Below are 56,236 nucleotides of genomic sequence, written 5' to 3'. Positions count from 1 at the left end.
CGAAGACGAGGATCGCGTACGCCTTGAACTGCCCGTCCGGGAGGAACACCGCGGAGAGGCCGATGAGGAGGTGGAACGTGCTCGTGAGTGTGAACCCGCCGAGCAGCATGACCCGCCGCGGCAGCTTGTTGATGAGCATGATGCCGACGGTGACGCCGAGGACGGAGAAGAGTCCGTTGAAGGTGTTCGCGATGATTGCGGCGTCGGCGGAGAAACCGGCGTCGGTGAGCAGCTGGGTGCCGTAGTACATCACCGAGTTGATGCCGGTGAGCTGCTGGGCGATGCCGAGGCCGACGCCGATGATGACGAGGCGCAGCACCCACTTCGAGGCGAGGTCGGACAGTCCGCCCGTCTTCGACTTCTCCTCCTCCTCGGCGAGGAGTTCGACCTCCTTCATCTCCGCCTCGGCGCGTTCGGTCGAGCGGACCTGTTTGAGCACCTCGAACGCCTGGTCGTCACGGTGTTTCGAGATCAGCCAGCGCGGGCTCTCGGGGAGGAAGAGCATGCCGATGAGCAGAGCGATCGCTGGCAGCACGGCGACGGCGAGCATGTACCGCCACACGCCCTCGTGCTCTCCCCAGATGTTGAAGATGATCGCGTTGATGACGAAGGCCGCGAACTGACCGACGACGATCATCACCTCGTTGCGGGTCACCAGCGAACCTCGCCGTTCGAACGGGGCGAGCTCGGCGAGGTAGACCGGCACTGTCGTCGACGCAGCGCCGACGGCGAGACCGAGGAAGAACCGGGCACCGGCGAGGAACTGCCAGTTCGGTGCGAGCGCGCACGCAAGCGTGCCGACGATGAAGAACGTCGCGAGCAGGAGGATGTTCGACCGCCTGCCGAAGGCATCGGAGAGCCGCCCGCCGATGACGGCGCCGAAAGCGGCCCCGATTGTGAGGAAGCTGACGACGATCCCCTCGGTGCGCGGGGTGAGTCCGAAGTCCTGGGTGAGCGGCTCGAGGGCACCGTTGACGACGCCGGTGTCGTAGCCGAAGAGCAGACCGCCGAAGGTGGCGACGACGGCGATGATCCCCAACCGGGAGGTGTGCGGACCTTTGGTGTCAGGGGGCAGGTCCACGAGTGACTTCTGTTGACCGCTCATGGCGTTCACTCTCCTTTGAATGACTCTGTGAATGGTGCTGAATGACTCGGTGAATGGTGCGGTTCGGATGTGCGCGGGCGCACGACGGGTAGGGCGATGTCCGCCAGCCTCAGGCGATGGGTGAGCCTGTGCTCGGGTGGGCAGGCGGCCGATATGTCAGGCGACCCTGTCGGTTGTGGTCAGTCGGCGTCACCTCGATGTCCGGCGACGAGGTCGTCGATCGCCTGCTTCTGGTACCGGCTGACGGAGTCGTTGTTCTCGTTCTCCCCGAAGACATTGGAGACGATGAGCGCATCCTCCCGGTCGAGGAACCCTGTCGTCCCCAGGGTCGCGAAGAGGGCCTCGAAGTCGACGTCCCCGTCGCCCACCTTGAGGTGCTGGTGCACCCTCGCCGAGGTGGTCGGCGGGTTCGCGATGTACCGCAGCCCGTGTGAGGCCCGGTGGTCGTAGGCGTCGGAGATGTAGACCGCGCGGAGGCGGTCGCCGAGTTCGGGGACGAGCGTGTCAAGGCAGTCGCCGTAGTGGAAGGTGTGCGGGGCGACGTAGACGAAGCCGATGGCGTCCGAATCGAGCCCGCGCAGCACCCGCCACGCCTCGTGGCCGTCCTCGACGAAGTCGTCGGGGTGGGGGTCGAAGTTGAGCCTGAGGCCCTCGCGTTCGACGCGGGGCAGCAGCTCGTCCATCGACCGGTAGAACGATTCCTCGGAGTCCTCGAACGACTCGGGTCGGCCGCTGAACTCGGTGTTGATCGTGCCCACGCCGAGGTCGACGGCGATGTCGATGACGCGGTCGAAGTTCTTCACCGCAGCCTGCCGTTTCGCCTCATCGGGCCACGCGATCCGCTGCACGGGCAGGAGCGCCGGTACGGTGATCCCGGCGGCGTCGACGCTGTGGGCGAAGCGCTTGATGAGGTCGCGGTCCATCTTCGGGTACCGGAAGTGCGTCGCGAAGTCCGGATGCGGGGTGAGCTGCATGTGCTCGAACCCGAGGTCGGCGGTGGCTGCGGCGAAGTCGAGCAGCCTGTGCGTGTGGTGGAGCGGGGTCGGGTCGTAGGCGATCTTCATCGTCTGCTCCTCACGCGTAGAACGCCGGGGTCGGCGGAACATCGATCGTGCGCTGACCGCCGCCGCCCAGCGAGGCGACTCCCTCCTGGCAGGCGACGGCGACCCGGTATCCGTCCCACGCTGACGGACCGGTCGTCGTGCCCGCCCGGGAGGCGTCGACCCAGGCTTGGACCTGTGCATCGTAGGCGGTGGCGAACCGGGTGGTGAAGTCGGCGTGCTCGCCCATTGAGAAGCGGCCCGCGTGCCAGGTCTGGAGTCCGGTGGGCTCGCCGATGCGGGCGATGCCGGAGGAGAACACCGCCTCGGTGGACACCTGGTAGCCGAACTGGACGCTGACGTTCATTTCGAGGTCGACGAGGACCCCGTTCTCGAGTTCCATGAGCACGAGGATCGGTTCACGCAGGCGCTCAGGCGTGAGCGGATTGCGGCGGGCGAACTTGACCTCGACGGATCTGATCGGCGATCCGGCGAGCCACGGGACGATGTCGAACTCGTGGACGACGGAGTCGGTGATGAGCGATTCCTGCTGGTAGGAGTCGGGGACGACCGCGTTGCGGTGGGCGCACCGGAGCATGAGCAGCTCCCCGGTCTCACCCGATTCGACGAGACCGCGCAGCTGCCGGTATTCGGGGTCGAAGCGGCGCATGAACCCGACCTGGATGAGCCTGCGCCCGCCTGCCTGTTCGGCCTCGAGGACGCGCAGCGAGGATTCGGGGTCGGGAGTGAGCGGCTTCTCGCACAGGGTCGGGATTCCGGCCTCGATCGCCGGCAGGAGCACCGGCTCATGGAGGAAGCCGGGGGTGGCGATGAGCAGACCGTCGACGGCGCCCGCATCGAGGGCGTCCTCGACCCGGGTGAAGGCCTGCGCGGCCGGAGCATCGCCGAGCGCCGCCTGGGCCCGGCCCGTGTCGGGTTCAATGACGGCCGAGACGTTCGCTCCGCTGATCGAGCGGGTGATGCGCCGGATGTGGTCGGCGCCCATCATCCCGGCGCCGACGACGCCGATGCGGAAGTCCTGTGCGTTCATGCTCGCTCCTTGCGATTGTGCTCTCGCCGAGGTGGCTGTCGGTGTCGACATGATCGTGTCCTCAGTGGTCGGTGGCGGCGGACGGGGTCGAGGCGAGGATCGTCTGCAGCGTCCGCTCGGCGATGGGGTAGGGGGCGTCGACGCTGCAGCCGAACATGTCCTGTTCGACGATGGCGAAGGTGTTCGGGTCGAGGGCGGCGACGGCCTCGATGATCGGATCGAGCGGCGGGATCCCCTGGTTCGGTTCGACCATGATTCCCTCGGCGACCGCCTCGGCGAAGGGCTGATCTGACTTGAGGACGTCCCAGATCCTCACCGGGTCGACCTGCTTGAGGTGGAGGTAGCCGATCCGGGAGGGATGGTCCTCGATGAGCCGCAGGTTGTCCCCGCCGTAGTAGGAGAAGTGGCCGGTGTCGAGGCAGAGGTTGGTGAAGCGCTCGTCGGTGAGTTCGAGGAACCGTTCGACCTCGGAGTGGGTGCCGACGTGGGAGTCGGCGTGCGAATGGAACTGCTGGTGGAGGCCGTACTCCTCCTCGAGCGCCTTGCCGAGGGCGTCGTGGCCGGCGGCGAGACGCTGCCAGCCCTCCGCGTCGAGGGTGCGGGCTTCGAGGACTTCGCTGGTGGCGTCCGAGCGCCACAGGTCGGGGATGACGACGATGTGCTCGCCGCCGAGGGCCGCAGTGAGCTTCGCGACGCGTTCGACCTGCTCCCAGGCCCGGGCGAACTGGTCGCCCGACTTGTGGAAGCCGGTGAAGACCGTTCCGCCGGAGAGTTTGAGGCCGCGGCTGCCGAGCTCCTCGCCGAGCTGTGCGGGATCGGTGGGAAGGTAGCCGTAGGGTCCGAGTTCGATCCACGTGTACCCGGCCTCGGCGACCTCGTCGAGGAACCGCTGCCAGGGCACCTGGCCGGGATGGTCGGGGAACCACACGCCCCACGAGTCGGGGGCGGTGCCGATGCGCAGCGGTTGCGTTGCCGCCGTCGAGGTGGTCATGGTGGGTGTCCTTCGTGTGCGGTCGGGTGCGGTGGCCTGTGGGCTGGTGTCGAGTGCAGTGCTCACAACAGCGGCCTCTGCTTCTTGACGGCGATCTCGTACTCGTCGCGGGCAGCCTGGGTGTCGCCCATCGTCGAGACCTCGGCGACGGGGACATCCCACCAGCCTTCACCGTCGGGGGCGTAGACGAGAGGATCGGAATGGATGTGGATGAGCGTCGAGGTCTCCGCCTCCCTGGCTGCGGCGACCGCCTCGGCCAGCCGCGTGCTCGCATCCGGTCCCGGGTCGATCTCGACGACGTCGATGCCGTACGACCGGGCGTTGGCGGCGAGATCGACGGGGAGGACCTCGTCGGTGCGGAAGTCGCTCGCCTCGGCGTCGTACTTCCGGTACCACGTGCCGAACCGGGGTGCGCCCACGGTCTCGGAGAGGTGGCCGATCGAGGCGAAGCCGTGGTTCTGGATGAGGACGACGATGAGCTTGAGCCCTTCGGCGACCGCGGTGACGAGTTCCGTGTGGAGCATGAGGTACGACCCGTCGCCGACCATGACGATCGCCTCCCGGTCCTCACCGGCGGCGTCGATCGCGCGGCGGACGCCGAGCCCGCCGGCGATCTCGTAGCCCATGCACGAGAACGCGTACTCGACGTGGTAGCCGAGCGGATCGTTCGTGCGCCAGAGCTTCTGCAGGTCACCGGGTAGGGAACCGGCTGCCTGGATGACGACGTCGCGGGGACCGGCGGCGGTGTTGACCGCCCCGATGACCTCGGCCTGACCGGGCAGCGCGGCATCGGTGGGGGCCGTGGCCTCATCGACGACGGCGATCCAGTCCGTGCGCTCACGGTCGACCCGTGCGCTCAGGTCCTCACTCACCCGGAAATCGCCGAGGTGCTCGTGCAGTCCCCGGATCCCCTCCCTCGCGTCGGCGACGAGGGGGAGGCGACTGCCGTGCTTGAACGCATCGAAGGCGGCGACGTTGAGGTTGACGAAGCGGACCTCCGGGTTCTGGAATACGGTCCGGCTCGCGGTGGTGAAGTCGCTGTAGCGGGTGCCGATGCCGATGACGAGGTCGGCGTCGGCGGCGATCCGGTTCGCTGCGGTCGACCCCGTCGCTCCGATCCCGCCGAGATTGAGGGGGTGATCCCAGTCGAGGACCCCGCCCCCGGCCTGGGTCGTGGCCACGGGGATCCCGGTCGCCTCGGCGAAGGCCCGCAGCTCGTCCTCGGCGTGGGAGTAGAGGACACCGCCTCCGGCGACGATGAGCGGGGTCCGGGACTCGCGGATCGCTGCGACCGCCCGCTCGAGCGGACCGGTCTCCGGCAGGGGCCGGCGCAGGTGCCAGTCGCGTTCGGTGAGGAACTCGGCGGGGACCTCGATGGTCTCGGCCTGGACGTCCTCGGGCAGGGCGATCGTCACCGCCCCGGTCTCGGCGGGGTCGGTGAGCACGCGCATCGCCGTCAGAGCGATCGAGAAGAGCTGCTCGGGCCGGTCGACACGGTCGAAGAACCGGGACAGCGGCCGGAACGCGTCGGTGACCTGCAAGGATGTGTCGTGCGGGTGTTCGAGCTGCTGGAGGACGGGGTCGGCGACGCGAGTGGCGAACGTGTCGGAGGGCAGAAGCAGCGCGGGCATCCGGTTCGATGTCGCCAAGGCCGCCCCGGTGAGCATGTTCGCCGCTCCCGGACCGACCGAGGCCGCCGAGGCGAACGTCGAAAGTCTCCGGTTCATCCGGGCGTAGCCGACGGACTGGTGGACCATCGCCTGTTCGTTCCGCGCCTGGTGGTAAGGCATCGCCCCGGGCTCGTCATGGTGGAGCTGACGCAGCGCCTGACCGATGCCGGCGACATTGCCGTGGCCGAAGATCCCGAAGGTCCCTGCGATCGTGCGCACCCGGGTATCGCCGTCGACCGTGTACTGGCGGGTCAGGAACGTCATCAGCGCCTGCGCGACCGTCATCGTCGTCATCGCCGTTCTCCTCCATCCTCGGTGGTGAACCCGTCGCGTCCGGGTGCGGCGGCGTTTTGAGTGCCTGTGGTGTCCTCATCGCCGGTCGGCTCCGCCGTGTAGGGCAGCCGCGGGTCGAACTCCTCACCCTCCCATTGTTCGCGGACCCAGCCGTGGGCGGGATCATCGGTGATGAGCCACGCACGGTCGGGGTCGGGGCCCGCCATGACGTTGAGGTAGTAGTTGTCGTAGCCGGGGGCCGCGGCGACGGGGCCGTGGTACCCGTAGGGGACGAGGGCGATGTCGCCGGTGCGCACGATCGCCGAGGTCTCGATCTCCCCGGCCGCCGAGGAGTACGTCGCGAAGAGCGCGAACGGATCGGCCGCAGCCGGGGCGGTCAGACCGCGGGAGACTGCGGATTCGAAGTAGTAGATCTCCTCGAGCCGGGTCTCGGTCCCGGCGATCGCTTCGTCGTGCTTGTGCGGGGGATAGGACGACCAGTTCTCGGCCGGGGTGATGACCTCGCACGCGATGATCTTCACGCAGTCGAGTCCCGCCGGGGTCGCGAAGTTGTGAACCTGTCGGCTCGAGCGCCCGGCCCCGCGCAGCTCGACGGGGACATCGGCCGCAGGCAGGTACTGGACGGGTCGGGTCTCCTCGGTCGGGGCTTCGCACACGGCGATGCGTCCCGAGCCCCTGACCGTCGCGGCGGTGCCGGTGGGCAGGTAGAGGCAGTCGGCAGGACCGTGGAAGACCGAGCGGCGACCGGCGAGGTTCTGCTCCCCGACGATGCCCTCGGGCGCGGAGTACTTCACGGTGAATGTCGGCCCGGACAGGGGCACGAGCACCCGTTCGACCGCCTCGGCGGGGAGGTCGACGGTCGCATCGGCGAGCTCGAGGATCCGCAGGCCGGTGTGCGCCCACCCGGGCAGGGAGGCATCGACGAGGGATTCGCAGGCGCCCGAGCTCAGGGTGTCGCGGCGGTGGAGCCAGTCGTTGATCATGCCGAGGTCCTCTCCGATCCGTGGACGAGTGCGGCCGCCCGGTCGACGGCGGCGCCGACGTCGCCGTCGGCGGGGTAGACGATGGAGCGGCCGATGACGAGGCCGCGGACCCCGGGCAGCGCGAGCGCGGCCTCCCAGCTGCGGAACGTTGCCTCGGGGTCGTCCGAGCGCTCGCCGCCGAGGAGGAGGGTGGGCAGGGTCGTCGCCGCGAGCACTCGGTCCATATCGTCGACGACGGGGATCTTCAGCCATGTGTGCGCCGAGGAGGTGCCGAGGCCCTGGGCGATCCCGATCGAGGTGATGACGGCTTCGGGGGTGAGGATGTTGCGCACCCGATCGTCGGCCCATTCGTTGAGGAAGGGTTCGATCATCACCGGGATGTCCTCGGCTGCACAGTCGTTGACGGCGCGGGCGTTGGCTTCGAGCGCCGATGCGGTCGCCGGGTCACCGAGGTTGATCCGCAGCAGGGTCTTCGCGAGGTCGATGCCGTCGCGGGCCATGCCGGCGGCGGTGTGACCGGTGAAGCGGTCGTCGATCTCGAAGGCCGAGCTGGCGAGGCCGCCGCGGTTCATCGACCCGACGGCGAGCTTGCCTTCGAGGCAGCCGAGGAACGCGAGGTCGTCGAGGACGTCGGGAGTGCCGAGGACGCCGTCGACGCCGGGACGGGAGAGTGCCGTGGCGAGCCGGTTGAGGAGGTCCTCGCGGTCGGCCATGGCCAACCGGTCGTCGCCGACGGCGTTCGCTCCGCGGGCGGGGTGGTCGGCGGCGACGATGAAGAGCTTCGAATCGGCACCGCCGATCGGGCGGCGGGCGCGGGCGGACCACGCGGCGGAGATCGCTGCCGGGTCGTCGAAGCGCGCGTCGCGGAGGCGGGCGAACGCCGCGGGGGAGAGGGTGGGAGTCGGCATCAGCGGTCCTTCGATGTCGAGGCGGCGGGGGTCGAGGGTGAGGTGTGAGCGAGGTCGGCTCCGGCGTTGTCGTTCGCCGAGGCGGTCTGCGTGGTACCGGGGCCACCGACGACGGCGGTCACCTCGGCGGTCGTCGGCATCGCCGTCGAGCACTCCCGACGGGTGGCGACGATGGCACCGGCGACGTTGGCGAAGCGCAGCAGGTACTCGAGATCCCAGCCTTCGAGCAGTCCGAAGCACAGGGCGCCGCCGAAGCCGTCGCCGGCGCCGAGACCGTTGACGACGTCGACGGGATACGGCGGGACCTCGACGCGTTCGTCGACGGTCTTCGCCAGCACGCCCTTGGGTCCCTGCTTGACGATGGCGAGTTCGATGCCGCGCTCGAGCAGGGCGTCGGCGGCGCGGTCGGGGTCCGTCTCGCCGACGGCGATCTCGCACTCCTCCCGGTTGCCGACGGCGACGGTGACGTGGTCGAGGGCTCGGGACACCTCGGCGGTGGCCGTCGCGGGATCGGACCAGAACATCGGGCGGTAGTCGAGGTCGAGGACCGTGTGCTCGGCGCGACCGCGGGCCGCCCAGGCCGCATGGTGGGTCGAACGGCTGGGTTCGACGCTCAGACCCGTGACCGTGGCCCAGAAGATCCGGGCGGTCCGGATCGCGTCGAGGTCGAGATCGGCCTCGGTGAGCGTGAGATCGGGGGCGATCGGGTCGCGGTAGAAGTAGAGGGGGAATTCATCGGGCGGGAAGATCTCGCAGAACGTCACCGGGGTGTTGTGCTCGGTGTCGGTGGCGACGAAACGGTTGTCGACGCCGAGGCGGGTGAGCTCATCGCGGAGGTACCGCCCGAACGGGTCGTCGCCGACGGCGGTGACGATCGCGGAGTTGAGTCCGTAGCGGGCAGCGGCGACGGCGACGTTTGAGGCCGAACCGCCGAGGTATTTGCCGAAGGTCTCGACGCTCTCGAGGCCGACACCGTCCTGGAGCGGGTAGATGTCGACGCCGATGCGCCCGATGCTCACAAGGTCGAACGGGGTGGTGCGCGGGGTCGTCGGAGCGGGAGTCCGGTCGGTCTGCGCGTCGGCCTGCTCGATTCGCGGGTGAGCCGTACCGGTCCGCGGGTGAACCGGCTGCGCGTCAGCCTGCTCGTTCCGCGGGTGATCCTGCGGTGACGGCGAAGGTGTCTGAGTCATGGACGTCGGTTCCCTCCGTGCGGCTGCAGTGCCGCGTGTCTATTTGTCAGGACAAACTATTTGTCATGACAATATCACTCATCGTGCTCTGCGTCACCCCCTTTTTTTGGGGGCGGTTCTGGGGAGTGCTCGCATCCCGGGAGCGGTCGTGAGGCAGCCGCTCGGTTTCGATCCCCCTGGTACGGATCGAACCACCGCGTGCGGATCCACACCGCGCGGTTGCTGCACTCCTCGACGACCACGAGAGTGCCAGCCCCCTCAGCGCCCCCGCCGCTCAGCGCGAGACGAGCGTCGTCTCGAACGAGTAGAGGTCGGGTCGGTAGCAGTGGTCGCCCCATTCGATGATCTGGCCCGAATGGTCGAGCGCGGTCCGGTGCATCGTCAGCAGCGGGGCGCCTGGGGTGATGTCGAGGAGGTCGGCCTCGTCGTCGGCGGCAGCGCGGGCGCCGATCGTCTGATGGGCGACGGAGAAGACGACCCCGCGCTCGCGCAGGGTTTCATAGAGACCGGCGGTGACGAGCTCGGCGGCGGTGATATCGGCGAACGGCTCGGGCAGGACGTTGTGGAGGATCGCGAGCGGCGTCGAGCCGATGAGCCGGAGTCGGCGCAGGTGGAGGGTCGGGGACCCCACCGCCACACCGAGGCGCTCGGCGAATTCCGCGTCCGCCGCCTCGACGCGGTGGCTGAGCACGGTCGTCGCCGGTGCGTTGCCCGACTTCTGCAGGTCCTCGTGGAGGCTCGTGAGATCGACGGCCCGGGCGACGGGGCGTTGGAGGACCTGCGTTCCGACCCCGCGCCGACGCACGAGCAGCCCCTTGTCGACGAGGTCCTGGATCGCCTGCCGGATCGTCGGTCGGGAGAGACCGAGCCGCTCGGCCATCGAGACCTCATTCTCCAGACGGGTGCCCGCGGCGATGTCTCCGGCGGTGATCGCGGCCTCGAGGCGGCGGGCGATCTGGACGTAGAGCGGCGCGGCCCCGGCGGAGCGGTCGAGGGTGCCGAAGAACTCCTCGCTCAGCTCGGTCTCGGGTGCGCGTGCCATGGGGTCCCTGCTTCGTTCCGGTCTCGGTCTGCCCTCGAGCTTACCCGGCGTGATCGCGGGCGGTGAGCAGCACCTCGGCGGCGGTTTCGAGTCCTTCGATCCGCCCCAGCGCCTCGTCCTCGTGTTCGATGTGGACGGCCATGTCGGGGTCGACGGCGGCGAGGGCCGCGACGAACCGATCCCAGAAGTCCTGGTCGTGTCCGCGTCCGAGCGCGACGAAGTCCCAGGCCGAGCCCTCCGGCCATCGGTTGATCGCCGCGCCCCCGCGGATCCGCGTGATCCGGTCCCCGGTGAAGCGCGTGTGCCGGTCGTCGAGGACGCCGTGGACGGCCGCCGCCGGATTGATCCGCACGTCCTTGGCTGCGGCGTGGACGACCCGATCGCCGAGGTGGTCGATCGCGGCGATCGGATCGATCCCTTGCCAGAAGAGGTGGGAGGGGTCCATCTCCGCGCCGATGTTCTCACCCCCGGTGGCGTCGATGAGGCGCTCGAGGGTGGCGGGGTTGAAGACGAGGTTGTGCGGGTGCATCTCGATCGCGATCATCACGCCGCGGTCGGCGGCCCGGCGGTCGAGTTCGCGCCACACGGGCACGGCCCGGGCCCACTGGTCCTCGAGCGTATCGAGGTGCGAGGACTCCCACGGGTTGACGATCCACGTCGGGGTCGCGGCCTCCGCGCGGGCGCCGGGCAGTCCCGACATCGTCACCACCCGGGTCTGACCGAGGCGAGCGGCGACGTCGATGGCGCGTTCGATGTCGGCGAGCGTGGGCGGGCCGATCTCCGGGTTCGGGTCGAGCGGATTGCCGTTGGCGTTGAGGCCCGCCAGGGCGACCCCCGCCTCGGCGAAGGTCGCGAGGTAGTCGTCGCGGGCGGCATCGGAGGTGAGGATGTCGTCGATCGTCGGCATGTGCACGAGAGGGAGGAAGCCGCCGACGTTGATCTCGGCCGCATCGAGGCCGAGATCGCGGATCGCGTTGAGCGCCTCGGGCAGCCCGCGGTCGTGGAGGATGGCCGTGTAGACGCCGAGCCTCATCGGGTGACCTCCTCGGCGACCCCGCCGTTCGCGGCCGAGGCGATGACGGCGTCGCGCACGGCCAGGGCGTGGAGGCCGTCGGCGAAGGTCGCGCACCGCGGGTAGGACTCGGATTCGGGTCGACCGACGACCTCGTCGAGGAAGGCACGGGCCTGGAAGGTGAAGCCGTCGTTCTGACCGATGCCCACGCCTGGGGCGGCCATCGGCACGCCGGTGGCGAAGTAGGGGTGGGCGGGTCCGAGCTGCACGGTCGTCAGTCCGTCGCGGGTGGGATCGCCGGTCGTGTGGCCGAGGGTGATCTCGCCGGGGCGGCGGAAGTCGAAGCCGGCGGATCCGTTCTCGCAGAAGACCTCGATGGCGAAGGTGTTCGGGTGCCCGGCGGCGATGCGCGAGACCTGGAGGGTGCCCGAGCCGGTGCCGAACTCGACGCCGAAGCCTGCGTAGTCGTCGTTGGTCACGGGCTCGTACTCGTCGCTGACTTCGACATGGTCATGACCGGTGACATGGCCGAGGGGAAGCGGGCGTTCGGTGATCGAGGTGTGGAACCGCCCTCCCGAAACCGCGGTGATCGGACCGGCGATGAACTCGACGGAGTCGGTGAGGTGGCTGCCGACGTCGGCGAGTGCCCCGGTGCCGGCACCTCCCTGGTACCGCCAGCTCATCGGCGCGGTCGGCGAGCACGCGTAGTCGGTCCAGTAGTGAGCGTCCACGTGCTGGACGGGCCCGAGAGTGCCGTTCGCGACGAGGTCGGCGATCGCCGCGAGACCCGGGGTGCGGCGGAAGGTGAAGCCGAGACGGGCGATCGTATCCGCGTTCTCGGCGGCGGCGATCATGGCGTCCGCCTCGGGGATCGTATCGGTGAGCGGCTTCTCGCACAGCACGTGCTTGCCGGCGGCGAGGAGCGCCTCGACGATCGGCCTGTGGAGCGAGTTGGCGACGACGACGCTGACGATGTCGATGTCATCGGCGGCGGCGATGTCCTGCCAATCGGTGTCGAAGCGGGAGTAGCCGAAGCGCTCGGCCGTGGTTCGAGCGGCGTCCGGCACGACATCGCAGATCGAGACGAGGTCGATGGTCGGCAGAGTTCCGGTGCCGACGGTCGGGGCGGCCCGCCAGGCGGCGGCATGGGCGCGACCGGCCATGCCGGCTCCGATGACGGCGACGCCGAGTCGTTCGGTCATGACTTCTCCTTCGAAGACTGTGTGGGCACACACCACCCTAGCGAGATATTTGTCATGTCAAAAGAGGATTCACGGAATAATTTGTCACGACATGAATCCCCTCGGCATTGAGACGCGATAGGTCACCCCGTTCACAGGGAATTCCCCGGTGGGAGGTGCAAGCGCCGTTGTATTCTCACGATGGGCACCCGCCCTGCACCCCCGTTGAACCAAGGAAGGTTCCGAAGGAAGCTTCCGTGAAACCGAGGAGTACCGATGTCAGATAAGCCGAGTGTTGTCCTGGTCCACGGATTCTGGGGAGGTGCAGCCCACTGGGCCGACGTCATCGTCGAGCTCAACAAGCGCGGTTACACCGACCTGCATGCGGTGGAGAATCCTCTCACCTCTCTCGCCGACGACGCCGAACGCACCCGCAAGATGGTCGCCCAGATCGATGGCCCGGTCGTCCTCGTGGGCCACTCGTACGGTGGAGCCGTCATCACGGAGATGGGCGATCAGCCCAATGTACTCGGCCTCGTCTACATCGCCGCCTTCGCGCCCGATGCCGGTGAGAGCCCGGGCGGGATCACGCAGGAGATGCCTCCCGAGGCGGCACCCAACCTCGAGCCCGACTCCGACGGCTACCTCTGGGTCAAGCAGGACAAGTTCCACGAGAGCTTCTGCCAGGACCTCGGTGACGAGCAGGCCCTCGTCATGGCCGTCACGCAGAAGGCCCCGCTCGGCTCCACCTTCGAAGACGCAGTCACTGACCCGGCGTGGAAGGCGAAGCCGACCTGGTATCAGGTCTCGACGCAGGACCGGATGATCGCGCCCGACAACGAGCGTCGGATGGCCGAGCGGATGCAGCCGCAGAAGACGATCGAGCTCGACGCGAGCCATGCCTCGCTCGCCTCGCAGCCGAAGGCCGTCGCCGACCTCATCGACGAGGCTGCGGCCGCCGTCACCGCCTGACGCGCTCGCCGCTCGGTGCGGCGGCCGGGCGGCCGTCCACGCGCGGCCGCCTGCCCGGCGCCCGTCTGCCCAGCGCCCGCTAACCCAGCGCCCCGGAGGCGGATCCGGTTCGATATCGCGTCGCGTTTCGAACCAGATCAGCCTCCGGGGCTGTGCTGTCGGGGCGATGTGTCGTCGAAGGTGCGGGGTGCTGCTAAGCGTGCGACGAGCGTCCACTCTGGTGTGCCGAGCGGATCGCGGTCTGCTGATCGGGCGACAGCGGTCTGAGCGCCTCCCGGACCGTCACACCTGAGGCGCGGTGCGCCCGCGGCAGCAGCCACTCGAAGATGAGGTCAGGCCGCTTCTTCGCGGTGTCGCGCAGGACCCAGCCGATCGCCTTGCGAATGAAGAACTCACGCTCCTCGAGCATCGCGTCGGCGAAGCGCGAGAAGCGCTCGAAGTCACCGGCCCCGACGCGCAGTGGCCGCAGGTGGGCCAACAGAGCCGCCCGCCGCACCCAGAAGTCCTCATCGACCGCCCATCTCTCGAGCACTTGATCGAACTCGCCGCTCGCATCGGCGAGAGGACCGGCGAGATCGCCGGCGAGAGGATCCACGAGGGCCCAGGTTCCGGCCTCCCGGATGAAGGCTTCAATGAGATCGGCATCCGCGCCGCTGAGGTGGCCCTTCCCCCGAACGAGCACCATGACCGCCGCCGATCGCCGTTCGTAGATCGGGACCGAGCGCAGTTGCCGCACAGCCGCCGACGGGCGTTCGCCGACCGGTCCGGACCACAGCTCCGTGGCCAGACCGACGACCGCATCGTGGTCGAACTCGGCCGACCGCATCGCGTCCGTGACCACGGCGCGGGTGTCGGGAACGCTCACCCCGTAGTGCGTGAGCGCGCTCTTGAGGTACGCCTTCTCCTTCTCGGCGCGAGTGGGATCCGCGCGGGCACGGAGTTCGGCGTCGATCACCTCGGCGAGGGTTCGGGAATCGGTCACACCTTCCGTGGTCATGGCTTCAGTCTGCATGAGGACAGCGTCCGCGAGGAGGATCGGGTTCGACAAACACGGAGATTTCGAACCCGATCCTCCTCGCGGGCGCGATCACGGAGCGGGCGAACGAATAGCCGGTGCCATCACGGGAGGGGAGCACACGCACCCGACCGATCAGCGCGGATAAGCGGACAAGCCGATCGGCGCAGATAAGCAGACAAGCGGAGGACCCGCCTCGAAATCCGATACCCATTCGAGGGGGTCCTCCGTGTGAGCGTCGTCCGGCAGCAACACCGGTGCCAGGCGACGCCGACGGTCCTCCCACCACAGGCGCAGTCCGTGCCCACGGTCGGCGGACCGCAGATTCTGTGCCGGCGCCCTCAGTCGGTGCCGGTGTCGAACGCGGCCGAGAGGCCCGACCGGTCGGTCGCGGCGTCGACGTCGACGTCGGTGCTCGCGATCTCCTCGGCGCCACCGGCCTCGAGCGATCCGACGAGCTCCGAGGTCGGGCCCGAGACGATGCCCATCGCCGCATACTGCTCGAGGCGGGCACGGGAGTCGGCGATGTCGAGGTTGCGCATCGTCATCTGGCCGATCCGATCCTCCGGGCCGAAGGCGGCGTCGCCGACGCGCTCCATCGACAGCTTCTCCGGGTGGTAGGAGAGGTTGGGGCCCTCGGTGTTGACGATCGTGTAGTCGTCACCGCGGCGCAGGCGCAGCGTCACCTCGCCCGTGATCGCCGAGGCGACCCACCGCTGCATGGATTCGCGGAGCATGAGCGACTGCGGGTCGAGCCACCGTCCCTCGTACATCCGCCGCCCCAGCCGGCGTCCCTCTTCGTGGTAGAGGGCGATCGTGTCCTCGTTGTGGATGGCGTTGAGGAGGCGCTCGTACGTGATGTGGAGCAGAGCCATGCCCGGGGCCTCGTAGATGCCGCGGGACTTCGCCTCGATGATCCGGTTCTCGATCTGGTCGGAGACGCCGAGCCCGTGCCGGCCGCCGATCTCGTTGGCCTTGTAGACGAGTGCCACCGGATCGTCGAAGACCTCGCCGTTGATCGCGACCGGGCGGCCGGCCTCGAAGCGGACGGTGACCTCCTCGGTCTCGACCTCGACGTCGTCGCGCCACGCGGGCACGCCCATGATCGGTTCGACGATGTCGAGACCGGCGTCGAGGAACTCGAGGCTCTTCGCCTCATGCGTCGCACCCCAGATGTTCGCATCCGTGGAATACGCCTTCTCCGCGGAATCGCGGTACGGGTAGCCGTGGGCGACAAGCCATTCGCTCATCTCCTGTCGACCGCCGAGCTCCTCGACGAACGCCGAGTCGAGCCACGGCTTGTAGATCCGCAGCTTCGGGTTGGCCATGAGCCCGTAGCGGTAGAAGCGCTCGATGTCGTTGCCCTTGTAGGTCGATCCGTCGCCCCAGATGTCGACGCCGTCCTCCTTCATCGCGCGCACGAGCATCGTGCCCGTCACCGCCCGGCCCAGCGGGGTCGTGTTGAAGTAGGTCTTCCCGCCCGAACGGACGTTGAACGCCCCGCACTGGAGGGCGACGAAGCCCTCTTCGACGAGGAGGCGCTTGGCGTCGACGAAGCGCGCGATCTCGGCGCCGTACTCCTTGGCCCGAGCGGTCACGCCCTCGAGGTCGGGTTCGTCGTACTGGCCGATGTCCGCGGTGTACGTGCACGGAATCGCGCCCTTGTGACGCATCCACGCGACCGCGCAGGACGTGTCGAGACCGCCGGAGAAGGCGATCCCGACGTGCTCACCGATGGGCAGGGAGGAGAAAACTTTCGACATGCCCCTCACTGTAGCCGTCCCGGGGCGTCTGTGTCGAATTGTTATGCAGGGGAATGAATTTTTATGTGGAGGCGGCGAGGTGGTCCGCCTGGGTGGTTCGCCGAGGTGGTCCGCCGTGCCGTGTCCGGCCGGTCCTGCGACGGCGGCACAACCGCTCGGTTTCGATCCGCATGGCATGGATCGATCCGTACCGTGTGGATCAGAACCGAGCGGTTGCGCCGCCGCGACCCCCGCGCCGCCACCCCGCCCGGCTGGAACGTCAGTCGCGACGGTGGGCGCGGATCGCCTCGGCGACGGCGATGGCATCACCCTCCGGGGCATCGGACTTCCGGTCGGGACGCGCGATGAAGAGGTAGAGGAAGCCGACGGCGAGGACGACGACGAGACCGATGAGGACGACGTAGTCGGCGAAGAACGCCCCGGACTCGCCGGGCCGGGCGAGCAGGATCATCGCGAAGATCCCGTACGCGAGCGCGAGGACGTTGACGACAATGCCCCATGCGCCCAGCGACCACGGACCCGCCGGCTTCCACCCCTTCGCGCGCTGGCGCAGGGAGGCGAGGACGACCATCTGGAAGCTCAAGTAGATGCCGAGGATCGCGAACGAGGTGACCGCGACGAGGATGCCGTCGTTGAACCAGATGAGCACGCAGATGAGCGCCGGGGCGGTGCACGCGACGATGAGGGCGTTGCGGGGGACCTTCGTGCCCTCGGCGACTCGGGACAGCCACCGGTGGCCGGGCATCATCCCGTCGCGGGCGAAGCTGAAGATCGGGCGCGAGGCGGCGGCCTGGAGGCTGAGCACGCACGAGATGAACGCGAGGATCGCGATGAGGAGGAAGAGCTTCGCACCGACCGGTCCGAGGCTGCCTTCGAGGATCGAGGGGATCGGGTCGACGACCTCACCTGCAACGATCTCGTCGAGGTTGGGGGCCGCGAGGACGTACCCGCCGAAGGAGAAGAGGGCGGAGACCGCACCGACGACGATCGTCATGATCATCGCTTTGGGAATGCCGCGGGCGGGGTTGGAGACCTCCTCGGCGACGTCGCCGCAGGCCTCGAACCCGTAGAAGAGGAAGAGCCCGGCCACGGCAGCACCCATGAACGCGGCGAGGTAGCTGCCGTCTCCGGCCACACCCATCGCATCGAAGAACACGGAGAACGGGTGCTTGCGCTCGAAGATGAGGAGGAAGAGGCCGAGCCCGATGACGCCGATGAGCTCGGCGAAGAGGCCGATGCGCGCGATCCTGGCCAGCCACTTCGTGCCGCTGAAGTTGATCGCCAGCGCGAGGACGAGGAGTGCGAGCGCGAGGACGAGGGTGACGTTGCGGGTGAGTTCGAAGTCGAAGAGGCTCGCGACGAAGCCCGCCCCGAACTCCGCCACCGAGGTGATGGTGACGATCATCGCGCAGATGTAGACCCATGCTGCCATCCACGCGTACCGCTTGCCCCACAGCCGCCGCGCCCACGGGTAGATCCCGCCGGCGATGGGGAACTGGGAGACGACCTCGCCGAAGACGAGGGCGACGAGCATCTGACCTGCGGCGACGATGACGATCCACCAGATCGACGGTGGGCCGCCGGCCGCGAGGGCGACCGCGAGCAGTGAGTAGACGCCGACGAGCGGGGAGAGGTAGGTGAATCCGAGCGCGAAGTTCGCCCACACGCTCATCGACCGCTCGAAGGAGTCGCTGTAGCCGAGGACGGAGAGGTGATCCCCGTCGGAGAGGTGGGCTCCCGACCGTGGGGACTGTGGCGGGCGAGGGGTCTGCGGGGACTGTTCTGTCATTTCGGCACCTTTGCGCGAATCACTGTGGGACCCGCTCATCGTAGCCGACCGGGGAGCTGACCAGGGGCGCGGCTTCGCCTGCGCGTCGGAGGCCTCGGTCATCCGCGCGGGGGAGGACGTCGCCGACGCTCCGCCGTACATTGGAGGCAGAGATCAGCGAGACGTCACGATGCGAGGAGGATCCGATGAGCGCCCCCGACCCTGCCGCTGAGCGTCCCGTCCCCACGGCGGATTCCACCCCCGCCGAGGCGGTGCCCGGCGCGCGCCTGTCCGCGGAGTCCGCTGCCCCGACCGGCACCCCCGCCGAGGCGGCCCCTGGCTCGCGCCTGTCCGCGGAGTCTGCGCCCCCGATCGTGCCCACCCGCGTCCCATGGGTCGAGGTCGGCGTGTTCCTCGTCGTCACCGTCGGTCTCGGCTGGCTCGTCTGCCTGCCGCTGTGGCTCTCGGGCAAGGGACTGAGCGACCTCACGTTCGTCCAGCTCACCGGCCAAGCGCTCATGTTCACTCCGCTGCTCGGCACCATCGCAGCGCTCATCGTCCAACGAAGGCGGGCCCGCGAACCGCTCGCGAGCATTCCCCGCCGCCTCGGCCTCTGGCCCCTCTATCCGGTCGGACGGGTGCTCGGAGGGACCGGCCTGGCGGTACTCGCCACCTACCTCCTCGTCCTTGCGACCTATCTCCTCGCCGGCGCGTTCGGCTGGATGCGACTCGACCTCGTCGGACTCTCGGGGTTCTCCGCGCAGCAGCAGGCGCTGCCGGGACTCGAGGAGCTCCCGCTGGGCGCAGCGGTGGCCGTCTACCTCGTCATCGTCGTCGTCAACACCGGGGCGACCGCGCTCTTCGCCTTCGGAGAGGAGGTCGGCTGGCGCGGATGGCTGCTCACCTCGCTGCGGCCGCTCGGCACATGGCCGGCGCTGCTCCTCATCGGTCTCGTGTGGGGGCTGTGGCACGCGCCGCTCATCCTCCTCGGCTACAACTTCGGCCGTCCCGACCTCACGGGCCTCGCCTTCATGGTCGGCGGCTGCATAGCCCTGAGCGTCCTCTTCGGGTGGCTGCGCCTGCGCACCGGGTCCCTGTGGCCGGCCGTCTTCGCCCACGCCGCTCTCAACGCCTCGTCGGGGATGCTGCTCGCTCTCGTCCTCAGCGCCGACTCCCCGACTCCGGACATGGCTCTCGTCACCGTCCTCGGCGTCTCCGGGTGGCTCGTTTCCGCCGTCGTCGTCCTCGTCCTCGTCCTCACCGGGCAGTTCCGGCGGCAGCCGGAGGTCGACGTCAAGCCGCCTCGTCGTAACTCGGCACCCGCCGAGGAATGAATCCGCAGGTCGGCGCGCCTACGAGATTTCCCCACCAGAGCATTGAGCTCAGTCATTCCTTCCTATAGGCTCAAGCCCCGAACGACCTCGTCGCCGAGGCGGTCGGCACCACCTCGGCGGACACCTCGAACCACCCGACGAAGGAGACGCTCATGGCACTGGGATCATCGCTGCTGCGCACCGTGGGACGCATGGCGACCGCACCGATCTTCATCATCGGCGGCTACGGCGCGCTGACCAAGCCCGGCGGGCGCGTGCAGATGGCCGCGCCGACGCTGGAGAAGATCCGGGAGTACGTGCCGGTGCTCCCCGACGATGACGAACTCCTCGTCCGGATCAACGGCGGCATCCAGCTCGCCGCGGGAACCACCCTGCTGCTCGGCATCAAGCCGCGACTCTCTGCGCTCGCCCTCGCCGGTTCGCTCATCCCGACGACTCTCGCCGGCCACGCGTTCTGGGAGGACGAGGAGCCGGAGGCCTCGGCACAGAAGATGCAGTTCGCGAAGAACCTCGCCGCCCTCGGCGGACTCCTCGTCATCGTCGGCACCGAGGACACGCGCCACGCCATTGCGAAGGCCGCGGACAAGGCGGCTCGGAAGGCGGAGAAGCGGGGCTTCCGCGAAGGCAAGGACGCTGTCCGCGAGGCCCAGCGCAGCTGATCGGGCCGGGGGCGTCCCGATACCGCCGTGATCGCGGGTCCCGCCCCTCGCCGAGGCGTCACCTCGCCGAGGCGGACGAACGTCCGTGATCAGCCCCCGAAGCCTCCCGCGGCACAGGGTGGGCGGAGTAGCCTTGTCTGTACCGGATCGAACCGAGCCGACAGGAGCTGACCATGGTCACCTGGCCGCGCGGCATCAGGCGCCTGAGGCACCGCACCGACCGTGAGGTCGTCGTCACCCGAGTCGAGGACTTCAGCGATCGCTACCGGCGCATCCACTTCACCGTTGACGACCTCCTGCACGATCTCACCGACGTCTATCCCACGGCGTGGGTGCGACTGTGGGTTCCCGAGTCTCCGGCCGGTGCCGACGCCAAGGCCGGCGATGGGTCCGCGAAGGCAGGTAACGGCGACGCTGCGACCACCGACCACCCGGGGCCCGCACGCGGATCCGGCCGTGTCAGCCGCCGCGACTACACGTTCGTCGACGTCGACATCCGATCCGGGTCGTTCGCCCTCGACCTCGTACTCCCGCACCACCGCACTGCGGGCGAGGCCGCCTTCGGCCCGGCGACGCGGTGGGCGCAGGCAGCGCAGCCGGGAACGGTGATCAACGCCTGCGTCACCCCGGACCGCCTCGATCTGCCGCGGGATACGAAGCGCCTCATCCTCCTCGGCGATCTCAGCACCGTGCCGGCGGTGAACTCGTGGCTGTCATGGATTCCCGATGAGGTCGAGGCCACGGCGATCATCGAGGACGACGGTGACACGGACGGCATCCCGCAGCGGCAGCGGGCGAACGCGACCTGGACGTGGGTGCGCAGCACCGGATCCCGCGGTCAGGCGCTCATCGACCATGTGCGCGACCTCGGACTCGGCCCCGCAGGTCTCTACGTCTGGGTCGCGGGGGAGCGGGGGCTCGTCTCTGCGGTCCGCCACGGCCTGCGCCGCGAGCTGCCGCTCGACCGGCGGCGGCACTTCTCCCAGGCCTACTGGTCAGACAGACGGTCAGCTCACGTCCCGGCCGGTGAGTCGACGGAATGACAGCCGCCGATCCGACCAACGTCGACCCCGCTGACATCGACGTCTTCAACGACATCGACGACCCCGACCTGTGGGTCAAGCCCAGCCCCCGGGCCGAGATCGCCGTCGTCGACCACGACCCGGCATGGGCCGCCCAGTACGAGGCGCTGGCCGTCGCGATCAGAGGTGCGCTCGGGAAGGGCGTCCTCGCGCTCCAGCACATCGGGTCGACCTCGGTGCCGGGTCTGGTCGCGAAACCCGTCATCGACATCGACCTCGTCGTCGCCGACCCCCGTGACGAGGACGCCTACCGGCCGGCGCTCGCCGAGGCGGGCTACGACCTCGTCATCCGCGAACCCGGCTGGTATGAGCACCGGGCCTTCCGGCACCAGGACCCCGATGGCATCCAGCAACTGCCCCTGAGCAATCTCCACGTCTTCGGCCCCCACTGCCCGGAAGTCGCCCGGCACCGCGTCTTCCGTGAGTGGCTGACGGCGAACCCGGAGGATCGGGAACGCTACGTCGAGGCGAAGCTGCGCGCCGCGGACGAAGCGAACGCCGCGGGGGAGACGACGATGGGCTACAACGCGCGCAAACAGGCCGTCATCCACGAGATCTATCGGCGAGCCTTCGCCGCCGCCGGGTGGATCTGAGGCTGCCCTGTCCGATCGGGTGGCCGCGCCGCAGCTCGGAGCGCCGAGGAGTTCCCCGACCCTGACCCGCCCCGCCGGGGTTGCCGGCACTGACCCGCCCCTTCGACGCTGCCGACCACGACCCCTGCCATCGTCGGTCCGGAGCGACTATGCTCGTTGGATGGCGAAGGCACTTCTCATCGTGGACGTCCAGAACGACTTCACCGAGGGCGGAGCGCTCGCGGTGACCGGCGGCGATGCCGTCGCGACCAGGATCTCCGACTACCTCGGCGAGTATGCCGGGGACTACGACGCGATCATCGCGTCCGCCGACTGGCATGACGGGGAGAACGACAATGGCGGGCACTTCGCGGCGGACCCCGACTTCGTCGACTCGTGGCCGGTCCACTGCGTCGCCGACACCGACGGTGCGGCCTTCGACCCGCTGCTGACGACGAGCCCGATCACCCACATGGTGCGCAAGGGTCAGGGGGTGCCCGCCTACTCCGCGTTCGAAGGGGCGACGGAGACGGGGGACCGCCTCGGCGATCTCCTGCAGAGGCTCGACGTCGCCGAGGTGGACGTCGTCGGCATCGCCACCGACCACTGCGTGCGCGCAACCGTCCTCGACGGTCTCAGCGAGGGCCTTCGCGTGCGCGTCCTCACCGACCTCATCGCCGGCGTCGGCGCCGATTCGAGTGCTCAGGCGCTCACCGAGATGAAGTCCGCCGGCGCCGTCATCGACTGACCTCGGCTCGGTCGGCGCCCCGCGGCCGGCATCGCCTCGGACGCTTCTCAGCAGGCTGAAGCACCTCGTCTCCCCGGCGAATATCCCCATCGAAAGTTGCAGACGAAGTCTCAACCGACAGGCGATGTGCCCGGTGCCCCTGCCCTGATGAGCTGGAGGCATGAAGAATCTGCTCACTCGCACCGGCACGGTCCTCGTGTCGAAACGCGGCGCCTGGCTCGTCCTCGCCGCCCTCGTCCTCCTCGTCACCGTCCTCTTCGGCCTCCTCTCCGGAGCCGGTGAGGACCGTCCCACGCAGTCCGCCCCGCCGGACTCGGAATCCGCGCGCGCCGAGGCGGTCCTCGATCAGTTCCCCGGCGCGAACGAGCAGTCGGTCATGGTCGTCGCCTCCCGCCCCGGCGGCGCGACGCTCAGCGCCGCGGACCGGGACGCGCTCGGCGAGCTGGGGTCCCGCCTCGGCGAGGACGGTGAAGCGGTCGGCGGTCCGATCGTCAGCGACGACGGTGAGGCGGCCCTGCTCATGGTGCCGATCACCGTCGGGCAGACGAACACGGAGACGGCCGAGACGGTCGGCGAGCTGCGGAGGACGATCGCCGCGGATCCCGGTGCGCAGGCGCTCGAGGACACGGGACTGGAGCTGCTCGTCACCGGTGGGCCGGCGATCGGCGCGGACATCGCCTCAGCCTTCGACGGCGCGGACTTCACCCTGCTCATCGTCACGATCGCCATCGTCGCGCTCCTCCTCATCGTCACCTACCGCTCGCCCATCCTCTGGCTGCTGCCGCTCATCGTCATCGGCACCGCCGACGGACTCGCCGGGCGCGTGACCGGGGCGATCGGCGACGGTCTCGATCTGCAGTTCGACGCCGGCATCATCAGCGTGCTCGTCTTCGGGGCCGGCGCGAACTACGCCCTCCTCCTCATCTCTCGCTACCGCGAGGAGCTCACCCGGCACCCGGATCATCGGTTCGCACTCGCCACGGCATGGCGGCACACGGCGACGACGATCCTCGCCTCGAACCTCACCGTCGTCCTCGCACTGCTCAGCCTCGTCCTCGCTGTCATCCCCGGCACCCGCGGACTCGGCATCACCGCTGCCGCCGGCCTCGTCATCGCCGCCTGCGCGGTCCTCCTCGCCCTCCCGCCCGTCCTCGCGATCTGCGGCAGGCGCGTGTTCTGGCCCTTCGTCCCGCGTCCCGCCGACGATGCCGACCCCGCCGAGGCGGCCGACGGTGCCGCTGCCGACCGCGGTGCCGCTGCCGACCGCGGTGCCGCCGCTTCCCGAGGCTCGGCCCAGGGTGCGACCACGCCGACGTTCTGGCGGGCCATCGCCACCCGGGTGGTCGCCCGCCCGGGGATCCACCTCGGTGTCGGCATCGCCCTCCTCGCGGTCATGGCAGCCGGCTTCATCGGCACGACCGTCGGTCTCGACCAGTCGGAGAAGTTCAGGGTGCAGTCGGAGTCCGCCCAGGGACTCGACGTCCTCGGCGAGCACTTCCCGCCCGGGGAATCCCAGCCGATCTGGATCGTCGCCGACGCGGGCGAGGCCGACGAGGTCGTCGACGCGGTCTCGGGCATCGACGGGGTCGTCCGTGCCGGGACCGTCGACGAGGCGACGGTCGAGGGATACCGGATCGCGAAGATCATGGTCACCGGCGAGTACGAACCCGACAGCCCGGAGGGACTCGCCCTCGTCGAGACGATCCGCTCTCAGGTCCACGCGGTCGACGGCGCGCACGCCGAGGTCGGAGGGGCCGCGGCGACCGAGCTCGACGCCCGTGACGGCAACGCCCGGGACCTCGCGACGATCGCTCCGCTCATCCTCGCCATCAGCTTCCTCGTCCTCCTCGCTATCCTCCGGGCACCGCTGGTCGCCCTCACCCTCCTCGTCGTCAACGTCGCCTCGACGGCGGCGGCGATCGGCCTCGGGTCGGCGCTGAGCAGGGTCTTCTTCGGGCAGGCGGCGATCGACGCGCAGGTGCCGATCCTCGCGTTCCTCTTCCTCGTCGCCCTCGGCATCGACTATTCGATCTTCCTCTCCCACCGGGCGAAGAAGGAGTCGGCGCTCCACGGGTCGAGGCAGGGCATCATCGAAGCCCTCGCCCACACCGGCGGGGTGATCACGAGCGCGGGCATCGTCCTCGCCGGGGTCTTCGCCGCCCTCGGTATGCTCCCGCTCATGGTGCTCGGCCAACTCGGGCTCATCGTCGGCGTCGGCGTCCTCGTCGACACGGTCCTCGTCCGCACCGTCATCGTGCCCGCGATCATCGCGCTCGCCGGTCCCCGGATCTGGTGGCCGGACCGGGCGATCACCGAGTTCGCGCCGGATGCGGGGACGGGAACCCGCGGCGAGGACAGCACCACCGCCCAGCTGGTATCGCGCGCGAACGTCGGCCTCGCGGTCGGGGCCGACGTCGCAGTCGAGGAAGGTTCCGCCCGCACCGGCGGTCCGATTGGGTACGCCCGGTGACAGTCGGGACCCAACCGGGGCGGTCCGCGGCCGCAGCAGAAGACGCGCGGACGCCTGCGGATGCAGGTTCGGCCGCCGCGGCGGGCCGCCCCGACGACTATCCTGACGGTGGGGGAGAAGGAGGAGCAGTGGGCCCACACAGGTGGACGGCGCGGACGATGGAGATCGGTCAGCACGCGATCGCTGTCGTCCTCACCGTGATCTCGAGCCTCCGGGCGATCACTGCGGGAGCCCCGGTTCTCGCAGTGGTTGCGGTCAGTCTCGTCCTCCTCGCCTGGTACGGGTTCGGCGCGGTGCGGGCCGCCCGCAGCGGCTCGGTCGACCTCGCCCGATGGTGGCTGCTCGTCCTCGCCGCGATCTGGCTGCTCATGCTCGTCTCTCCGCCGAATTCATCTGGGTCGCGTTCCTCCTCTGGCTGCTCGCCGGTCACCTCTTCTCCCTGCCCATCGCCGTCGTCTTCACCGCCGTGACCTACCTCGCGACCGTCGCGGCACCGCTCATCCACCACGGAAGCGTGAGCACTCCCGCGGTCATCGGCTCCCTCATCGGCGCGGTCTTCGCCCTCGGGCTCTCCCGCGGATACATCGAACTCCTCCGGGAGGGACGCCGACGCGAGGAGCTGCTCCAGTCGCTGGAGGCCGCCCACCGCAGCCTCCTCGACGTCCAGGACGAACTCGCCCTCACCCAGCGTCATGCGGGAGAGATCGAGGAGCGGACCCGGGTGTCTCGGGACATCCACGACACCGTGGCCCAGGAGATCTCCTCGATCCGCCTCATCTCCCACGCCGAGGCGGATCGCACGACAGACGCCCATGCCGCGCAGGTGCTGCGACAGGTCGAGGATCTCGCCGCCCAGGGGTCGCGCGATGTCCGTCGGATCATCGCCGCACTCGCCCCGGCCGAACTCGAGGATGCCGCCCTGCCCGCGGCCATCGGCCGCCTGCTCAGCAGGCTCGAGTCCGATACGACGATCCTGGCGGACCTCACCGTCGATGAGACTTGGCCGGCCCTGCCCGCCGAGGCGGAGGTCGCCCTCCTGCGGACCGCGCAGTCGGCGCTCGCCAACGTCCGTCAGCATGCGCAGGCCACACGCGTGCGCGTGAGCCTGAGCGACCTCGGCGATTCGATCAGAATGGACATCGTCGACGACGGCGTCGGCTTGGCCGACCCACAGACTCGGACGCGGAAGACCGACTCGGGGTTCGGACTCGACTTCATCGCCTCGCGGATGCGTGAACTCGGGGGCGAGCTCGACATCGAGACCGCCCCGGGAGCGGGCTTCGCGATCTCGGCGACGCTTCCGCGAGGAGGGCGCAGATGACGATCAGGGTCATCCTCGTCGACGACCACCCTGTGGTCAGGGCCGGGCTTCGCGCGGTCATCGACGTTCCCGAGCACATCGAGGTCGTCGGAGAAGCCGGCAGTGGGGAAGAGGCGCTCACCCTCTCCGAGCGGTTGAGCCCTGACGTCGTCGTGTGCGACCTGCGTCTGGGTGAGGGCATGGACGGGATCGCGACGACTACGGCTCTGCGGAACATGCCGACACCACCCGCGGTGCTCATCCTCACGACCTTCGACCATGATGCGGAGATCGTCGCAGCCTTGAGCGCCGGCGCGGCGGGCTACCTCCTCAAGGACATCGAACCGACCGAAATCTCCGTGGCGATCGAGCGCGCGGCCCGGGGCGAGACCTACCTTCCGCCGGAGATCAGCGCGAAGGCGATCGCGCAGATGCGCAATCCCGGTCCGCAGCTCACCCGCCGGGAACGTGAGGTCGTCGCCCTGCTCGCCACCGGGGCCTCGAATGCGCAGATCGCGCAGGAGCTCTTCGTCACCGAAGCGACCGTCAAGAGTCACCTTGTCAACGTCTTCGCCAAGCTCGGCGTCGATTCGCGAGCGCGGGCGATCCGGGTCGCGGAGGACCTCGGTCTCGTGTGAGGCAGTCCGTGGGGGCAGGTTGATCGGGCGTTCGGCCCGTGGCGGCATCCCGGCCGAAGCTGCGCCCGCAGGTGGCACGCACCTCGTCCCAACTACGGTCTGTCATGCCGCCGCGCCCCATGGCCTACATCCCGAGCCCGTAGTGCTCGGCGAAGGGATCCCAGTCCGGATCGCTGTGGACCTCGAGTTCGACGGTGCGGGCAGCAGTGGTCGCCGCCTCTTCACCGACCAGGCGGGCGATGAGCGCGGCAGTCATGTCCATGCCCGCCGCCACGCCCGACGACGTCCACCGGTCCCGGTCCTCGACCCAGCGGGCGTGCGGCACCCATTCGACGTCCGTCCCCTGCGCCGACGCCCAAGCGAAGGCCCGCTTGTTCGACGTCGCCCGGTACCCCTCGAGCAGCCCGGCCGCTGCGAGCACCGCCGAACCGGTGCACACCGAGGTGACAACGGAGGCCCGCGACGCCCACGCGGCGATGAGGTCGAGCAAGTCGTGGTCGTCGACGAGTCCTCGCGTTCCGCCTCCGCCGGGCACGAGAACGATGTCGGGAACCGACCCCGATGCCAGGGAGTCGGACAGGGAGTCGGTGGCGACCACCTCGGCGCCCTGACTGCTCCGGACCGGTCCCGGGCTCGCCGCGAGGTAGGTGATGGCGAAGCCGTCGGGGACGACGCTGAGCAGTTCGACGGGACCGAAGACGTCGAGGAGTTCGAAGCCCTCGAAGAGGACGATGCCCACGGTGCGCGGTGACGGACTCATGGGCTCATCGTAGAGCCCGGTGGTGACACGAGATCATCGGTGCGGGACCGGGCGGGATCCACACCGCCGACAGCTGGCGCTCGACCATTGCCCGACAACGTGACTACACGTGGACTACGATCAGCTCATGAATGTGAGGATTCCCCGATGAACCTGCGCGCCGTTTTCGCCGTCACGGCTGCGACGTTGCTGGCGGCGACCGGCTGCAGTGCCACTGCTCCGTCCACTGAGCAGACACCGACTCCCACCACCGTCCCCACCCTCAGCGACCCGATCGAGCTCGACTCCCTGTCCTCCGTCGTCGTCGACGACGGTGTCGGCCGTGCGCTCATCACCGACTGGAATGCCCAGAAGGTGCGCGTCATCGACGCGACCGGCAGCGAACTGTGGAGCAGGGACACCCTCATCGACGACGAGCGCGGCGGGGCGGAGGCATACTTGGCCGGTGAGAACGTCATCATCCATGATTACTCGGGCACGACGACGGCCTACGCGTGGTCGGACGGCAGTGAGCAGTGGTCGTTCACGGTGCCCGGCGATGAGGGCACCTGCCACCCGGCCACGGGATTCGGGTCGCAGACCACGGGAGTGAGCCCCAACCTCGGCGAGGGCGACCTCATCCTCCTCGCCTACCTCGGGATGGAGGACTCGGGGTGTGAGCCGACGTCGCCGGAGGGCAACCTCATGGTCGTCGCCCTCGATCCCCGCACGGGGAAGGAAGCCTGGCCTGCGCTGTCGTTGGGCGAGGAAGCCCGGACGTTCGGCGGCACAGCGGTCAACATCTCACCCGACCGGTCGACGGGATACCTGTCCTGGGACGATGATGGGACATCCGCGCTCAGCCGGATCGACCTGAAGACGGGGGAGCATTCGACGATCTCGCTCGAGACCGCGCGCACCGTCGACGACACGGGTGTCGACTACTACGACGTCAGACCCACCACGGACCCGGCGTCCGCCCTCTACGTCTACGGAGCCGAGGACCCCGACGATCCGCTCTCGGCCGCGGTGACGCGCACCGCCGTCCTCGACCTGCCCGCCGCCCCTCCGCAGTCGACGGATCCGGTCATGGCGGTCGCCGACACTCAGGGCTCGGGCACGCAGGGCGCCGGCGCGCAGACCGAGGCGACGATGGAGGACATCGTCGAGCCCGTGTGCGCAGTCGAACCCGCGTTCACCCCGCAGGGAGAGCCGACGTGCCTCCAGCCCCAGCTCTACGCCTCGGCGATCAAGTACCAGGGCTCCACCGGTGGACTGAAGGCATGGACGGCGGATGCCCCTGAGGCGGGCCTCGACTCCCTCGGGTTCCCCGGCGCCCCGCAGACCGCCCCCGTCGACGGGCCCGACGGCCCCCTCGTCATCGTGCCCGGGCTGCAGAAGTCGGTCGACGCGCTCGATGCACGGACGGGAAGGACCGTCTGGTCGGCAGGCGACGTGAGGACCGTCTCTGCTCCCACCGCGGAGGACGACGCCCAGTTCGGCATGCCGTGGGGCGGTCAGGGAGTGCTGCCCGACCTCGGTCTCGTCGTCGTCACCGACGCCGGGACGACGCGCTTCTATGAAGCGGCGACGGGCAGAGAGGTCTCTGAGAAGCAGACTTCCGAGTTCGCATCTCTGTCCTCGAGCCGGCGGTTCGTGCTCGTCTCCGACGAGGACTCGACGACGATGTGGGTCGTCATCGACCGGTGACCAGGCGCCGTTCGCTCGTGTGGGTTCGTCGATCAGCTGGCCTGACCGTCAGCGCCTGAGCCGCTCAGCGACCCGTGCGGTCGAGGAGCCGATCGAAGGTCTCGCACAGCGGCCAGAACTGCTCCCACGGCAGCGGCGTGCCCGCCAGCGACGCTTCGAAGAAGCTCAGGTGGGTGAGCCAGCCCGTCGCGTAGGAGTCGATGAGGTCGCCGAGGCCCAGGTGACGCAGAGTGAGCACGCTCGCAGGCTCTTCGTCGCCGCCGTCGGCTGACCGCCCGGAGGTGGACGTGCCGTCGGCTGACGGTCCGGAGGCGGACGTGCCGTCGGCCGACGGGCCCTCCACGCCCTCTCCGCTGAGATCGCCGGCGGCGACCGCCACGGAGATCCGGCTCGTCGGCTCGTCCGGGAACGACCACGTCATCTCTGCGGAGTGGCCGTCGATCGCAAGGACCTCCGACCGGCACAGGTAGCTGTCGGCATGGTCGACGATGATCTCACCGCCGAGGCGGCTGTCGAAGGTCAGCGGTCGCCCGAGCCACTCGCTGAGAGCGTCGACGTCCTGCAGATGCGCCCACACAGCGTCGGCGCCGGCCGGCAGTCGCCAGCCGATCGTGAGGCAGTCGGCCGAGCGGTCGGGGTCGATCTGGATGACGGGCATCGTGTGTCACTCCTCGCATCGGGTGGAGGGGTCCCCGTGCCACGGGACCCTGTGCCCACGAGACTAGCCGACCTTCCGGGGCGGCCGGCAGAGCCTGACGGGGTGGACGGCGACCCGATCACATTCGCGTCACCGTTCCGCGGCGAACGGTCCGCAGCCCGATCCGGCTTGTACCCTGAGCGCTATGGACACCGCAGAAGAGTTCGCACCGCTGGTCCTCATGGTCGCCGTCGTCTGCGTCTCGCCGCTGCTGGCCAGGCTCACCCGCGGATGGGTGCCCGACACGGTGTGGCTCCTCCTCGGCGGTCTCCTCATCGGTCCCTCCGTGCTCGGACTCGCCCACCCGTCAGAGAGCCTCGGCCTCCTCTCAGAGATCGGACTCGGCCTCCTCTTCCTCCTCGCGGGCTTCGAGATCGACCCGCAGGCGATGAAGTCGCGGCAGGGCAGGCTCTCGTGGCTGGTCTGGGCTGTGAGCTTCGCCCTCGCCGTCGGCTTCTCCGCACTCTTCGCCGGTGATCTCGGATTCTTCGGCTGGGCGGCCATCGGCCTGGCCCTCACCTCGACTGCCCTGGGCACGCTCCTGCCGATCCTCACCAGCGCAGGGGTCCTGCGCACCCCCGTGGGAGCGGGCACGATGGTCCACGGCGCCGTCGGCGAGCTCGGCCCCGTGCTCGCCATGGCCCTCCTCCTCTCGGGACGCAGCTTCTCCCTCAGCGCCCTCATCCTCGTCGCCTTCGTCGTCATCATGGCTCTCACCGTCGTCATCCCCCTCCACCTCGGCAGCCGCATCCCCTCCCTGCAGCGGGCGATGATCGACGGCGCCAGCGGCACCTCCCAACTCGTGCTGCGCACGATCATGCTCGTCCTCATCGCCCTGATGTTCCTCTCCGCCCTCCTCGACCTCGACGTCGTCCTCGGTGCGTTCATGGCCGGCATGCTCGTCAAGCGGATCGCCCCCGCCGAGGCGGTCGAACGTCTCGAGGTCGGCCTCCAGACCCTGGGGTTCTCCTTCTTCATCCCCGTCTTCTTCGTCTACTCGGGGATGGGCATCGCCCTGGCCGCCGTCGCCGAACAGCCCCTCACCCTCCTCTGGTTCTTCACAGCGATCCTGCTGCTCAGAGGTCTGCCGCTCATGCTCGGTGAGCGCTTCCTCTGCATCACCCCCGGCGTCAGCGGTCTCAGGGAGCAGGCGCAGGTGGGCCTCTACGGGGCCACGGGACTGCCGATCATCGTCGCCGTGACCTCCCTGGCTGAGAGCTCCGGTCTGCTCACCGCCGACATCGGGTCCCTCCTCGTCCTCGCCGGCGCGTGCACCGTCCTCGTCTTCCCGGCTCTCGCTGCGGTCCTCCGGTCCACCAGGGCGCCGTCGGAGACGAGCCTCGACGAGACGCGGTGAACGGGGAGACACGGGCGAGGGCGCGTGAGCGCTGCGGCGAACCGTCCGCGACGCGGGTCTGAACTTCTCGTGTCGGATGGTTGTAAGTTAAATAACTGATAGGTAACTGCCGCGCGTGTCCTTCCTGGTGACAGCGTTCCGTCTCAGCCGGTGAGGCCGTGGGATTCACGATCTGAGGCTCCGGAGGCTGTTGCCGTCCATGTCCGGGAGGTAGGCTCGGCGGTGCATGAGACCACAGACGGAGGCAGAGATGGCGGATATGAAGAAGGTGCTCCACAGCCTGACTCATAACCCCGCCACCCGACGCATCGGGGCGCTGTCGGGCAACACCAAGGGCATCGACGGCGACGAGAAGTCCGATGCCGAGCGCACGCAGGCCACCGACGCCTCGGCGGGCGAAGGCACGGACCGCGGAGGCAGCGGCGATCGCGGCGGCCAGGGCTCGGACGGCACGGACCGTTCGCACGGCACGGACCGCCTCGGCGAGGATCCCACCGGCGATGACGCGGCCGGCTCCGGTTCCGGTGCGGCGGGACCCGGCGGACCCGGGAAGCGGCCGCTGCCCCACGTCGGCGAACTCACCTCGGCGAGCGAAGAGGCGATCGTCGACCCGTCCGAGGCGATCCTCGAGAGCATCGACCTCGACTCCTGGAAGTGGCCGGAGTACTTCGCCTTCGCGCTCACCCGGATGGAGGAGATCTTCCCCAGCGCCGGGATCCCGCGCGGCATCGGCTCCGTGTGCGAGTACATCTCGCAGGACAACGACTTCCGGTCGCTGACGATCGATGCGAAGAAGTGGACCGCGGCAGACGACGAAGGCTGGACGACCGTCGGCGACGTCCTCGCCAACACCTTCACCGACGCCTGGCTCGTCACCCGCGGCGGGGTCGCGATCGCCGAGGAGTACGCGTGGCCGATGAAGCCGGCCCGGCGCCACATGCTCTTCTCCGTGAGCAAGTCGATCGTCTCGATCGTCGTCGGCGCGCTCGCCGATGCGGGACTGCTCCGCGTCGACGACCTCGTCACCACCCATGTTCCCGCGCTCGGCAAGAGCGGCTATGCCGGGGCCACGATCCGCGACCTCCTCGATATGCGCTCGGGCGTGAAGTTCTCCGAGGAGTACCTCGAGGACGGCTCGGAGATCCGCAGGCTCTTCGAGGCCGTCGACTTCGCGCCGCGGACCCCCACCTCGGCGCACGGGATCAAGGACTTCCTCACCGGGCTGACGAGCGAACGCGAACACGGGTCCTCCTTCGTCTACCGCAGCTGTGAGACCGACGTGCTCGCCTGGGTGTGCGAGAACGTCGTCGGACGCCCGTTCGCTGTCGTCGCCAGCGAATTCGTGTGGTCGCGCATCGGTGCCGCCCACGCGGCGCAGGTCTGTCAGGACCGATGGGGCGGCTCGATCGCCGACGGCGCCATCAGCACGACCCTGCGCGACCTCGGTCGCTTCGGCGAGATGATCGCCCGCGGCGGGGTCAACGCCGACGGCACCCGCGTCGTCTCCGAGGCCTGGGTCGACGACATCTTCGCAGGCGGTCCTGACTCGGCGCAGGTCTTCGCCGAATCCGCCTCCGGCCAGTCGTATCCCGGCGGGATGTACCGGAGCCAGTTCTGGGTGCCCTCGGCCAGTCGAGACGTCGTCATCGGCATCGGCATCCACGGGCAGATGCTCTACATCGACCGTGCCACGCAGACCGTGGGCGTCAAGCTCTCCTCCGATCCGGAACCCGTGTCCCTGGCCGCCCAGCACGGCACCCTGGCGATGTTCGAAGCCATCACCGAGGCTGTCCCCGCCGAGGTGGTCCCCCCGACCCCATCGGCGCTGCCCGAGAAGGCGGTGACCCCCGGGCCGCTCACCGGTGCTGCCGAGGCGCGGACCGGGACCGTCGAGGCCCCCGGCGCTGCCGGTGTCGCCGGCGCACCGGCCGGTGCAGGGACGGAGAATCCTGCCGGAACCGCGGGGTCGAATCCCGCGGTGGGTGCGGGCGCGGCCCCTCCGGCAGGGGCCGGGTCGGGAGCCGCCGCACCCGTCGGACTCCACGCCGGGACCGTAGGCAGCGGTCTCGTCGCAGGCGGGGGAATCGGCGTGGCAACCCTGCCGGGAATCGTCCCCGGCAGCTACGCGTACTGACTGCGCGCACGGGCGAAGGCGACCGCAGCCGAACACACGGCGACGACGGAGACCGAGTTCGCCCCGGCGCGAGCCGTGGCCCCCGGCCCGACCCCCGCCGGGGTTCCCGGTCCGACGCCTGCCGGGGTTACGCCGACAGGCCCAGGTGAGTGCCTAGACTGGAGGGCACGATGACTGCCGACGCACTGCTGCCCTCAGCACGGCGCACCCCGCGCCCGAAACCTCACCGCATGGCCGTGCTCGTGCTCGCGGGGGTCTCGGCGATCGACCTCGGCGTCCCGGTGCAGGTCTTCGGCGCCGAGTCGAACAGCGTCGGCCAGGTGCCCGGGACGGCGACGACCGCCGGTGGCTGGCCCTACTCGGTGACCGTGTGCGGGGTCGAACCCGGAACGGTCACCGGAGCCGACGGACTCTCCTTCGCCGTCGACCACGGGCTCGAGGCGCTCGCCGAGGCCGACACGATTCTCATCCCCGGGGCCTCCTCGGCGGTCGCAGGGGAGGCCCCGGCCGCTGTCATCGGCGGACTCCTCACCGCCTTCGAGCGGGGCGCGCGGATCGCAGCATTGTCGACGGGCACCTTCGTCCTTGCGCGCACGGGTCTCCTCGACGGCCGTCGGGCGACGACCCACTGGTCGACGGCGCAGGCGCTCGCCCGCCGCTATCCGACGATCGACGTCGACGAGAACGTCCTCTTCATCGACGAAGGTCAGCTGCTCACCTCGGCGGGGGCCGCCTCGGCGATCGACCTCTGTCTCCATCTCATTCGGCGCGACCACGGTGTGGGCCTGTCCAACCAGGTCGCCCGCCGTCTCGTCGCCGCAGCCTATCGGAGTGCCGGGCAGGCGCAGTATGTGCCCCGCAGCGTTCCCGAGCCCCTCGGCGACGTCTTCGCCGACACCCGGCAGTGGGCGCTGCAGCACATCGGGGAGGAGCTCACCCTCGGCCAGCTCGCCGCGAACGCCGGAGTCTCGGTGCGCACATTCTCCCGGCGCTTCGTCGAGGACACCGGGTACACCCCGATGCAGTGGGTGCTCCGCGCCCGCGTCGACCTCGCCCGGGAGCTGCTGGAGAACACCGACCTGGGGATCGAGCAGATCGCCGACCAGGTGGGGCTCGGCACCGGGGCGAACCTGCGGATGCACTTCCAGCGCATCCTCTCGATCTCCCCGAACGAGTACCGGCACACGTTCTCGGGCTGAGACACAGCTTGTCGTGGTGAGAGCAGGTGTGGCCGGAAACTTTCGCTTTGTGGCAATAAGACTGGCGAGAACCTTTCGCAGGTTGTCGTGCTGGCCACTGTTGTCGGGTCGTCGCGCTGGGGATCATGGTGATGTACCGGTTATCAGACCTCCCAAGGAGAGACATTGACCCGCATCGCCATCAACGGATTCGGTCGCATCGGTCGCGCCACCCTGCGCGCGCTCAGCGAGCGCAACAGCGAGATCGACGTCGTCGCGATCAACGACCTCGGTGACGTCGAGGAGCTCGCTCGTCTCCTCAAGTTCGACACCACCCTCGGACGCTTCCCCGGAACCGTCGAGGCCACCGGCGACAGCATCGTCGTCAACGGCCACTCGATCCGCGTCTTCGCCGAGAAGGACCCGGCCCAGCTGCCGTGGGGCGACCTCGACATCGACGTCGTCCTCGAGTCCACCGGCCGCTTCACCAAGGCGGACAAGGCCCGCGCACACATCGACGCCGGAGCGAAGAAGGTCCTCGTCAGCGCCCCCTCGAAGGGTGCGGACGTCACCCTGGCCTACGGTGTCAACACCGATGCCTACACCCCCGAGGCGACGATCATCTCCAATGCCTCGTGCACGACGAACGCACTCGCCCCGCTTGCGAAGGTCCTCGACGACCTCGCCGGAATCGAGCACGGCTTCATGACCACCGTCCACGCCTACACCGGCGACCAGAACCTCCAGGACGGCCCGCACAAGGATCCGCGTCGGGCGCGCGCTGCGGCGGCGAACATCATCCCGACCTCGACCGGCGCGGCGAAGGCCATCGGACTCGTGCTTCCGGGCCTCGACGGCAAGCTCAGCGGCGACGCGATGCGCGTGCCGGTTCCGGTCGGCTCGATCGTCGAACTCAACACGACGGTCTCCCGCGACGTCACCCGCGACGAGGTGCTCGCCGCCTACCGCGCGGCCGCCGACGGACCGCTCAACGGCATCCTCGACTACGAAGAGGAGCCCGTGGTCTCCTCCGACATCGTCGGGCAGCCCGCCTCGTCGATCTTCGACGCCGAACTCACCCGCGTCGACGGCCGCAACGTCAAGGTCGTCGCCTGGTACGACAACGAATGGGGCTTCTCCAACCGCGTCGTCGACAACCTCGAACTCATCGGCCGCAGCTGAGACCGGCGGTTGAGTTCAGCGGCGCCTGAGCTCGAATCGCACTGCGGGGCGTCCCTCATCGAGAGGGGCGCCCCGCAGTGCATTCACCGGTCGCAGGCTGCGTGTTCGGGGTGTGCCGAACACGCCGCCTGCGTGGGATCAGACGTCGTCGGCGCCGGTCGTGCCGCCTTCGTTCTCCCAGCGCTCGACGGCGCGGACCTTGAGCCGATTGAATCGCAGGCGCACGCCGTATCCGCCGTCATCGCCGTCGGGGATGAAGTGGGCGCCGTAGTGCTCGAGAGCGTGGACGAGTCGACGCTCCTGTTCCGAGGTGAGGTCGTCGCGGCACTTCTCGTAGTCCTTGAGGTCGGCCTTGTCGATCTCCGCCTGCGCGGCGACATCGGCCGCCGAGACCTGGCAGAGGATCCGTGCCGCGCGGGCCAGGGGCCCGTCGATGATCATCTCTTCGCTGTTCATGGCTCAACACTGCCAGACCGATGTTGCACGTGCCAAGACGCGCTGTCAGTTCCCTCTCGGCGACGATTGCGGAACGCCATCGGCGTTTTTCGCCGATCGCCGTTCGAATCCACTCCGATCATCTCATGTCAGTGCCGAGGATTACGCTCGTCGTCACCCTCCCGGCCACCAGGGCCGGGGAACCCGCATCGCGAAGGCGATGCCCGACGAAAGGTCAGACCGATGGAGATCACGACCGACGGAGTCGACCGGCTGGTGCAACGCTGTCGAGAACTCGTCGCAGACGACGAGCGCCCGCACCCGATCAGCCACCCGCAGAGTCTCGCGCTGTGCATCATCGATGCGATCTACGCGACCGGCTCCCACCCCACAGCCGTCGCCAATGTCCTCGACCGATACGTGTCGAGACACGGGTACCGGGACGGGGCGAAAGCGCTGCGGTACTCGATCGCGGCTGCCGGCGGCGCGAAGGCGTGGGCGGAGACCGTCGCATGCAATCGCAAACCCGCCAACACCCATCCCGGCGCCCCACTCAAGGCCGAGGTCGTCGACCGGGCGACCCGGCTCATGGCCGATCTCGACATCGACACCGTGCCCGATCTGCTCTCGGCGATCGGGCCCGACGTCCGCGAGAACCCGGTCGCCGAGGGATGGACGGCGCTGCCGAGTCAGCACTCGGCGGTGACCTACTTCCACCTCCTCTCCCTCGCCGGCTCCGATCATTTCGAGCCCGATCGGGTCGTCCTCCGGTATCTCGGTGAGACCGTCCGCGCCGCGCCGACGGTGCCGATGGGTCGCGCACGGTGGAAGCCGTTGCCGACGCCGAGGAGGTGGCCGAGCCGATCGGTGACCATGGCGGCGGCGAGGCTGGAGGTGAGAGGGAGGGCAGAGGCGAGACGGAGACGCTGACCCCGGACGCGCCCGGCGGCTCATCGACATGGCGGCACCCGTCCTCCGCGTCGATGCCGCGGATCTCGCCAGGCTCGTCTGGCAGGCCGCCCATCGCAGGATCATGCCGGCCGGGATCGGCCGTCAGGACGACGAGGAGCCGGTGCTCAGCGCACGAGCCGGCTGATGGCCACCGCTGCTACCCCTGGGCCCTCGCCTTGCGGTTCTCCTTGACGAAGGCGTAGACGAAGATGCCGATGATGAAGGCGAAGGTGATCCACAGGGCGTATCTGTCGATGACTGCAAGGACGTCGACGGCCGCTTGGCCGAGCTGATAGCCGAGCATCGCCCAGATGAGCGTGAAGATGAGGCTGCCGATGAAGTCGGCGATGAGGAAGGTGCGCAGGCGCATGCCCGTCCACCCGGCGACGATGAAGACGAGCGTCTGCGGGATTCCGGGGCAGCGGGCGATGACGGTCATGAGGAAGAGCGCCCAGCTGGGAATGCCCTTGAGCCGCTCGATGCGTTTGAGCTGCCGTTCGTCCTGGGCGAAGAGCCGGAGCACACCGTCGGCCCAGCGCCGACCGGCGAGCCAGAACGCCCAGTCGAGTTTGACCATGCCGACGAAGCCGGCGACGATGACGAGCCACAGTGGGATCTCCCCGACCCGGGCGTAGGCGCCGGCGGCGACGATGGCGGTCTTCGCCCCGTTGATGAATTCCTGGAGCACCGGGGCGTTGACGAGCATCCACGGGCGCAGCGGCAGAAGCGCGAGGTAGATGATCGGGACGCCGATGATGACGAAGAGGAGCAGCTTGTCGAGCGGTGCCGCCTTCCCCTGCCAGGGTTTGAGCGCCGCCCAGGGGTTCTCCTTCGCTGCCGCGGCGGTCGACTCGCCGTTCGCGGCGGGGGCATCGTCGTCGGGGAGGGAGTCGTCGCGGCGGTCGTGTTCGTCGTCGGGGCGGCGTTCCACGCTGATGGGATCTCCTGCGGCTGCGTCGGCGGTGGGCGTTCACAGTATCGCATGCCTGCGTGGACGCCGCTTAAGAAGACTCTCATCGCCGATCGCTCGACATCGACCGCGGCCTTGGGCAGGGTGGAAGGTGTGGGACGACAGTCGAAAGTGATCAGCGCGGTGGTGACCGGGCTGGTCGTCATTCTCGCGGTGCTGGCCTTCGTCCTCGTCCGCGGAACGTCCCACCCCGAACGCCCGGACCTCAGCCCGGTCAAGGTCACCCCCACTGCCACGGTCACGGACGGAACCGGCGATCCGAACGGAACGGGGTCCGCGCAGGGTTCCGGCGCCCCCGACGGCAGCGCTGGTGATTCCAGCGGTTCTCGGGACGGGGGGCAGACACCTGACGGCAGCGGATCGGGGGGTGACGCCTCGGCGAAGGGACGGGGCGAACTCCAGCACTCCTACGAACCGGCACCGAACCCGCCCCGGGAGGTGCCCTCCGACGGCGACGATGACGACGACGGCGCCGGCGACGACGGCGACGATGATGACGACGATGACGGCGGTGACGATGACGACGACTGATCGTCGCATCCGGCTCACCGTCGAGAACCGTCTGACGATCGCGGTCACCCTCCTCTCCGTGCTCGCTCTGACGATCGTCGGCCTCGTCCTCTACTCGGTGGAGTCGAACAACGTCTCCAACCGCCTGTCCGCGTCGATGTCACAGGAGATCGCCGAGATGCGCGCCTTCGCGCAGACCGGCGTCGACCCGGAGACCGGCCAGCCCTTCACCTCGGTCGACCAGATGCTCGGGCAGTTCCTCGCCCAGAACCAGCCTGACGCCCACGAAGCGCTCTTCGCGTTCCTCAGCGACGGGCGCGTCCTCTACCAGGGAGAACCGAACACCCTCATCCGCGGCTCGCGCTCGCTCGAAGACGCCGTCGAAGCCGAATCCGACCAGGGAGGTGAGTTCTCGCTGCGGATCGACGGCAACGAGTACATCGGCTACGTGCTTCCCGTCTCCGCCATCACCTCGGCGCCTGGGGATGCCACCTCAGCGTCGCCGACCCCGCTGGAGCAGCAGGCGGACCGGGGCAGTGACCGAGGCGGGGAGCCGGGAGAGGAGGACGCGCGCGGTGCCTTCGTCGTCGTCACCAACGCATCGGACAGCCGGGCCGACCTCACCCAGGTCATGCAGCTCTACGTCGTCGTCGCCCTGCTCGCTACCCTCATCATCTCCGGTATCTCCTCCGTGCTCGCCCGTCGTCTGCTCTCCCCGGTCACCGAACTGCGACAGACCGCCCAGTCGATCTCCGCCGGTGATCTCAGCAGCCGGATCGAGACCCGCGGCAGCGACGACATCGCCGAACTCGGCCGCACCTTCAACGCGATGCTCGACCGGCTCGAATCCTCGTTCGCGACGCAGCGGCAGTTCCTCGACGACGTCGGCCATGAGCTGCGCACGCCGCTGACCATCCTCAGCGGCCACCTCGAGACGATGAACGCCGCCGACATCGACGACGTCGACGAGACCCGGGCGCTCCTCCTCGACGAGACAGACCGGATGACCCGCCTCGTCGAAGAGCTCCTCGTCCTCGCCCGCTCCCGTCGCCCCGACTTCGTGTGCCCCGGCAGCGTCGACATCCCGGCCCTGCTCCACCATGTCCTCGCGAAGGCGACGGGGCTGGCGTCGCGGGACTGGCAGGTCGACGTCCCCGAGTCGTTCGTCCTCCGTGCCGACCGCCAACGCCTCACCCAGGCGCTGCTCCAGCTCGCCGCGAACGCCGTCAACCACACCGAGGAGGGCGGGACGATCACCTTCGGTGCCACGGAGGACGCGACCCACGTCCACCTGTGGGTACGCGACGACGGCCCAGGAGTCCCGCCGGAGATCGCGACTGACATCTTCGAACGCTTCACCCGCGGATCCACCGAGGGCAGCGGCTTCGGACTCGGACTCTCGATCGTCGGTGCCATCGCCGAAGCCCACGGCGGCACCATCGTCCTCGACCCGACCGAGGTCGCGCCCAGTTCCGCATGATCCTGCCGAAAGGACACCAGTGAAGAGCATTCTCGTAGTCGAGGACGAGGACCGGATCTCGTCCTTCATCGCCAAGGGCCTCGGGGCCGCCGGGTTCACCACGGAGATCGCCGCTGACGGCATCACCGGCCGCGATCTCGCGATCACCGGTGACTTCGACCTCCTCGTCCTCGACATCGGCCTGCCCAGCCTCGACGGCTTCAGCGTCCTCGAACAGCTGCGCGAACAGCGGCCCTCCCTGCCGGTGCTCGTCCTCACCGCTCGCGACAACGCCGAGGACACGATCTACGCCCTCGAGTCCGGCGCCGTGGACTACATGATCAAGCCCTTCCGCTTCGGTGAGCTGCTCGCGCGGATCCGGCTGCGGCTCAAGGAGACCGTCCAGGAGTCTCCGACGACGGAGCTGACCCGCGGCGACGTGCGCATCGACCTGCTCGGACGTCAGGTCTGGGTCAATGAGCGTATCGTCGACCTCTCGGCGCGCGAGCTCTCCCTCGCCGAGATCCTGCTGAGGAACCGCGGCAGTGTGCTCTCCCGCGAACAGCTGCTCTCCCATGTCTGGGGTTTCGACTTCGACCCCGGATCCAACGTCGTCGACGTCTACGTCGGCTACCTCCGCCGCAAACTCGGCAGCGACTTCGTCACGACCGTCCGCGGATTCGGTTACCGCGTCGACTGAGCACGACCTGGCGCGCCGACTGTGCGGGCCACGACAGCTGACCGCCCGCCGCCGATGGCAACCCGCGCGCAGCCGGGGTCGAACACGAACAAGCGAACCTGTCGGGTCGGGCGCACATGAGAGTTCTCTCATCCCCGTCTTACCTGGGGCTTAATCTTCGCGGCCAAGCTGAGTGGTATGACAGAGAATCTGAGTATCGCGCTCTTCTCCCATGACTCCCTGGGGCTGGGCCACATCCGCCGCAACCGGGCGCTCGCCTTCGCTCTCGCCGCGCAGCTGCCCGAACTCACCGGTCGACCGGTGAGCGGCCTCCTCATAGCCGGCAGCCCCGAAGCCGCCCGCTTCGACCTGCCGACCGGATGGGATTGGATGATCCTGCCGGGAGTCACCCCCGCGAACGGCGGATATGCTCCCCGCGCGCTCGCCTCGACGATGGAGGGACTGCGCAGCCTGCGATCCGCAGCGATCACCGCCGTCCTCGACCAGCAGCAGCCCGACCTCTTCATCGTCGACCGGCACCCCTTCGGCATCGACGGCGAACTCGCCGAGGCGCTCGACCGCTGCCGCGTCCACGGGACCCGCACGGTCCTCGGGCTCCGGGAGGTCCTCGACGACCCGGCGGTCATCGCCGGCGAGTGGGACCGTGTGGGCGGCCCCGACGCCGTGGCCCGAGCGTTCGACGAGGTGTGGGTCTACGGCGATCCCGAGGTCTACGACCCCCGCGCCACCGGCGAAGTGCCGGCCGAACTGGCTCGCCTCACCCGGATGACCGGATACCTCTCGCTGGCCCGCCGCGAACCCTCGACGCCCGTCCCCGCGGACGATCCCGCACTCACGGATGCCGCGCCCTTCGTCCTCACCTGCCTCGGCGGGGGCTCCGACGGTGCCGCCCTCGCCGAGCGCGCGATCCTCGCCGCCCCACCCGCAGGCCTCCGCCACCTCGTCGTCGTCGGCCCGCAGATGGCGACCGCCGAGGTCGACCGCCTCACCGCCCTCGCCCCCGTCGGCACCTCCGTGGTCCGGCACAGCCCGGACATGCCCGGCCTCATCGCCCGCGCCGAGGCTCTTGTGTGCATGGGCGGATACAACACGATGGCCGAGGTCATGGCGACCCGGACCCCTGTCCTCGTCATCCCCCGCGTCGGCCACCGCCAGGAGCAGCCGCGGCGCGCCGCAGCCCTGACCGCCGCCGGTGCCCTTGACTCCGCACCCCTGACCGAGGCGACCCCGGAGTTCCTCCGCGACTGGTTCGGCTTCCGGGCCGGGTCCGAGGTCTCCCGCGATCACATCGACCGCGACGGCCTGCGCCGGGTCCCAGTCCTCGCCGCCGAGCTCCTCTCGACCGCAGGCACCCTCCCGTTCGCTCCCGCCCGCCCGACCACCCTCACCGAGGAGGCCCGCTGTGCCGTCTGAGACCGTCCCCAGCCAGGTCCCGCCTCGGCGGGCCTATGTCCTCAAGATGTATCCCCGGTTCTCCGAGACCTTCATCGTCTCCGAGATCCTCGCCCGCGAGGCGGCGGGGGAGGACATCGTCATCTTCTCCCTGCGCCCGTGCACCGACGCTCGGTTCCACCCGGAGCTCGCCCGGGTCCAGGCCCCGGTCATCCACGTCCCCCGCCCCTCGAGCGCCCACGGATTCTGGCAGCTGTGGCAGGAGGCGGCAGCGGACCCGGTGCTCGCTGACGGGACGGCCGAGAACCTCGGCGACCTCGTCGGACTCGACCACGACGACGCCGCGCAGTCGCTGGCCGTCGCCCGGCTCGCCCGCGAGCACGGCATCACCCACCTCCACGCGCACTTCGCCTCGGTGGCGACGACCGTGGCCCGCGCCGCATCCCTGCTCACGGGGATCCCGTACTCGTTCACCACGCACGCGAAGGACATCTTCCACGACAGCGTCGTCACCGCCGACCTCGCCCGGAAGACCGCCGACGCCGACCACGTCGTCGCGATCAGCGACTTCAACCGGGACTATCTGCGCCGGCGCCTCGGACCGGTCCTTGCCGAGCGGATCCACGTCGTGCGCAACGGACTCGAACTCGACCGCTTCCCCTACCGTCCGCGGCGCCCCGCAGGCGGGGTCGCGCGACTGCTCGCCGTCGGCCGCCTCGTCGAGAAGAAGGGTTTCACCCACCTCCTCCCCGCCCTCGCACTCCTCCGGAAGTCCGGGCGGGACGTTCGACTCGACCTCGTCGGCACCGGCCCGCTCGAGGCGGAGCTGCACGAGCAGATCACCGAGCTCGGCCTCGCCGACATCGTGACGATGCACGGGGCACTGACCCAGCGGGAGGTCACAGCGATGATCGATGACCACACCGCCCTCGTCGCGCCGTTCGTCCCCGGCTCCGACGGCAACGTCGACGGTCTGCCCACCGTCCTCCTCGAGGGCATGGCCGCGGGCATCCCCTGCGTGGCCGGCAGCGTCACCGCCGTGCCCGAGATCGTCATCGACGGGCGGACCGGCTGGCTCGTCGACGGCACCGACCCGGATGCCATCGCCTCCGCCGTCGCCGAGGTGATCGGCCTGACCGCCCATGATCCGCAGTCCCTGCGCCGGATCACCGATGCCGCGCGCGACCGCGTCGCCGACCTCCACGACTCCCGGCGGCAGGCCCGGGCGCTCGCGGATCTCATCGACCGGCCCGCTGACGATGTCGACCAGCCGCTCGAGGAACTCGAGGTCGCCTCATGAGAATCGCCTACGTCCTCCTCGACCCCGGCATCGGGATCTTCGGCACCAAGGGTGCCAGCGTCCACGCCCAAGAGGTCATCCGCAGCTTCCGCGCGCTCGGCCACGAGGTCACCGTGTTCTGCACCCGCACCGATGACGCGGTGCCCGCCGACCTCGCCGACCTCGACGTCGTCCGCCTCGAGCTGCCCGCAGGGCTCGAGCGCGGCGGCCGGGAGATCGCCCTCCTGCGGGTCTCCGACCTCCTCGCCGACCTCGTGGCCGGCGAGCACACAGGCATCGACGTCGTCTACGAGCGGTACTCCCTCTTCTCGACGGCCGGGGCGAGGATCAGCGAGCACCTCGGCGTGCCGCTGCTCCTCGAAGTCAACGCTCCGCTCATCGATGAACAGCGCACGCACCGCGGACTCGTCCACGACGATCATGCGGTCAGGGCCACGGCCGTGAGCTTCGGGCAGGCGGCACGGCTCGTGTGCGTGAGCGAGGCCGTCGCCGAGTGGGTCCACCGCGACTACCCGGGGCTCGACGATGTCGCCGTCGTGCCCAACGGCGTCAACACCGACCGCATCGTCCCCGGCACGCGCGGCCCAGGCGACCAGGCACCCGATGCTCCTGTGCACATCGGCTTCGTCGGCACCCTCAAACCCTGGCACGGCACCGACCGGCTGCTGCGTGCGGCCGCCGGACTGCGCGGGGCCTTCCACCTCGACATCGTGGGCCACGGTCCCGAAGCCGAAGCGCTCGCACGCCTCGCCGACGACCTCGACCTGGGGGAGCGGGTGACCTTCCACGGCGCCGTCGCCCCCGCCGACGTCCCGGCCCACCTGCGCGGATTCGACATCGCATCCGCCCCCTACCCGGGCGGGCCGAACTACTTCTCCCCGCTCAAGGTCTATGAGTACATGGCCGCGGGCCTGCCCACCGTCGCCTCGGCGGTCGGGGCCCTGCCCGACCTCATCGCCGGCACCGGGACCGGGCTCCTCGTCCCGCCCGACGACCTCGCCGCCCTCACCGAGGCGCTCCAATCGCTCATCGACGACCCCGCCCTGCGCACCCGCATGGGTGAGGCCGCCCGCGCCGAGGCGCTGGCCCGGCACTCGTGGACGAGCCGGTGCCGCGACATCCTCGACCCCGTCCTCCTGGAGACAGCATGACGACGAGCCCGACCCGCCCCACCCCGAGCGCCCTGCGACGGACGCTGCGGATCATCACCCCGCACCTCGGCGGCCACACGTGGCTGATCATCGCAGGCCTCCTCGCCCTGCTCGCCGACGTCGTCTTCCGCATCCTCGAACCGTGGCCGATCAAGATCGCCGTCGACGCCGTCACCGCAGCCCTCGGGGCGAACATCGACGCGAGCTTCGACCTCGGGACGGGGGTCGCGACGACGCTCGCAGCCGCGGCGATCGGCCTCGCCGTCATCGTCGCCGGACGGGCCGTGACCAACTACGCCTCGACGATCTGCTTCGCCCTCGTCGGCGCGCGGGTCGCCACCCAGCTGCGCACCCGGGTCTTCGACCACATCCAGGCGCTGTCGCTGAAGTACCATTCGCGCGCCTCGATCGGCGACACCTCGCAGCGGCTCGTCGGTGACATCGGCCGCCTCCAGGAGGTCGCCGTCACCGCGGGCCTGCCCCTGCTCGGCAACATCATCACGCTCGCCGTGCTCCTCGTCGTCATGGTCGTCCTCGACCCCGTGCTCAGCGCGATCGTCCTCGCCACAGCCGTCGTCTACGGTGTGCTCTCCCGGGTCTCGACGCCGAAGATCACGACCGCCTCCCGCTCGACCCGCAAGGGGGAGGGCCGCCTCGTCGGGTCCGCCGCCGAGGCGCTCGGGGCGATCCGCGTCGTCCAGGCCTACGGACTCGAACGCACCGTCGCCGCCGACTTCGCCGACGGCAACGAACGGGCCCTGCGGGCCGGGGTGCGTGCCCGCCGCCTCGCCGCCGGCCTCGAACGCTCGACCGATGTCCTCGTCGGCATCTCCCAGGCCCTCGTCCTCGCATTCGGCAGCTTCCAGGTGCTCCGCGGGGCGATGACCCCCGGCGACCTCGTCCTCTTCCTCCTCTACCTCAAGATCGCGATGAAGCCGCTGCGGGACATGGCGAAGTACACCGGACGCATCGCCCGCGCCACCGCCTCGGGGGAGCGGATCGCCGACCTCCTCGACGAACCGATCGAGATCGCCGACCGCCCCGGAGCGGTGGCGATGGGACCGGTGCGCGGCGACGTCGTCTTCGACGGCATCCGCTCCCGCGACGGGCACGGCCGGCCGCTCTTCGACGGCCTCGACCTCCTCATCCCCGCCGGTCAGAGGATCGGGATCCTCGGCGCCTCGGGGGCAGGCAAATCGACCCTGACGAGCTACCTGCTCCGCCTCGCCCAACCCGAGGAGGGACGCATCTACCTCGACGGCTACGACACCGGCAACGTCACCCGCGCCTCCCTGCGCGGCAGCGTCTCCGTCCTCCTCCAGGAGTCCGTCCTCTTCGCGGCGACCGTGCGGGAGAACATCCGGTACGGCCGCCTCGACGCCACCGACGCCGAGGTGGAGGCCGCCGCCCGCGCCGCCCGTGCCGACGAGTTCATCCGTGCCCTTCCCGAGGGCTACGACACCGTGCTCGGCAACCGCGGGGACACGCTCTCCGGCGGGCAGAGGCAGCGTCTGGCGATCGCCAGGGCCCTCGTCCGCTCCGCCCCGGTCGTCGTCTTCGACGAGGCGAGCACCGGGCTCGACCCGCGCACCCGAGCGCAGGTCACCGAGTCCCTGTGGGCGCTCACCGAAGGCCGCACCGGGATCGTCATCACCCACGACGTCGCCATGGTCAGAGGCCTTGACCGGGTCGTGTGGCTCGAGGACGGGCGGATCGTCGAAGACGGCTCTCCCCAGGATCTCGCAGCCGACCCGACGAGCCGCGTTGCCCAGTGGATGAGCGACCAGGCCGAGGACACCGTGAGCGCCGGGGTGTCGCAGGAGCCCGTCGCCGAGGCGGCCCCCGTCGCTGAGGCGGCCGCCGTCGACACTGCTGCCGACGACGCAGCCGCAGACGACGCGTCCCGCACCGCCGTGGGAATGGGAGCCGCCCGATGACGGCAGTCGAGTCGACCGTGACCATTGCGACAGCTCCGACGGCGAACGGTTCTGCCTCCGGAACGACCCCCGACTTCGGTGTGCCCTTCCTCGCCGACCTCCGCTCGCCCGGGGCCCTGAGCGCGCACCTCGGCTTCCCCGTGGAACCCGTGCGGATCCGGATCAAACCCGGCCGCAGCGCGATCGTCGCCTGGCGGCGGCCAGGGGTCGACCACCTCGGAGGGTGGGGGTGGACCGCGGTGATGGCCGATCCCGACAAACTCGCCAACCTCCGTCGGCGTGCGGCGCGGGTGGGGGAGACCGTGCTCGACCACGCGGTGAGCGACACCGGGTTCGTCCTGCTCAGCGGGGGAGTGCGCGCCGATCCGAAGCTCGCCCGGCCCCTCGTCGCGGCTGCGACGACCCTCGACCTCGACTCGTGCACGGTCGTCGGCTGCAACCCCGGCCGCCGGGTGCTGCTGCGCGCTCCCGACCGCGGTGCCGAGTTCGTTCGGATCGGCACCGGCTCCCTCTCTGCCATGGTCGCCGTATCCGAGCAGTGGCTGAGATGGGGCCTGCCGACCCTTCCCGTCCACCGCCTCGGCGAGCAGGAGAGCGCCGTGCGCACGCCCTGGTGGGGCAGTGGGGACCTCAACGGGAATCCGGATCCCACCCTCGCCGAGGCGGTCGGAGAGTCGATCGCCCACCTCCATGCGCACGGTGCCGGGGAGGTAACCCATGTTGAGATCGGTGCCGAGCCGCTTGCGATGCTCGCCGACGCCGAGCGCGCATTGTCGCGTCTCCTCGGCGAGGACGGACGAGTCGCCGAGCTGACGCGTCGGATCGGCGAGCGGCTCGAATCCGCGGGAGTCCTCCGCGGCAATCGGGCGATCCACGGCGATCTCAGCCCTGACCAGGTGCTCGTCGGCGACGGCGACCCGCGGATCATCGATCTCGACCGGGCCGGGGTCGGACCGACCGGTATGGACCTCGGCCGGTGGACCGCCGCGTGCCGGCTCCGCGAGGACGGACACGGCCCGGGCCTCGAAGCGGGCTTCCTCCGCGGGTACGACCGCGCAGGCGGCTTCACGATGCGCGCCGAGTCAGCCGGGGTCGCGGGTCCGACCGCTGCCGGGGCACTCGAGGCATGGACGGCCTGGGCACTGCTCGTCACCGCGATCGAACCGTGGCGATCGTGCCGCGCCGACTGGCGGGAGCACACCGACCGGCACCTCGTGCTTGTAGAGGAGGCACTCGGCTCAGGATCCGGTCGTAGCGGTCGCCGGTCAGCTTTCGCTGACGCTGACGCCGGCACCGACTCCGGCTGCGGCGCGGACTCCGGCTCCGGCACGGACGCCGACTCCGGCACCAGCGCGGGCACCGACGCCGACGATGCCGCCGACGCCGACTCCGGCACTAGCGCGGGCACCGACGCCGACTCCAGCTCCGATACCAGCTCTGGCATTGGCGCGGGCGGTCAGATCCCGTCGACAGTGCGCATCGAGGGTGCAGAGGCACGGGTGCGGCGGGCGTGGCCGGCGAAGAAGGGGCGGATCGCCTTCGAGGCGATCGTCGATGGTGGGCTGCGCGCGGGATACCTCGATGGGGTCTCACCCCCAGGGGTGCACCAGGTGACCATGCTCCCTGCAGGGCACGATCCGGAGCTTCCGGGACTCGCACGTCTCCTCCGTGAAGGGGCAGCCCGGGTGGTCTCGCATCGGCCCGGCCGCCGCGCCGTCGTCGCTCTCGCCGACGGCACCTTCGCCAAGTGCGTGCGCGAGGGCAGAGCTGCGGCCATCCTCGCCGGTCAGGACCGCGCAGCTGCCTTCGCCGCAGGGTTCACCCTCCCCACGGTCCTCGACTCCGACGACTCGACCGTGCGCCTGTCTCGAGTCCCAGGACTCGACCTCCATGATCCCGCCGGCTCGGGGAGGACTGGGCGCGCGCCTGGACGGCCTGCCTCGACGCGTGGGTTCGGGCCGGCAGTGCGCCCGACGGCGGCTCCTTCGCCCCGGATGCTCCAGAGCACACCGCGGCGGACGAAGCCCGCGTGCTCGAGGACTGGCGCGACCGGGCCGACGACCACCTCGGCGCGCTCACGGCCGGACTCGATCCGCTCCTCGCCGCGGTCACCGGCGAGCTGCGCGCGAACGCCGGGACCGTTTCAACCTCAGCGGGTGACCACGTCTCTTCTGTGTTCGGCGGTCGCAGGCCCGGGACCTGGGGTCCCCTCCACCGCGACCTCCACGACAAGCAGCTGATGTGGGACGCCGAGGCGGGGCCGGGACTGCTCGACGTCGACACGGCGTGCGCGGGGGAGCGGGAGCTCGACCTCGGCAATCTCCGTGCGCACGCCCGGTGGCGGCGAGAACAGGGGATCTGGTCTCCGGCTCAGACCGACGTCGTGCTCACGGCGATCGCGGACGCCGCCTCGGCGAGCGGGTGCGATCCGGATCGGGTGCGGCTCTTCGAACGCGCCTCCCTGCTCCGCCTCGTCTGCGTCTACGCGTTCCGACCGCAGTGGTCGGGCCGGACGGGAGCGCTCCTCGACGCGGCGGACTGATCGGATGGGGACGGGCCTGGCTCAGCTCTGCGTGCTCCGACGGGCGTCTCCCCAGATGTCGACGCCGGAGTCGACGGCGAAGTCGTCGATCGCGGAGAGCTCGTCGTCGGTGAACGGCGCGGAGTCGAGGGCGGCGACGTTGTTCTCGAGCTGGTCGACGCGGCTCGCGCCGATGACGAGGGAGGAGACCCTGGGATCGCGCAGCGCCCAAGCGAGCGCCATCTGGGCGAGTGACTGGCCGCGGGCGGCGGCGATCTCACCGAGTCCGCGGATCCGGGCGAGGTTGTCCTCGGAGAGGAACCCGTCCTTGAACGACGGAGTGTCCTTGCCGGCCCGCGAGTCCTCGGGCACTCCGCCGAGGTATCTGTCCGTGAGCAGGCCCTGGGCGAGCGGGGAGAACGCGATGACGCCGAGTCCGTGCTCGGTGGTGGTGTCGAGGAGACCGTCGTCCTCGATCCAGCGGTTGAGCATCGAGTACGAGGGCTGGTGGATGAGCAGCGGGGTGCCGAGGTCGTCGGCGATCTGAGCGGCGCGGGCGGTGTCGGCGGCCGAATACGAGGAGATGCCTGCGTAGAGGGCGCGCCCCGAGCGCACGGCGGTGTCGAGCGCGCCGATGGTCTCCTCCAGCGGAGTCGAGGCGTCCGGGCGGTGGGAGTAGAAGATGTCGACGTAGTCGAGGCCGAGGCGGGCGAGCGACGCGTCGAGGCTCGAGAGCAGGTACTTCCGGCTGCCGCCGGGTCCGCCGTAGGGGCCGGGGTGCATGGCCCAGCCGGCCTTCGTCGAGATGATGAGCTCATCGCGGTAGGGGCCGAGGTCCTCGCGCAGCTGCCGGCCGAAGTTGATCTCGGCCGATCCGGCAGGCGGGCCGTAGTTGTTCGCGAGGTCGAAGTGGGTGATGCCGAGGTCGAAGGCGCGGCGGACCAAGTCGCGCTGGGTCTGGAAGGCGACATCGTCGCCGAAGTTGTGCCACATGCCCAGCGACAGTGCCGGCAGGACGAGACCGGATCGGCCCACCCTGCGGTAGGTCATCGAGTCGTAGCGGTTCTCGGCAGCGGCGTACACGGAGTCTCCCCTCAGCAGGCGAACGGTGGCTTCGTTCAGCTTAGGTCACTGCGGCTGATCAGCCGTGATGCCTGCCTCCGCGGCGAAGTTGCTGATCCGTGCGGCGAGCTTGAGGTCGCGGTCGGTCACGGCACCGGTGTCGTGGCTCGTCAGGGTGATCTCGACGCTCGGGTAGGTGAGCGTGATGTCCGGGTGGTGGTTGGCCGCTTCGGCGGCGGCACCGACCCGGTTGACGAACTCGAGTCCGGTGGCGAAGTCTCCCGTGGCGTAGGTGGCGACGATCGTGTCGTCGGCGCTGTGCCAGTCGCTCAGCCCCGCGGCCTCGAGGGCGTCGGTGAGTGTCTCTCCGGTGTATTCAGTCATGTCACCATGCTAGGAACTGGCGTCTCCCACGGGAACCCCTCGCGACGAATGCGTGCGCTCAGCCGCGCGGTTCGCATCCGCATCCCGGCCATCCGCGCGGTTGCGATCCATATGCTGCGGATCGATCCATGCCACGCGGATCGGAACCGAGCGGTTGCCGACCCGCCGCAACCCCGCCCTCAGCCTGACGGACGGGTGCTTTTCGCGCGATGGCGGCGCACGGCATCGCGATTGGCGCACCGGACCGAGCAGTACCGTTGACGGCCGCCGCGCGTGACGTCGACGACGACGTTCGCACACGGGTCGCCCGGAGACAGCCCCGCCGCACACCTGCCGAGACGGTGCATGCCGCGCGTCGTGAGGTGGAGGGCGGTGCCGACGCAGATGACGGCCCGCAGCACGTGGGCCAGCGACTGATCGGCATCACGGTAGTGCAGGTGCCAGCCCTCGTCGTCATGGTCGACGAGCCGCGGGAATGCCGCCGCGCTCGCCATGATCGCGTTGAGCAGCTCCGCGCGGGCTTCCGGGCTCTCGGCATCGACGACCCTCAGCCATTCGTCGATGACGGCGCGAGTGTCGCCGAGGTCGGTCGGTGTCGGCGTGAATCCCATCGTCATCCCGAATTCCCGAGTCCGTGCTTCGATTCCGGCGCGGTCGCCTGGCCAGTCGTTGGCCAGCGAGGCTGCGAGGAGAACGGCGTACTCACCGTAAGGGTTGAGTTGCATAGGACCATTACACCAGGCTGGAGTCATGGAAGCCAGGACAGAGCAGACGACCACACGGAACCCGTCCCCGAACGGAGACGCCGACGCTTGCGAACACGGCTGGCTGACGGAGTCATGCCATCGGGTCTCGACGGGGACGGTCGCCTACGTCCGGTGTGCACGCTGCGGTCGCCGGCGGGTCGACCACCTCGGCGAGGATGCCCGCGTCCCGACCGCCCTCTCGCGCTCGGTCAGGTGACCGCGCGGGTCGCATCCGCATCCCGGCCATCCGCGCGGTTACGATCCACACGCTGCGGATCGATCCATGCCCTGCGGATCGAAGCCGAGCGGTTGCCGACCCGACCGCAACCTCGCCTGCAAGAATTAGACCAGTGGTCTTGAAATCGGATGTGACTTGTGCCTCAATGGGGAGGTGACGAAATTCCATTCGATCCGCGACCAGCTCCTCGATCGCCTCGAGGGCATGGCCGCCGGGGAGCAGTTCCCGCCCGAGCGCCAGCTCGCCGAGCAGCTCGGGATCTCCCGGATGACTCTGCGCCGCGCGATCGACGAACTTGTCGCCCAGGGCGTCGTGCGCCGGCGCCACGGCGCGGGGGTCTTCGCCCTCGGCCCGAAGTTCGACCAGCCGCTGGCCGCGAGCTCGTTCACCGAGGACATGCTCGCCCGCGGACTCACTCCCGGCTCGCACGTCCTCGGCTTCGACCGCGGCCCGGCCGGGGCGCATATCGCCCGGAAGCTCCACCTCGGCGAGGACGACGAGGTCGTGACGATCCTCCGCCTCCGCCTCGCCGACGCGGAGCCGATCGCCCTCGAGGAGCTCCACATCCCCGCCGCCCGCGTCCCCGGCCTCACCGCCGATGACCTCGAGGACAGCTCGTTCTACGAGCTGCTGGGCACCCGCTTCGGCATCGAGCTCGCCCACAGCGTGCAGACGATCGAACCGACCCTCCTCGACGCCGACGAGTCCGCCCACCTCGCGGCTCCACTGCAGGCTCCGGCGCTCCTCTTCGAGCGGATCTCGCGCTGCGCCGACGACGTTCCCTTCGAGTTCGTCCGTTCGGTCTACCGCGGTGACCGCTACAAGGTCCGCACCGAACTCACCGTCCCCGTCCGACCACCCCGCCCCGAAGGCAGCCCCGCAGCCCGCCCCGCCAGCGCGCGCCGAGGCCCGCCCCGCAGCCCGCCCTGCAACCCCCACCCCTGCAAGCGGTGACCGGGCATGATCATCGCCGGGCTGATGACGGGAACCTCGGCCGACGCCCTCGACGTCGCCCTCGCCGAGTTCGTCCACGACCCGTCCGCGGACGAGCTCGGGGTGCGCCTCCTCGCCGGCGAGGAGATGCCCTTCGACCCTGCCCTGCGCACCGACATCCTCCGCCTCCTCGAACCCGTCGAGCTGCCGCTCTCCCTCGTCAGCGACGTCGACGGTCGCCTCGGCCGCTTCAGCGCCGAGGCGCTCGCCCAGGTGTGTGCGAACGTCGGGCCGTCCCCGACCTCGTCGTCTCCCACGGCCAGACCGTGCGCCACGACATCGCCGAGGCGCGGGTGACCTCGACCCTCCAACTCGGCCAGCCCGCGTGGATCGCCGAGACCCTCGGCGTCCCCGTCCTCTCCGACGTCCGCTCCCGCGACATCGCCGCCGGCGGGCAGGGAGCCCCGCTCGTCGGGATCCTCGACGCCATGCTGCTCACCGATGCGGATACCCCGACCGCGCTGCTCAACCTCGGCGGGATCGCCAACGTCACCGTCATCGCCCCGGACCAAGACCCGTTCGCCTTCGACACGGGTCCCGCGAACGCCCTCATCGACGTCCTCGCCCGCCGGATCACCTACGGTGCGCAGTCCTGCGACGTCGACGGGGAGCTCGCCGCCCGCGGAAGGGTCGACGCGGCACTGCTGAGCGACCTCCTCGGCGAACCCTATTACCGGCTGCCCGCCCCGAAGTCGACGGGCAAGGAGCACTTCCATGCCGCTTACCTCGACCGATACCTCGCCGACCATCCTCGGCTGAGCGAAGTCGACGCGATCGCCACGGTCACCGCGCTCACCGCCCGCACGATCGCCGAGGCGGTCCGTCCCCACGGCGTCACCGCGGTCATCGCCTCCGGGGGTGGGACCCGGAACCCGACGCTCATGCGTGCCCTGCGCGCCGAGCTCGGAGAGACGGTCACCCTCGAGACGACGGACGCGGCCCTCGGCCTGCCCGAGGGGTCGAAGGAGGCCGTGCTCATGGCGCTCATCGGCTGGCTGAGCTGGCACGGCCTGCCCTCGACCGAGCCGAGCCTCACGGGCGCCGCCCGCCCGACCATCGCCGGACGGCTGAGCCCGGGGTGGAGGCCCCTGCGGCTGCCCGCGCCCCTGGAGCGCCGGCCCCGCCGGCTGCGAATCCTCGGCGGGCCGCCGCACGACCCGCCCTCGCCCGACGCGAACCCCACCTGAGCCGACCCCCACCGACGCGAATCCCACCGAAGGAGCACCGACCATGCAGATGATCGACCTCCTGGTGATCGTCGCCTACCTCGTCGCCACCGCCTGGCTCGGCCTCAAGCTGAGCGGGAAGCAGAGCGGACTGAGGGACTACTTCCTCGGCGGACGGGATCTGCCCTGGTGGGCGGTGTGCCTGTCCGTCGTCGCGACCGAGACGAGCGCACTCACCGTCATCGGTATCCCCGTGATGAGCTACCTCGGCGACATCTCCTACCTTCAGCTCGCGCTCGGCTACATCGTCGGGCGCATCATCGTCGCCTTCCTCATGCTTCCCCGCTACTACGACGGCGAGATGATCACCGCCTATGCCTACCTCGGCAAGCGCTTCGGCCAGTCGACGCAGACCACGGCGGGCATCACCTTCCTCTTCACCCGCCTGCTCGCCGACGGCATCCGCGTCCTCGCCGCAGCGATCCCGCTCAAGGTCATCCTCGACGGCCTCGGCGTCCACACGTCCTACTTCGTCATCATCGTCGTCCTCGCGCTCGTGACGATCGTCTACACGTTCATCGGCGGGATCAAGGCCGTCGTCTGGGTCGACGTCGCCCAGATGGTCCTCTACGTCCTCGGCGGGGTCCTCGCGATCGTCGTCATCACCGCGAGCGTCGGCGGAGGATGGCTCGCCGAGGCGGCCGCCGCCGGAAAGCTGCAGATGTTCGTCTTCGAGGGCAACCCGATCAACGCGGCCGGATCGTTCATCCCCTCGTTCGTCGGCGGCGCCGTGTTCGCGATGGCCTCCCACGGTTCCGACCAGATCATCGTCCAGCGGCTCCTGTCGTGCCGGACGAAGGCCGACGCGCAGAAGGCGCTCATCGTCTCCGGCTTCGTCGTCTTCGTCCAGTTCGCGATCTTCCTCGCCGTCGGACTCGCCCTGTGGGCCTACTACGACCAGGCCCTGCCCGCCGACCTCGGGCTCACCCGCGACGACGAGATCTTCCCCCTCTTCATCATCGAGGGCCTCCCGCCGGGGATCTCCGGCCTCCTCCTCGCAGGCATCCTCGCCGCCGCGATGTCGACCCTGTCGTCCTCGCTCTCGGCCCTGTCGTCCTCGACCGTCACCGACGTCTGGGCCCGGTTCAGGCGGACCCCGCTCACCGACGCAGGGGGCCTCAGGGTCGGCCGCTGGGCGACGATCGCATGGGGGATCGCGTTCATCCTGCCGGCCACGGTCTTCGAATCCGACTCCGGCAACATCGTCATCCTCGCCCTCGGCATCGCCGGCATCACCTACGGCGGCCTCCTCGGCGCGTTCGTCTTCGGCATGGTCAACAAGCGCGCGACCGCCGTCGATGCGAACATCGCCTTCGTCCTCGCCATCGCCGTCAACGCGTACTTCTTCATCATGGAGAAGTACGTCACCGGTGAGATCTGGGTGGCCTGGCAGTGGTACCCGCTCCTCGGCGTCATCGTCATGGTCGTCGTCGGCGGGCTGCTCTCCATGCGCCACCCGTCCGCCCCTGCCCGCACCCCCGCCGAGGTGGAAGGAAGCCTCCGTCCATGACCGATCAGTCCCAGCCCGCGCCGTCAGCCGACGCCCGGCCCCGGCTGTCCCCGACAGAACAGCGCAACCCCCGCAGTGCGGGCCTCGACGACCTCGATGCCCTCGGCGTCCTCCGCCTCCTCAACACCGAGGACCGGGTCGTCATCGACGCCGTCGCAGCCGCCCTGCCGCAGCTCGCGGCCCTTGTCGACACCGCCGCCGAGCGGATGCGAGCCGGCGGAACCGTCCACTACTTCGGGGCGGGGACCTCGGGTCGGCTCGGGGTGCTCGACGCGAGCGAGCTCATGCCGACGTTCAACCTCGAACCCGGCCGCGTCGTCGGACACATCGCCGGAGGAGAGCCCGCCCTCGTCAACGCCGTCGAGAACGCCGAGGACTCCCTGACCGACGGACGCACCGCGGGTGCCGCGCTGGGGGAGCGGGACGTCGCGATCGGCATCGCGGCAAGCGGGTCGACGCCCTACGTCCGCGGCGCCCTCGAAGCCGCCCGGGCGAACGGCGCGCACACCGTGCTCATCTCGAACAACCCGCACGCCCCTGTCGCCGATGCGGCCGCCGCCCACATCGTCCTCGACACCGGCCCCGAGGTCGTCACCGGGTCGACCCGGCTCAAGGCCGGCACCGCGCAGAAGCTCGCTCTCAACGGCTTCTCCACCGCCCTCATGGTCGCCCTCGGCCGCACGTGGGAGAACCTCATGGTCTCCGTCGTCGCGACGAACGCGAAGCTGCGCGACCGCACCGTGCGCATCCTCACCGACGCCGCCGACCTCGACGAGGCAGCGGCCCGCGACCTCCTCGCCCGATGCGGCGATGACCTCAAGACGGCGTTGGTCGTCTCCTTCGCCGAGGTGACTCCCGCCGTGGCCGCCGAGCTGCTGAGCACCCAGGACGGTTCGGTGCGGGCGGCGATCGCCGCGGCCGGCCCGACCGGCGGATCGGCTCCGCCCGGCGGCCCGAGTCAGACCG

Annotated in this window: 52 protein-coding genes (1 of these 52 cut by a window edge); 31 read left to right on the top strand and 21 right to left on the bottom strand. The window is 69.8% G+C overall.

Going from position 1 to position 56,236, the window contains the following annotated elements; genetic code table 11:
- From AC2W7K_RS14070 to AC2W7K_RS14020, 11 genes are all read right to left on the bottom strand, one after another.
- Positions 1 to 1,105: the 5' portion of a sugar porter family MFS transporter gene (locus AC2W7K_RS14070; protein ID WP_009381069.1), read on the bottom strand. Its footprint begins 311 nt before the window's first position; 1,105 of the gene's 1,416 nt are visible here — the first part of the coding sequence; its start codon is at positions 1,103 to 1,105; its stop codon lies beyond the left edge, outside the window.
- 179 nt (positions 1,106 to 1,284) lie between these two features.
- A complete protein-coding gene (locus tag AC2W7K_RS14065) occupies positions 1,285 to 2,169 on the bottom strand; it encodes a sugar phosphate isomerase/epimerase family protein (RefSeq protein WP_144588935.1) in 885 nt (294 codons plus the stop codon).
- A 10-nt stretch (positions 2,170 to 2,179) separates the two neighbouring features.
- Positions 2,180 to 3,196 carry a Gfo/Idh/MocA family protein gene (locus tag AC2W7K_RS14060; RefSeq protein ID WP_009381065.1) on the bottom strand — a complete coding sequence of 339 codons (1,017 nt, stop codon included), beginning with the start codon at positions 3,194 to 3,196 and terminating at the stop codon, positions 2,180 to 2,182.
- Between the two features lie 61 nt (positions 3,197 to 3,257).
- Positions 3,258 to 4,187, bottom strand: a complete 930-nt coding sequence (locus AC2W7K_RS14055) for a sugar phosphate isomerase/epimerase family protein (RefSeq protein ID WP_009381064.1) — start codon at positions 4,185 to 4,187, stop codon at positions 3,258 to 3,260.
- Between the two features lie 62 nt (positions 4,188 to 4,249).
- Positions 4,250 to 6,151 (bottom strand): 3D-(3,5/4)-trihydroxycyclohexane-1,2-dione acylhydrolase (decyclizing), encoded by a 1,902-nt coding sequence (iolD, locus tag AC2W7K_RS14050; RefSeq protein WP_009381062.1) that lies wholly within the window; start codon positions 6,149 to 6,151, stop codon positions 4,250 to 4,252.
- Positions 6,148 to 7,134 carry a 5-deoxy-glucuronate isomerase gene (gene iolB, locus AC2W7K_RS14045; RefSeq protein WP_009381060.1) on the bottom strand — a complete coding sequence of 329 codons (987 nt, stop codon included), beginning with the start codon at positions 7,132 to 7,134 and terminating at the stop codon, positions 6,148 to 6,150. The genes iolD and iolB overlap by 4 nt, the downstream gene beginning before the upstream one ends.
- Positions 7,131 to 8,042, bottom strand: a complete 912-nt coding sequence (locus tag AC2W7K_RS14040) for a Cgl0159 family (beta/alpha)8-fold protein (RefSeq protein ID WP_009381058.1) — start codon at positions 8,040 to 8,042, stop codon at positions 7,131 to 7,133. Before AC2W7K_RS14040 ends, iolB begins: the two co-directional genes overlap by 4 nt.
- Positions 8,042 to 9,232, bottom strand: coding sequence for a 5-dehydro-2-deoxygluconokinase (gene iolC / locus AC2W7K_RS14035; protein WP_082835001.1), 1,191 nt, complete (start codon positions 9,230 to 9,232; stop codon positions 8,042 to 8,044). The genes AC2W7K_RS14040 and iolC overlap by 1 nt, the downstream gene beginning before the upstream one ends.
- A 274-nt stretch (positions 9,233 to 9,506) precedes the next feature.
- A complete protein-coding gene (locus AC2W7K_RS14030; RefSeq protein WP_009381048.1) occupies positions 9,507 to 10,274 on the bottom strand; it encodes a GntR family transcriptional regulator in 768 nt (255 codons plus the stop codon).
- A gap of 40 nt (positions 10,275 to 10,314) precedes the next feature.
- Positions 10,315 to 11,307, bottom strand: a complete 993-nt coding sequence (locus AC2W7K_RS14025; protein ID WP_486006305.1) for a sugar phosphate isomerase/epimerase family protein — start codon at positions 11,305 to 11,307, stop codon at positions 10,315 to 10,317.
- The gene (locus AC2W7K_RS14020) at positions 11,304 to 12,488 is read right to left on the bottom strand and encodes a Gfo/Idh/MocA family protein (protein ID WP_009381044.1); all 1,185 of its coding nucleotides are present in this window, start codon (positions 12,486 to 12,488) and stop codon (positions 11,304 to 11,306) included. Before AC2W7K_RS14020 ends, AC2W7K_RS14025 begins: the two co-directional genes overlap by 4 nt.
- 255 nt (positions 12,489 to 12,743) lie before the next feature.
- Between AC2W7K_RS14020 and AC2W7K_RS14015 the strand changes: the two genes are divergently transcribed.
- Positions 12,744 to 13,439 carry an alpha/beta hydrolase gene (locus AC2W7K_RS14015; protein WP_009381043.1) on the top strand — a complete coding sequence of 232 codons (696 nt, stop codon included), beginning with the start codon at positions 12,744 to 12,746 and terminating at the stop codon, positions 13,437 to 13,439.
- Positions 13,440 to 13,632: 193 nt separating this feature from the next.
- On the opposite strand, the gene AC2W7K_RS14010 is transcribed toward AC2W7K_RS14015, so the two are convergent.
- The 3 genes from AC2W7K_RS14010 to AC2W7K_RS14000 form a co-directional block, all read right to left on the bottom strand.
- Positions 13,633 to 14,436, bottom strand: a complete 804-nt coding sequence (locus AC2W7K_RS14010) for a DNA alkylation repair protein (protein ID WP_100227556.1) — start codon at positions 14,434 to 14,436, stop codon at positions 13,633 to 13,635.
- A gap of 359 nt (positions 14,437 to 14,795) precedes the next feature.
- The gene (gene argG / locus AC2W7K_RS14005) at positions 14,796 to 16,217 is read right to left on the bottom strand and encodes an argininosuccinate synthase (RefSeq protein WP_486006304.1); all 1,422 of its coding nucleotides are present in this window, start codon (positions 16,215 to 16,217) and stop codon (positions 14,796 to 14,798) included.
- Positions 16,218 to 16,476: 259 nt separating this feature from the next.
- Positions 16,477 to 18,006: an APC family permease gene (locus AC2W7K_RS14000; protein ID WP_063251018.1), complete on the bottom strand. Its 1,530-nt coding sequence runs from the start codon at positions 18,004 to 18,006 to the stop codon at positions 16,477 to 16,479.
- Between the two features lie 185 nt (positions 18,007 to 18,191).
- On the opposite strand from AC2W7K_RS14000, the gene AC2W7K_RS13995 reads away from it, so the two are divergent.
- From AC2W7K_RS13995 to AC2W7K_RS13955, 9 genes are all read left to right on the top strand, one after another.
- Positions 18,192 to 19,319 carry a CPBP family intramembrane glutamic endopeptidase gene (locus AC2W7K_RS13995; protein ID WP_009381037.1) on the top strand — a complete coding sequence of 376 codons (1,128 nt, stop codon included), beginning with the start codon at positions 18,192 to 18,194 and terminating at the stop codon, positions 19,317 to 19,319.
- Positions 19,320 to 19,471: 152 nt separating this feature from the next.
- Entirely contained in the window at positions 19,472 to 19,978 is a 507-nt protein-coding gene (locus tag AC2W7K_RS13990) for a DoxX family protein (RefSeq protein ID WP_009381036.1), read from the top strand.
- Positions 19,979 to 20,151: 173 nt separating this feature from the next.
- Positions 20,152 to 21,021: a siderophore-interacting protein gene (locus AC2W7K_RS13985; protein WP_063251019.1), complete on the top strand. Its 870-nt coding sequence runs from the start codon at positions 20,152 to 20,154 to the stop codon at positions 21,019 to 21,021.
- On the top strand, positions 21,018 to 21,653 hold the full coding sequence (locus AC2W7K_RS13980) for a GrpB family protein (RefSeq protein ID WP_156491211.1): 636 nt from the start codon (positions 21,018 to 21,020) through the stop codon (positions 21,651 to 21,653). The genes AC2W7K_RS13985 and AC2W7K_RS13980 overlap by 4 nt, the downstream gene beginning before the upstream one ends.
- Before the next feature lie 160 nt (positions 21,654 to 21,813).
- Entirely contained in the window at positions 21,814 to 22,380 is a 567-nt protein-coding gene (locus AC2W7K_RS13975; protein ID WP_009381031.1) for an isochorismatase family protein, read from the top strand.
- Positions 22,381 to 22,540: 160 nt separating this feature from the next.
- Positions 22,541 to 24,850, top strand: coding sequence for an MMPL family transporter (locus AC2W7K_RS13970; protein WP_063251020.1), 2,310 nt, complete (start codon positions 22,541 to 22,543; stop codon positions 24,848 to 24,850).
- A gap of 128 nt (positions 24,851 to 24,978) precedes the next feature.
- Positions 24,979 to 25,320, top strand: a complete 342-nt coding sequence (locus AC2W7K_RS13965) for a hypothetical protein (protein ID WP_486006303.1) — start codon at positions 24,979 to 24,981, stop codon at positions 25,318 to 25,320.
- The gene (locus AC2W7K_RS13960; RefSeq protein WP_486006306.1) at positions 25,317 to 26,171 is read left to right on the top strand and encodes a sensor histidine kinase; all 855 of its coding nucleotides are present in this window, start codon (positions 25,317 to 25,319) and stop codon (positions 26,169 to 26,171) included. Before AC2W7K_RS13965 ends, AC2W7K_RS13960 begins: the two co-directional genes overlap by 4 nt.
- Positions 26,168 to 26,788, top strand: coding sequence for a response regulator (locus AC2W7K_RS13955; protein WP_009381027.1), 621 nt, complete (start codon positions 26,168 to 26,170; stop codon positions 26,786 to 26,788). The genes AC2W7K_RS13960 and AC2W7K_RS13955 overlap by 4 nt, the downstream gene beginning before the upstream one ends.
- Positions 26,789 to 26,912: 124 nt before the next feature.
- Here AC2W7K_RS13955 and AC2W7K_RS13950 read toward each other — a convergent pair whose 3' ends face one another.
- Positions 26,913 to 27,548, bottom strand: a complete 636-nt coding sequence (locus AC2W7K_RS13950; protein ID WP_009381026.1) for a DJ-1/PfpI family protein — start codon at positions 27,546 to 27,548, stop codon at positions 26,913 to 26,915.
- A gap of 147 nt (positions 27,549 to 27,695) precedes the next feature.
- Between AC2W7K_RS13950 and AC2W7K_RS13945 the strand changes: the two genes are divergently transcribed.
- Positions 27,696 to 29,237 (top strand): outer membrane protein assembly factor BamB family protein, encoded by a 1,542-nt coding sequence (locus AC2W7K_RS13945; RefSeq protein ID WP_009381024.1) that lies wholly within the window; start codon positions 27,696 to 27,698, stop codon positions 29,235 to 29,237.
- Positions 29,238 to 29,301: 64 nt separating this feature from the next.
- On the opposite strand, the gene AC2W7K_RS13940 is transcribed toward AC2W7K_RS13945, so the two are convergent.
- Complete coding sequence (locus AC2W7K_RS13940) at positions 29,302 to 29,895, bottom strand: SRPBCC family protein (protein ID WP_009381019.1); 594 nt, start codon at positions 29,893 to 29,895, stop codon at positions 29,302 to 29,304.
- A 184-nt stretch (positions 29,896 to 30,079) separates the two neighbouring features.
- On the opposite strand from AC2W7K_RS13940, the gene AC2W7K_RS13935 reads away from it, so the two are divergent.
- The 4 genes from AC2W7K_RS13935 (at position 30,080) to gap (ending at position 35,785) form a co-directional block, all read left to right on the top strand.
- On the top strand, positions 30,080 to 31,291 hold the full coding sequence (locus AC2W7K_RS13935; protein ID WP_009381018.1) for a cation:proton antiporter: 1,212 nt from the start codon (positions 30,080 to 30,082) through the stop codon (positions 31,289 to 31,291).
- Positions 31,292 to 31,517: 226 nt separating this feature from the next.
- Positions 31,518 to 33,425 carry a serine hydrolase domain-containing protein gene (locus AC2W7K_RS13930; protein WP_223289905.1) on the top strand — a complete coding sequence of 636 codons (1,908 nt, stop codon included), beginning with the start codon at positions 31,518 to 31,520 and terminating at the stop codon, positions 33,423 to 33,425.
- Positions 33,426 to 33,595: 170 nt separating this feature from the next.
- Positions 33,596 to 34,624, top strand: coding sequence for a GlxA family transcriptional regulator (locus AC2W7K_RS13925; protein ID WP_009381015.1), 1,029 nt, complete (start codon positions 33,596 to 33,598; stop codon positions 34,622 to 34,624).
- Positions 34,625 to 34,789: 165 nt separating this feature from the next.
- Positions 34,790 to 35,785, top strand: coding sequence for a type I glyceraldehyde-3-phosphate dehydrogenase (gap, locus tag AC2W7K_RS13920; protein ID WP_009381013.1), 996 nt, complete (start codon positions 34,790 to 34,792; stop codon positions 35,783 to 35,785).
- Positions 35,786 to 35,923: 138 nt separating this feature from the next.
- On the opposite strand, the gene AC2W7K_RS13915 is transcribed toward gap, so the two are convergent.
- Positions 35,924 to 36,241 carry a hypothetical protein gene (locus tag AC2W7K_RS13915; RefSeq protein ID WP_063251021.1) on the bottom strand — a complete coding sequence of 106 codons (318 nt, stop codon included), beginning with the start codon at positions 36,239 to 36,241 and terminating at the stop codon, positions 35,924 to 35,926.
- A 222-nt stretch (positions 36,242 to 36,463) separates the two neighbouring features.
- Between AC2W7K_RS13915 and AC2W7K_RS13910 the strand changes: the two genes are divergently transcribed.
- Both AC2W7K_RS13910 and AC2W7K_RS13905 read left to right on the top strand, forming a co-directional pair.
- Positions 36,464 to 37,150, top strand: coding sequence for a hypothetical protein (locus AC2W7K_RS13910; protein ID WP_486006302.1), 687 nt, complete (start codon positions 36,464 to 36,466; stop codon positions 37,148 to 37,150).
- 28 nt (positions 37,151 to 37,178) lie between these two features.
- Positions 37,179 to 37,316 (top strand): hypothetical protein, encoded by a 138-nt coding sequence (locus AC2W7K_RS13905; protein WP_486006301.1) that lies wholly within the window; start codon positions 37,179 to 37,181, stop codon positions 37,314 to 37,316.
- Positions 37,317 to 37,328: 12 nt separating this feature from the next.
- Here AC2W7K_RS13905 and AC2W7K_RS13900 read toward each other — a convergent pair whose 3' ends face one another.
- Positions 37,329 to 38,102 carry a DedA family protein gene (locus AC2W7K_RS13900; protein ID WP_063251023.1) on the bottom strand — a complete coding sequence of 258 codons (774 nt, stop codon included), beginning with the start codon at positions 38,100 to 38,102 and terminating at the stop codon, positions 37,329 to 37,331.
- A 165-nt stretch (positions 38,103 to 38,267) separates the two neighbouring features.
- Here AC2W7K_RS13900 and AC2W7K_RS13895 point away from each other — a divergent pair, with 165 nt between their 5' ends.
- The 9 genes from AC2W7K_RS13895 (at position 38,268) to AC2W7K_RS13855 (ending at position 49,132) form a co-directional block, all read left to right on the top strand.
- Positions 38,268 to 38,672 carry a hypothetical protein gene (locus AC2W7K_RS13895; protein ID WP_101623480.1) on the top strand — a complete coding sequence of 135 codons (405 nt, stop codon included), beginning with the start codon at positions 38,268 to 38,270 and terminating at the stop codon, positions 38,670 to 38,672.
- On the top strand, positions 38,599 to 40,131 hold the full coding sequence (locus AC2W7K_RS13890) for a sensor histidine kinase (protein WP_486006300.1): 1,533 nt from the start codon (positions 38,599 to 38,601) through the stop codon (positions 40,129 to 40,131). The genes AC2W7K_RS13895 and AC2W7K_RS13890 overlap by 74 nt, the downstream gene beginning before the upstream one ends.
- Positions 40,132 to 40,150: 19 nt before the next feature.
- Positions 40,151 to 40,810: a response regulator transcription factor gene (locus AC2W7K_RS13885; protein ID WP_095376342.1), complete on the top strand. Its 660-nt coding sequence runs from the start codon at positions 40,151 to 40,153 to the stop codon at positions 40,808 to 40,810.
- 177 nt (positions 40,811 to 40,987) lie between these two features.
- The gene (locus tag AC2W7K_RS13880; protein WP_063251026.1) at positions 40,988 to 42,223 is read left to right on the top strand and encodes a glycosyltransferase family protein; all 1,236 of its coding nucleotides are present in this window, start codon (positions 40,988 to 40,990) and stop codon (positions 42,221 to 42,223) included.
- A complete protein-coding gene (locus AC2W7K_RS13875; RefSeq protein ID WP_082835046.1) occupies positions 42,213 to 43,502 on the top strand; it encodes a glycosyltransferase family 4 protein in 1,290 nt (429 codons plus the stop codon). Before AC2W7K_RS13880 ends, AC2W7K_RS13875 begins: the two co-directional genes overlap by 11 nt.
- On the top strand, positions 43,499 to 44,653 hold the full coding sequence (locus tag AC2W7K_RS13870) for a glycosyltransferase family 4 protein (RefSeq protein WP_095376341.1): 1,155 nt from the start codon (positions 43,499 to 43,501) through the stop codon (positions 44,651 to 44,653). The genes AC2W7K_RS13875 and AC2W7K_RS13870 overlap by 4 nt, the downstream gene beginning before the upstream one ends.
- Positions 44,650 to 46,590 carry an ABC transporter ATP-binding protein gene (locus AC2W7K_RS13865; protein WP_095376340.1) on the top strand — a complete coding sequence of 647 codons (1,941 nt, stop codon included), beginning with the start codon at positions 44,650 to 44,652 and terminating at the stop codon, positions 46,588 to 46,590. Before AC2W7K_RS13870 ends, AC2W7K_RS13865 begins: the two co-directional genes overlap by 4 nt.
- Positions 46,587 to 48,830, top strand: a complete 2,244-nt coding sequence (locus tag AC2W7K_RS13860) for a phosphotransferase (protein WP_486006299.1) — start codon at positions 46,587 to 46,589, stop codon at positions 48,828 to 48,830. The genes AC2W7K_RS13865 and AC2W7K_RS13860 overlap by 4 nt, the downstream gene beginning before the upstream one ends.
- Positions 48,830 to 49,132 (top strand): hypothetical protein, encoded by a 303-nt coding sequence (locus AC2W7K_RS13855; RefSeq protein WP_486006298.1) that lies wholly within the window; start codon positions 48,830 to 48,832, stop codon positions 49,130 to 49,132. Before AC2W7K_RS13860 ends, AC2W7K_RS13855 begins: the two co-directional genes overlap by 1 nt.
- Positions 49,133 to 49,153: 21 nt before the next feature.
- Here AC2W7K_RS13855 and mgrA read toward each other — a convergent pair whose 3' ends face one another.
- The 3 genes from mgrA to AC2W7K_RS13840 all read right to left on the bottom strand — a co-directional run bounded on the left by mgrA (position 49,154) and on the right by AC2W7K_RS13840 (position 51,282).
- Complete coding sequence (gene mgrA / locus AC2W7K_RS13850; RefSeq protein ID WP_131247899.1) at positions 49,154 to 50,194, bottom strand: L-glyceraldehyde 3-phosphate reductase; 1,041 nt, start codon at positions 50,192 to 50,194, stop codon at positions 49,154 to 49,156.
- Positions 50,195 to 50,239: 45 nt separating this feature from the next.
- The gene (locus AC2W7K_RS13845) at positions 50,240 to 50,557 is read right to left on the bottom strand and encodes a 4a-hydroxytetrahydrobiopterin dehydratase (protein WP_486006297.1); all 318 of its coding nucleotides are present in this window, start codon (positions 50,555 to 50,557) and stop codon (positions 50,240 to 50,242) included.
- Between the two features lie 179 nt (positions 50,558 to 50,736).
- Positions 50,737 to 51,282, bottom strand: a complete 546-nt coding sequence (locus tag AC2W7K_RS13840) for a CGNR zinc finger domain-containing protein (protein WP_009380992.1) — start codon at positions 51,280 to 51,282, stop codon at positions 50,737 to 50,739.
- Between the two features lie 412 nt (positions 51,283 to 51,694).
- Here AC2W7K_RS13840 and AC2W7K_RS13835 point away from each other — a divergent pair, with 412 nt between their 5' ends.
- The 5 genes from AC2W7K_RS13835 to murQ form a co-directional block, all read left to right on the top strand.
- A complete protein-coding gene (locus AC2W7K_RS13835; RefSeq protein WP_486006296.1) occupies positions 51,695 to 52,495 on the top strand; it encodes a GntR family transcriptional regulator in 801 nt (266 codons plus the stop codon).
- Positions 52,496 to 52,501: 6 nt separating this feature from the next.
- Positions 52,502 to 52,831, top strand: a complete 330-nt coding sequence (locus AC2W7K_RS13830; RefSeq protein WP_486006295.1) for an anhydro-N-acetylmuramic acid kinase — start codon at positions 52,502 to 52,504, stop codon at positions 52,829 to 52,831.
- Complete coding sequence (locus AC2W7K_RS13825; RefSeq protein WP_486006294.1) at positions 52,750 to 53,721, top strand: anhydro-N-acetylmuramic acid kinase; 972 nt, start codon at positions 52,750 to 52,752, stop codon at positions 53,719 to 53,721. Before AC2W7K_RS13830 ends, AC2W7K_RS13825 begins: the two co-directional genes overlap by 82 nt.
- A 43-nt stretch (positions 53,722 to 53,764) precedes the next feature.
- Positions 53,765 to 55,270 carry a sodium:solute symporter gene (locus AC2W7K_RS13820; RefSeq protein WP_486006293.1) on the top strand — a complete coding sequence of 502 codons (1,506 nt, stop codon included), beginning with the start codon at positions 53,765 to 53,767 and terminating at the stop codon, positions 55,268 to 55,270.
- The coding region (murQ, locus tag AC2W7K_RS13815) for an N-acetylmuramic acid 6-phosphate etherase (protein WP_486006292.1) at positions 55,267 to 56,236 on the top strand (970 nt) is incomplete at its 3' end. The genes AC2W7K_RS13820 and murQ, both read left to right, overlap by 4 nt.

The sequence above is a fragment of the Brevibacterium sp. LAARM2_SD2 genome (assembly GCF_057364785.1).
The sequence above is the reverse complement of the archived record's forward strand: the minus strand, read 5'-3'. Positions and strand labels throughout refer to the sequence as shown.

Excerpts from the sequence above, each read along its gene's own strand:
- AC2W7K_RS13845 (WP_486006297.1), bottom strand. The coding sequence starts at position 50,557 with ATGACTGAATACACCGGAGAGACACTCACCGACGCCCTCGAGGCCGCG.
- AC2W7K_RS13880 (WP_063251026.1), top strand. The coding sequence starts at position 40,988 with ATGACAGAGAATCTGAGTATCGCGCTCTTCTCCCATGACTCCCTGGGG.
- AC2W7K_RS13925 (WP_009381015.1), top strand. The coding sequence starts at position 33,596 with ATGACTGCCGACGCACTGCTGCCCTCAGCACGGCGCACCCCGCGCCCG.
- AC2W7K_RS14010 (WP_100227556.1), bottom strand. The coding sequence starts at position 14,436 with ATGACCACGGAAGGTGTGACCGATTCCCGAACCCTCGCCGAGGTGATC.
- AC2W7K_RS13940 (WP_009381019.1), bottom strand. The coding sequence starts at position 29,895 with ATGCCCGTCATCCAGATCGACCCCGACCGCTCGGCCGACTGCCTCACG.
- AC2W7K_RS14000 (WP_063251018.1), bottom strand. The coding sequence starts at position 18,006 with ATGACAGAACAGTCCCCGCAGACCCCTCGCCCGCCACAGTCCCCACGG.
- argG (WP_486006304.1), bottom strand. The coding sequence starts at position 16,217 with ATGTCGAAAGTTTTCTCCTCCCTGCCCATCGGTGAGCACGTCGGGATC.
- AC2W7K_RS14065 (WP_144588935.1), bottom strand. The coding sequence starts at position 2,169 with ATGAAGATCGCCTACGACCCGACCCCGCTCCACCACACGCACAGGCTG.
- AC2W7K_RS14030 (WP_009381048.1), bottom strand. The coding sequence starts at position 10,274 with ATGGCACGCGCACCCGAGACCGAGCTGAGCGAGGAGTTCTTCGGCACC.
- AC2W7K_RS14025 (WP_486006305.1), bottom strand. The coding sequence starts at position 11,307 with ATGAGGCTCGGCGTCTACACGGCCATCCTCCACGACCGCGGGCTGCCC.
- AC2W7K_RS14015 (WP_009381043.1), top strand. The coding sequence starts at position 12,744 with ATGTCAGATAAGCCGAGTGTTGTCCTGGTCCACGGATTCTGGGGAGGT.
- AC2W7K_RS13980 (WP_156491211.1), top strand. The coding sequence starts at position 21,018 with ATGACAGCCGCCGATCCGACCAACGTCGACCCCGCTGACATCGACGTC.
- AC2W7K_RS13830 (WP_486006295.1), top strand. The coding sequence starts at position 52,502 with ATGATCATCGCCGGGCTGATGACGGGAACCTCGGCCGACGCCCTCGAC.
- AC2W7K_RS13970 (WP_063251020.1), top strand. The coding sequence starts at position 22,541 with ATGAAGAATCTGCTCACTCGCACCGGCACGGTCCTCGTGTCGAAACGC.
- AC2W7K_RS14055 (WP_009381064.1), bottom strand. The coding sequence starts at position 4,187 with ATGACCACCTCGACGGCGGCAACGCAACCGCTGCGCATCGGCACCGCC.
- AC2W7K_RS13910 (WP_486006302.1), top strand. The coding sequence starts at position 36,464 with ATGGAGATCACGACCGACGGAGTCGACCGGCTGGTGCAACGCTGTCGA.
- AC2W7K_RS13955 (WP_009381027.1), top strand. The coding sequence starts at position 26,168 with ATGACGATCAGGGTCATCCTCGTCGACGACCACCCTGTGGTCAGGGCC.
- AC2W7K_RS13975 (WP_009381031.1), top strand. The coding sequence starts at position 21,814 with ATGGCGAAGGCACTTCTCATCGTGGACGTCCAGAACGACTTCACCGAG.
- AC2W7K_RS13840 (WP_009380992.1), bottom strand. The coding sequence starts at position 51,282 with ATGCAACTCAACCCTTACGGTGAGTACGCCGTTCTCCTCGCAGCCTCG.
- AC2W7K_RS13985 (WP_063251019.1), top strand. The coding sequence starts at position 20,152 with ATGGTCACCTGGCCGCGCGGCATCAGGCGCCTGAGGCACCGCACCGAC.
- AC2W7K_RS13860 (WP_486006299.1), top strand. The coding sequence starts at position 46,587 with ATGACGGCAGTCGAGTCGACCGTGACCATTGCGACAGCTCCGACGGCG.
- AC2W7K_RS13865 (WP_095376340.1), top strand. The coding sequence starts at position 44,650 with ATGACGACGAGCCCGACCCGCCCCACCCCGAGCGCCCTGCGACGGACG.
- AC2W7K_RS13820 (WP_486006293.1), top strand. The coding sequence starts at position 53,765 with ATGCAGATGATCGACCTCCTGGTGATCGTCGCCTACCTCGTCGCCACC.
- AC2W7K_RS13905 (WP_486006301.1), top strand. The coding sequence starts at position 37,179 with ATGGCGGCACCCGTCCTCCGCGTCGATGCCGCGGATCTCGCCAGGCTC.
- AC2W7K_RS13950 (WP_009381026.1), bottom strand. The coding sequence starts at position 27,548 with ATGAGTCCGTCACCGCGCACCGTGGGCATCGTCCTCTTCGAGGGCTTC.
- iolC (WP_082835001.1), bottom strand. The coding sequence starts at position 9,232 with ATGACTCAGACACCTTCGCCGTCACCGCAGGATCACCCGCGGAACGAG.
- AC2W7K_RS13930 (WP_223289905.1), top strand. The coding sequence starts at position 31,518 with ATGAGACCACAGACGGAGGCAGAGATGGCGGATATGAAGAAGGTGCTC.
- AC2W7K_RS14040 (WP_009381058.1), bottom strand. The coding sequence starts at position 8,042 with ATGCCGACTCCCACCCTCTCCCCCGCGGCGTTCGCCCGCCTCCGCGAC.
- AC2W7K_RS13890 (WP_486006300.1), top strand. The coding sequence starts at position 38,599 with ATGACGACGACGGCGCCGGCGACGACGGCGACGATGATGACGACGATG.
- AC2W7K_RS14020 (WP_009381044.1), bottom strand. The coding sequence starts at position 12,488 with ATGACCGAACGACTCGGCGTCGCCGTCATCGGAGCCGGCATGGCCGGT.
- iolD (WP_009381062.1), bottom strand. The coding sequence starts at position 6,151 with ATGACGACGATGACGGTCGCGCAGGCGCTGATGACGTTCCTGACCCGC.
- AC2W7K_RS13945 (WP_009381024.1), top strand. The coding sequence starts at position 27,696 with ATGAACCTGCGCGCCGTTTTCGCCGTCACGGCTGCGACGTTGCTGGCG.
- AC2W7K_RS13935 (WP_009381018.1), top strand. The coding sequence starts at position 30,080 with ATGGACACCGCAGAAGAGTTCGCACCGCTGGTCCTCATGGTCGCCGTC.
- AC2W7K_RS13995 (WP_009381037.1), top strand. The coding sequence starts at position 18,192 with ATGAGCGCCCCCGACCCTGCCGCTGAGCGTCCCGTCCCCACGGCGGAT.
- AC2W7K_RS13870 (WP_095376341.1), top strand. The coding sequence starts at position 43,499 with ATGAGAATCGCCTACGTCCTCCTCGACCCCGGCATCGGGATCTTCGGC.
- AC2W7K_RS13855 (WP_486006298.1), top strand. The coding sequence starts at position 48,830 with ATGTGGGACGCCGAGGCGGGGCCGGGACTGCTCGACGTCGACACGGCG.
- AC2W7K_RS13915 (WP_063251021.1), bottom strand. The coding sequence starts at position 36,241 with ATGAACAGCGAAGAGATGATCATCGACGGGCCCCTGGCCCGCGCGGCA.
- AC2W7K_RS14060 (WP_009381065.1), bottom strand. The coding sequence starts at position 3,196 with ATGAACGCACAGGACTTCCGCATCGGCGTCGTCGGCGCCGGGATGATG.
- iolB (WP_009381060.1), bottom strand. The coding sequence starts at position 7,134 with ATGATCAACGACTGGCTCCACCGCCGCGACACCCTGAGCTCGGGCGCC.
- AC2W7K_RS13990 (WP_009381036.1), top strand. The coding sequence starts at position 19,472 with ATGGCACTGGGATCATCGCTGCTGCGCACCGTGGGACGCATGGCGACC.